56 protein-coding genes (2 of these 56 running past the window's edge) are annotated in these 56,316 nt (G+C 70.8%); 25 read left to right on the top strand and 31 right to left on the bottom strand.

The window, feature by feature from the left end:
* The 7 genes from pheT to infC form a co-directional block, all read right to left on the bottom strand.
* Positions 1–164 carry the 5' end (the start) of a phenylalanine--tRNA ligase subunit beta gene (gene pheT, locus OG729_RS32285; protein WP_405809436.1) on the bottom strand. Its footprint begins 2,380 nt before the window's first position, so the window shows 164 of its 2,544 coding nt (coding positions 1–164); the start codon lies at positions 162–164; its stop codon lies off the left edge, out of view.
* Positions 164–1,315 carry a phenylalanine--tRNA ligase subunit alpha gene (gene pheS, locus OG729_RS32280; protein WP_405809434.1) on the bottom strand — a complete coding sequence of 384 codons (1,152 nt, stop codon included), beginning with the start codon at positions 1,313–1,315 and terminating at the stop codon, positions 164–166. Before pheS ends, pheT begins: the two co-directional genes overlap by 1 nt.
* A gap of 166 nt (positions 1,316–1,481) precedes the next feature.
* Positions 1,482–2,603, bottom strand: coding sequence for an ATP-binding protein (locus OG729_RS32275; RefSeq protein ID WP_405809433.1), 1,122 nt, complete (start codon positions 2,601–2,603; stop codon positions 1,482–1,484).
* 99 nt (positions 2,604–2,702) lie between these two features.
* Positions 2,703–3,539 carry a TrmH family RNA methyltransferase gene (locus OG729_RS32270; protein ID WP_405809432.1) on the bottom strand — a complete coding sequence of 279 codons (837 nt, stop codon included), beginning with the start codon at positions 3,537–3,539 and terminating at the stop codon, positions 2,703–2,705.
* A 409-nt stretch (positions 3,540–3,948) separates the two neighbouring features.
* On the bottom strand, positions 3,949–4,332 hold the full coding sequence (gene rplT, locus OG729_RS32265) for a 50S ribosomal protein L20 (RefSeq protein ID WP_018103794.1): 384 nt from the start codon (positions 4,330–4,332) through the stop codon (positions 3,949–3,951).
* Positions 4,333–4,436: 104 nt separating this feature from the next.
* Complete coding sequence (gene rpmI / locus OG729_RS32260) at positions 4,437–4,631, bottom strand: 50S ribosomal protein L35 (protein ID WP_360876182.1); 195 nt, start codon at positions 4,629–4,631, stop codon at positions 4,437–4,439.
* A gap of 119 nt (positions 4,632–4,750) precedes the next feature.
* Positions 4,751–5,422, bottom strand: a complete 672-nt coding sequence (gene infC, locus OG729_RS32255) for a translation initiation factor IF-3 (protein ID WP_360876180.1) — start codon at positions 5,420–5,422, stop codon at positions 4,751–4,753.
* 353 nt (positions 5,423–5,775) lie between these two features.
* Here infC and OG729_RS32250 point away from each other — a divergent pair, with 353 nt between their 5' ends.
* On the top strand, positions 5,776–6,138 hold the full coding sequence (locus OG729_RS32250) for a DUF1844 domain-containing protein (RefSeq protein WP_360876178.1): 363 nt from the start codon (positions 5,776–5,778) through the stop codon (positions 6,136–6,138).
* A gap of 19 nt (positions 6,139–6,157) precedes the next feature.
* On the opposite strand, the gene OG729_RS32245 is transcribed toward OG729_RS32250, so the two are convergent.
* Positions 6,158–6,889, bottom strand: coding sequence for an SseB family protein (locus OG729_RS32245; RefSeq protein WP_405809429.1), 732 nt, complete (start codon positions 6,887–6,889; stop codon positions 6,158–6,160).
* 23 nt (positions 6,890–6,912) lie between these two features.
* Between OG729_RS32245 and OG729_RS32240 the strand changes: the two genes are divergently transcribed.
* Positions 6,913–7,500, top strand: a complete 588-nt coding sequence (locus OG729_RS32240; RefSeq protein ID WP_405809428.1) for a serine hydrolase — start codon at positions 6,913–6,915, stop codon at positions 7,498–7,500.
* A 67-nt stretch (positions 7,501–7,567) separates the two neighbouring features.
* On the opposite strand, the gene mycP is transcribed toward OG729_RS32240, so the two are convergent.
* Both mycP and OG729_RS32230 read right to left on the bottom strand, forming a co-directional pair.
* A complete protein-coding gene (mycP, locus tag OG729_RS32235; RefSeq protein ID WP_405809426.1) occupies positions 7,568–8,734 on the bottom strand; it encodes a type VII secretion-associated serine protease mycosin in 1,167 nt (388 codons plus the stop codon).
* Positions 8,731–9,516: a hypothetical protein gene (locus OG729_RS32230; protein WP_360876329.1), complete on the bottom strand. Its 786-nt coding sequence runs from the start codon at positions 9,514–9,516 to the stop codon at positions 8,731–8,733. Before OG729_RS32230 ends, mycP begins: the two co-directional genes overlap by 4 nt.
* A 1,206-nt stretch (positions 9,517–10,722) precedes the next feature.
* Between OG729_RS32230 and OG729_RS32225 the strand changes: the two genes are divergently transcribed.
* Complete coding sequence (locus tag OG729_RS32225; protein WP_405809424.1) at positions 10,723–11,925, top strand: amino acid deaminase/aldolase; 1,203 nt, start codon at positions 10,723–10,725, stop codon at positions 11,923–11,925.
* Here OG729_RS32225 and OG729_RS32220 read toward each other — a convergent pair.
* The 5 genes from OG729_RS32220 to OG729_RS32200 form a co-directional block, all read right to left on the bottom strand.
* Positions 11,922–12,848: a DUF2510 domain-containing protein gene (locus OG729_RS32220; protein WP_405809422.1), complete on the bottom strand. Its 927-nt coding sequence runs from the start codon at positions 12,846–12,848 to the stop codon at positions 11,922–11,924. The genes OG729_RS32225 and OG729_RS32220 overlap by 4 nt on opposite strands.
* A gap of 22 nt (positions 12,849–12,870) precedes the next feature.
* Positions 12,871–14,157, bottom strand: a complete 1,287-nt coding sequence (locus OG729_RS32215) for a haloacid dehalogenase-like hydrolase (protein ID WP_405809421.1) — start codon at positions 14,155–14,157, stop codon at positions 12,871–12,873.
* Between the two features lie 101 nt (positions 14,158–14,258).
* Complete coding sequence (locus tag OG729_RS32210; protein ID WP_405809419.1) at positions 14,259–15,041, bottom strand: 3-oxoacyl-ACP reductase; 783 nt, start codon at positions 15,039–15,041, stop codon at positions 14,259–14,261.
* Positions 15,042–15,048: 7 nt separating this feature from the next.
* Entirely contained in the window at positions 15,049–16,416 is a 1,368-nt protein-coding gene (locus tag OG729_RS32205; RefSeq protein ID WP_405809417.1) for an aldehyde dehydrogenase family protein, read from the bottom strand.
* An 8-nt stretch (positions 16,417–16,424) separates the two neighbouring features.
* Entirely contained in the window at positions 16,425–17,798 is a 1,374-nt protein-coding gene (locus OG729_RS32200; protein WP_405809415.1) for a glutamine synthetase family protein, read from the bottom strand.
* A gap of 57 nt (positions 17,799–17,855) precedes the next feature.
* On the opposite strand from OG729_RS32200, the gene OG729_RS32195 reads away from it, so the two are divergent.
* From OG729_RS32195 to OG729_RS32185, 3 genes are all read left to right on the top strand, one after another.
* Positions 17,856–18,605: an FCD domain-containing protein gene (locus tag OG729_RS32195; RefSeq protein ID WP_360876157.1), complete on the top strand. Its 750-nt coding sequence runs from the start codon at positions 17,856–17,858 to the stop codon at positions 18,603–18,605.
* A 113-nt stretch (positions 18,606–18,718) separates the two neighbouring features.
* Positions 18,719–20,176 (top strand): ethanolamine permease, encoded by a 1,458-nt coding sequence (gene eat / locus OG729_RS32190; RefSeq protein WP_405809413.1) that lies wholly within the window; start codon positions 18,719–18,721, stop codon positions 20,174–20,176.
* 80 nt (positions 20,177–20,256) lie between these two features.
* A complete protein-coding gene (locus OG729_RS32185) occupies positions 20,257–20,940 on the top strand; it encodes a gamma-glutamyl-gamma-aminobutyrate hydrolase family protein (RefSeq protein WP_405809411.1) in 684 nt (227 codons plus the stop codon).
* A gap of 105 nt (positions 20,941–21,045) precedes the next feature.
* Here OG729_RS32185 and OG729_RS32180 read toward each other — a convergent pair whose 3' ends face one another.
* Positions 21,046–21,984: a LysR family transcriptional regulator gene (locus tag OG729_RS32180; protein WP_360876151.1), complete on the bottom strand. Its 939-nt coding sequence runs from the start codon at positions 21,982–21,984 to the stop codon at positions 21,046–21,048.
* 70 nt (positions 21,985–22,054) lie between these two features.
* On the opposite strand from OG729_RS32180, the gene OG729_RS32175 reads away from it, so the two are divergent.
* The gene (locus OG729_RS32175; RefSeq protein WP_405809409.1) at positions 22,055–23,275 is read left to right on the top strand and encodes a TDT family transporter; all 1,221 of its coding nucleotides are present in this window, start codon (positions 22,055–22,057) and stop codon (positions 23,273–23,275) included.
* Here OG729_RS32175 and OG729_RS32170 read toward each other — a convergent pair.
* A complete protein-coding gene (locus OG729_RS32170; protein WP_360876147.1) occupies positions 23,201–23,752 on the bottom strand; it encodes a YceI family protein in 552 nt (183 codons plus the stop codon). The two genes, OG729_RS32175 and OG729_RS32170, sit on opposite strands and share 75 nt — an antisense overlap.
* Before the next feature lie 81 nt (positions 23,753–23,833).
* Here OG729_RS32170 and OG729_RS32165 point away from each other — a divergent pair, with 81 nt between their 5' ends.
* On the top strand, positions 23,834–24,751 hold the full coding sequence (locus tag OG729_RS32165; RefSeq protein ID WP_405809407.1) for an MBL fold metallo-hydrolase: 918 nt from the start codon (positions 23,834–23,836) through the stop codon (positions 24,749–24,751).
* A 38-nt stretch (positions 24,752–24,789) separates the two neighbouring features.
* Here OG729_RS32165 and OG729_RS32160 read toward each other — a convergent pair whose 3' ends face one another.
* The gene (locus OG729_RS32160; protein WP_405809406.1) at positions 24,790–25,536 is read right to left on the bottom strand and encodes a helical backbone metal receptor; all 747 of its coding nucleotides are present in this window, start codon (positions 25,534–25,536) and stop codon (positions 24,790–24,792) included.
* 8 nt (positions 25,537–25,544) lie between these two features.
* Positions 25,545–26,117, bottom strand: a complete 573-nt coding sequence (locus tag OG729_RS32155) for a helix-turn-helix domain-containing protein (RefSeq protein ID WP_360876141.1) — start codon at positions 26,115–26,117, stop codon at positions 25,545–25,547.
* A 308-nt stretch (positions 26,118–26,425) separates the two neighbouring features.
* Here OG729_RS32155 and OG729_RS32150 point away from each other — a divergent pair, with 308 nt between their 5' ends.
* Positions 26,426–27,331: a 5'-3' exonuclease H3TH domain-containing protein gene (locus OG729_RS32150; protein ID WP_405811366.1), complete on the top strand. Its 906-nt coding sequence runs from the start codon at positions 26,426–26,428 to the stop codon at positions 27,329–27,331.
* Between the two features lie 51 nt (positions 27,332–27,382).
* Positions 27,383–28,225: a siderophore-interacting protein gene (locus tag OG729_RS32145; protein ID WP_405809404.1), complete on the top strand. Its 843-nt coding sequence runs from the start codon at positions 27,383–27,385 to the stop codon at positions 28,223–28,225.
* A gap of 46 nt (positions 28,226–28,271) precedes the next feature.
* Here OG729_RS32145 and OG729_RS32140 read toward each other — a convergent pair whose 3' ends face one another.
* Entirely contained in the window at positions 28,272–28,955 is a 684-nt protein-coding gene (locus OG729_RS32140) for a MerR family transcriptional regulator (RefSeq protein WP_405809402.1), read from the bottom strand.
* Positions 28,956–29,097: 142 nt separating this feature from the next.
* Here OG729_RS32140 and OG729_RS32135 point away from each other — a divergent pair, with 142 nt between their 5' ends.
* The 5 genes from OG729_RS32135 to OG729_RS32115 all read left to right on the top strand — a co-directional run bounded on the left by OG729_RS32135 (position 29,098) and on the right by OG729_RS32115 (position 33,438).
* The gene (locus OG729_RS32135; protein ID WP_405809401.1) at positions 29,098–30,027 is read left to right on the top strand and encodes a hypothetical protein; all 930 of its coding nucleotides are present in this window, start codon (positions 29,098–29,100) and stop codon (positions 30,025–30,027) included.
* Entirely contained in the window at positions 30,024–30,479 is a 456-nt protein-coding gene (locus tag OG729_RS32130; RefSeq protein WP_405809399.1) for an ABA4-like family protein, read from the top strand. Before OG729_RS32135 ends, OG729_RS32130 begins: the two co-directional genes overlap by 4 nt.
* A gap of 134 nt (positions 30,480–30,613) precedes the next feature.
* The gene (locus tag OG729_RS32125) at positions 30,614–31,198 is read left to right on the top strand and encodes a sigma-70 family RNA polymerase sigma factor (protein WP_360876133.1); all 585 of its coding nucleotides are present in this window, start codon (positions 30,614–30,616) and stop codon (positions 31,196–31,198) included.
* Positions 31,195–31,944, top strand: coding sequence for an anti-sigma factor domain-containing protein (locus OG729_RS32120; RefSeq protein ID WP_405809397.1), 750 nt, complete (start codon positions 31,195–31,197; stop codon positions 31,942–31,944). Before OG729_RS32125 ends, OG729_RS32120 begins: the two co-directional genes overlap by 4 nt.
* Positions 31,945–32,067: 123 nt before the next feature.
* Positions 32,068–33,438 (top strand): cryptochrome/photolyase family protein, encoded by a 1,371-nt coding sequence (locus tag OG729_RS32115; protein ID WP_405809396.1) that lies wholly within the window; start codon positions 32,068–32,070, stop codon positions 33,436–33,438.
* Between the two features lie 118 nt (positions 33,439–33,556).
* On the opposite strand, the gene OG729_RS32110 is transcribed toward OG729_RS32115, so the two are convergent.
* Positions 33,557–34,825, bottom strand: coding sequence for a class I SAM-dependent methyltransferase (locus OG729_RS32110; RefSeq protein WP_405809394.1), 1,269 nt, complete (start codon positions 34,823–34,825; stop codon positions 33,557–33,559).
* 405 nt (positions 34,826–35,230) lie between these two features.
* Between OG729_RS32110 and OG729_RS32105 the strand changes: the two genes are divergently transcribed.
* On the top strand, positions 35,231–36,808 hold the full coding sequence (locus tag OG729_RS32105) for an amino acid permease (RefSeq protein WP_405809392.1): 1,578 nt from the start codon (positions 35,231–35,233) through the stop codon (positions 36,806–36,808).
* A 227-nt stretch (positions 36,809–37,035) separates the two neighbouring features.
* Here the strand turns inward: OG729_RS32105 and OG729_RS32100 are convergent, their stop codons facing one another.
* On the bottom strand, positions 37,036–37,455 hold the full coding sequence (locus OG729_RS32100) for a hypothetical protein (RefSeq protein WP_360876123.1): 420 nt from the start codon (positions 37,453–37,455) through the stop codon (positions 37,036–37,038).
* 129 nt (positions 37,456–37,584) lie between these two features.
* Positions 37,585–38,139 (bottom strand): TlpA disulfide reductase family protein, encoded by a 555-nt coding sequence (locus OG729_RS32095; protein WP_360876121.1) that lies wholly within the window; start codon positions 38,137–38,139, stop codon positions 37,585–37,587.
* 199 nt (positions 38,140–38,338) lie between these two features.
* Here OG729_RS32095 and OG729_RS32090 point away from each other — a divergent pair, with 199 nt between their 5' ends.
* Positions 38,339–38,770, top strand: a complete 432-nt coding sequence (locus tag OG729_RS32090; RefSeq protein ID WP_405809390.1) for a hypothetical protein — start codon at positions 38,339–38,341, stop codon at positions 38,768–38,770.
* Between the two features lie 67 nt (positions 38,771–38,837).
* Here the strand turns inward: OG729_RS32090 and OG729_RS32085 are convergent, their stop codons facing one another.
* Positions 38,838–39,368: an RICIN domain-containing protein gene (locus tag OG729_RS32085; protein ID WP_360876115.1), complete on the bottom strand. Its 531-nt coding sequence runs from the start codon at positions 39,366–39,368 to the stop codon at positions 38,838–38,840.
* A gap of 89 nt (positions 39,369–39,457) precedes the next feature.
* On the opposite strand from OG729_RS32085, the gene OG729_RS32080 reads away from it, so the two are divergent.
* Both OG729_RS32080 and OG729_RS32075 read left to right on the top strand, forming a co-directional pair.
* On the top strand, positions 39,458–39,946 hold the full coding sequence (locus OG729_RS32080; protein ID WP_405809389.1) for a DUF3515 domain-containing protein: 489 nt from the start codon (positions 39,458–39,460) through the stop codon (positions 39,944–39,946).
* Between the two features lie 260 nt (positions 39,947–40,206).
* A complete protein-coding gene (locus tag OG729_RS32075; protein WP_405809388.1) occupies positions 40,207–41,130 on the top strand; it encodes an ADP-ribosylglycohydrolase family protein in 924 nt (307 codons plus the stop codon).
* A 61-nt stretch (positions 41,131–41,191) separates the two neighbouring features.
* Here OG729_RS32075 and OG729_RS32070 read toward each other — a convergent pair whose 3' ends face one another.
* Positions 41,192–41,827 (bottom strand): TetR/AcrR family transcriptional regulator, encoded by a 636-nt coding sequence (locus tag OG729_RS32070; RefSeq protein ID WP_405809387.1) that lies wholly within the window; start codon positions 41,825–41,827, stop codon positions 41,192–41,194.
* Between the two features lie 172 nt (positions 41,828–41,999).
* Between OG729_RS32070 and OG729_RS32065 the strand changes: the two genes are divergently transcribed.
* The 6 genes from OG729_RS32065 (at position 42,000) to OG729_RS32040 (ending at position 50,674) form a co-directional block, all read left to right on the top strand.
* Positions 42,000–42,824 carry an urea amidolyase associated protein UAAP1 gene (locus OG729_RS32065; protein ID WP_405809386.1) on the top strand — a complete coding sequence of 275 codons (825 nt, stop codon included), beginning with the start codon at positions 42,000–42,002 and terminating at the stop codon, positions 42,822–42,824.
* A complete protein-coding gene (locus tag OG729_RS32060) occupies positions 42,821–43,417 on the top strand; it encodes an urea amidolyase associated protein UAAP2 (RefSeq protein WP_405809385.1) in 597 nt (198 codons plus the stop codon). The genes OG729_RS32065 and OG729_RS32060 overlap by 4 nt, the downstream gene beginning before the upstream one ends.
* A gap of 14 nt (positions 43,418–43,431) precedes the next feature.
* Positions 43,432–46,953, top strand: coding sequence for a 5-oxoprolinase/urea amidolyase family protein (locus tag OG729_RS32055; RefSeq protein ID WP_405811365.1), 3,522 nt, complete (start codon positions 43,432–43,434; stop codon positions 46,951–46,953).
* Positions 46,954–47,264: 311 nt separating this feature from the next.
* Positions 47,265–48,914, top strand: a complete 1,650-nt coding sequence (locus tag OG729_RS32050; RefSeq protein WP_405809384.1) for an allophanate hydrolase — start codon at positions 47,265–47,267, stop codon at positions 48,912–48,914.
* 164 nt (positions 48,915–49,078) lie between these two features.
* Positions 49,079–50,179: an LLM class flavin-dependent oxidoreductase gene (locus tag OG729_RS32045; RefSeq protein ID WP_405809382.1), complete on the top strand. Its 1,101-nt coding sequence runs from the start codon at positions 49,079–49,081 to the stop codon at positions 50,177–50,179.
* Positions 50,180–50,278: 99 nt separating this feature from the next.
* Positions 50,279–50,674 (top strand): nuclear transport factor 2 family protein, encoded by a 396-nt coding sequence (locus OG729_RS32040; protein ID WP_360884209.1) that lies wholly within the window; start codon positions 50,279–50,281, stop codon positions 50,672–50,674.
* A gap of 65 nt (positions 50,675–50,739) precedes the next feature.
* Here the strand turns inward: OG729_RS32040 and OG729_RS32035 are convergent, their stop codons facing one another.
* The 6 genes from OG729_RS32035 to OG729_RS32010 form a co-directional block, all read right to left on the bottom strand.
* On the bottom strand, positions 50,740–53,568 hold the full coding sequence (locus OG729_RS32035; RefSeq protein WP_360884207.1) for a DEAD/DEAH box helicase: 2,829 nt from the start codon (positions 53,566–53,568) through the stop codon (positions 50,740–50,742).
* Between the two features lie 156 nt (positions 53,569–53,724).
* The gene (tatC, locus tag OG729_RS32030; protein ID WP_405811363.1) at positions 53,725–54,615 is read right to left on the bottom strand and encodes a twin-arginine translocase subunit TatC; all 891 of its coding nucleotides are present in this window, start codon (positions 54,613–54,615) and stop codon (positions 53,725–53,727) included.
* A gap of 109 nt (positions 54,616–54,724) precedes the next feature.
* Entirely contained in the window at positions 54,725–55,012 is a 288-nt protein-coding gene (tatA, locus tag OG729_RS32025) for a Sec-independent protein translocase subunit TatA (protein ID WP_360884205.1), read from the bottom strand.
* A 220-nt stretch (positions 55,013–55,232) separates the two neighbouring features.
* Positions 55,233–55,427: a hypothetical protein gene (locus OG729_RS32020; RefSeq protein WP_360884202.1), complete on the bottom strand. Its 195-nt coding sequence runs from the start codon at positions 55,425–55,427 to the stop codon at positions 55,233–55,235.
* 20 nt (positions 55,428–55,447) lie between these two features.
* The gene (locus tag OG729_RS32015) at positions 55,448–55,693 is read right to left on the bottom strand and encodes a hypothetical protein (RefSeq protein WP_405809380.1); all 246 of its coding nucleotides are present in this window, start codon (positions 55,691–55,693) and stop codon (positions 55,448–55,450) included.
* A gap of 24 nt (positions 55,694–55,717) precedes the next feature.
* A protein-coding gene (locus OG729_RS32010; protein WP_360884196.1) for a WYL domain-containing protein crosses the window boundary here: on the bottom strand, positions 55,718–56,316 show its 3' portion. The gene runs 358 nt beyond the window's last position; 599 of the gene's 957 nt are visible here — the last part of the coding sequence; its start codon lies beyond the right edge, outside the window; its stop codon occupies positions 55,718–55,720.

The raw sequence follows: 56,316 nt of genomic DNA, 5'->3' as shown, positions 1-56,316 counted from the left end.
GTCAGCACCTTGCCGACGACGAGGGGGCCCTTGAGCCCGGCGCCGAGCTGCTCGACCGTCTCGACCTCGAGACCTGCCGCGATGAGCTTGGTCTGTACGTCGCGGCCGGTCTCCGTGGCCGGCAGGTCGACGTACTCCCGCAGCCAAGAAAGCGGGACCCGCATCAGATCTCCATCCCGAACGGCCGGGTGAACCGGACGTCACCCTCGACCATGTCTCGCATGTCTTCTACGTTGTGGCGGAACATCAGCATCCGCTCGATGCCGAACCCGAAGGCGAATCCGCTGTACTTCTCAGGGTCCACGCCGCAGGCGACGAGCACCTTCGGGTTGACCATGCCGCAGCCGCCGAGCTCGATCCAGCCTTCGCTGGAGCAGGTGCGGCAGGGCCGGTCCGGGTTGCCGACGGACTCGCCGCGGCAGACGTAGCAGACCATGTCCATCTCGGCGGACGGCTCGGTGAAGGGGAAGAAGTTCGGCCGCAGCCGGGTCTTCATGCCCTCGCCGAAGAGCGCCTGGACCATGTGGTCCAGGGTGCCCTTGAGGTCCGCCATGGTCAGGCCCTCGTCAACGGCGAGCAGCTCGACCTGGTGGAAGACAGGGGTGTGCGTGGCGTCCAGATCGTCGGTGCGGTACACGCGGCCGGGGCAGATGACGTACACCGGCGGCTCACGGTCGAGCATCGAGCGGATCTGCACGGGCGAGGTGTGCGTGCGCAGTACGACGCCGGAACTTCCCCCGGAGCCTTCGGCCTGGGTGGTGCCCCCACCACCATCCGTGCCCGCGACGAAGAAGGTGTCGTGTTCGCCGCGGGCGGGGTGGTCCGCGGCGATGTTCAGCGCGTCGAAGTTCAGCCATTCGGTCTCGACCTCGGGGCCTTCGGCGACCTCGTAGCCCATGGCCGTGAAGACGTCCTCGATGCGCTCGGAGAGCGTGGTCAGCGGGTGGCGGGCGCCGGCCGGGACCCGGTCGTGGGGCAGCGTGACGTCCACGGCCTCCTCGACGAGCACCCGGGCGTCGCGCTCGGCCTCCAGCTCGGTCTGGCGGGCGGCCAGCGCCTTGCTCACCACGCCGCGGGCCTGGCCCACGCGCTTTCCGGCTTCGGCCTTGGCCTGCGGGGGCAGGGCGCCGATCTCCCGGTTGGCGAGCGAGAGCGGCGAGGTGCCTCCGGTGTGGGCGACCTTGGCATGGGCGAGCGCTTCGAGGTCGCCCGCGGCGGCGAAGGCGGCGAGCGCCTCGTCCCGCATGCGCTCGATCTCTGCCGGTTTCAGTGCCTCGACCTCAACAGGGTCGTACGACTTATTGGGTGCGGACATCTCTTCCCGTACTTCCGATGGGCTGGCTGGGGCCCCCGCTCGTCGACCGAGGACGCAAAGGTGCCAAAGGACGAGTCTAACGGGGTGTGGAGAGGCGAATGAGCCCGCGGGCGGCTAGGCCCTCCCGTCACCCGCCACCACCCTGCCAGACGCTTCGCGACACCTCTTATTTCAGGTAGGCCGGGGCGCCCACGGGCAGAATAAATCGGAACTCGGCGCCACCGCCGGGTCCGCGGCCGACGGTGATCGTCCCGCCGTGCGCCTCGACGATGCCCTTGACGATGTAGAGCCCCAGGCCCGTGCCACCGCGCTTGCTCCCCCGCCAGAAGCGGGTGAAGACGCGGCCCATCGATTCCTCGGGGATACCGGGGCCTTCGTCGCTCACGGTGACGGCCGTACCCTTCTCGTCGTCCTTCGCCGATGCCGGCGCCACCTCGATGGTGACGGTTCCGGCACCGTGGCGCACCGCATTTTCCAGCAGATTGCCGAGCACCTGGTCGATCTTGTCCGGGTCGGCCCACAGGTCGGGCAGCCGGCGCTGGATGCGTACGAAGAAGCGGTCGGGGCTCTGGCCGCTGGCTATGTGCGCCTGGATGTGACGTCCGACGGCGGCCGCGATGTCGATGGGCTGGCGGCGCACTTCGAGCCGTCCGGAGTCGATACGGGAGATGTCGAGCAATTCGGCGATGAGCCGGGTGACACGATTGGCGTCGGCGTCGACCGTCTCCAGCATCAGCCGCTTCTGGTCGTCGGTGAACCGCTCCCACTTGGCGAGCAGCGTCGCCGTGAAGCCCTTCACGGAGGTGAGCGGTGAGCGCAGCTCATGGGCGACGGTGGCGATCAGCTCGGCATGGCTGCGTTCGGTGCGGCGCCTGGCCTCGGTGCCGCGCAGGCTGATGACGAGTCTGCGTATCGGCCCGGTCGGGTACTCGCGCACATAGCGGGCGGAGACGAGGACCTCGCGGCCGCCGGGCAGCAGGAGATTGCGCTCGGGCTGGCCGACGCGGGTGGCGAGTCCGCCGTACGGATCCGTCAGCGTCCACCAGCGGCAGCCCTTGAGGTCCTCCAGTGGCAGCACTCGCTCGAGCGGCAGGCCGAGGGCTTCGCCCTTGGACACGGCGGTGATCCGTACGGCCGCTTTGTTGAAGCAGATGACCCGGCCGTTCTCGTCGGCGACGACAAGGCCGTCGGGCAGGTCGTCGGGGTCGATCCCGACGACATCGTGACCGCCGGAGTGGCACAGCAAAGCCCCGTGTGTCTCCGCGGGCCTGCTTGTCCCGACCGCCATATCCCCGTACCCCACCTCTCCGCCGGCGCAGTGGGCCCCAAGCCCGTCACACTACTAGCTGGACGTGACCGAGCGGACCCCCTGAGCGAGTACTCCCACTCAGTGAGTACTGCCTGCGCGCTGGGCGCGCGCCGAGGCATAGAGGCATACGGCTGCGGCGGTCGCGAGGTTCAGACTTTCGGCTTTTCCGTGGATCGGCACGCGCACGACGGCGTCCGCGAGCGCGCGGGTCTCCTCCGGCAGCCCCCAGGCCTCGTTGCCGAAGATCCAGGCCGTGGGGCCGCCCATGGTGCCCGCGTCGAGCTCGTCGTCCAGGTCGTCGCCCGCGCCGTCGGCGGCCAGTACGCGCACCCCGGCGTCCCGCAGCCCCTGCACCGCCTGTTCGACGGGGACACCGACGGCGACGGGCAGATGGAAGTGCGAACCGACCGACGCGCGCACGGCCTTGGGGTTGTAGAGGTCGACGGAGGCGTCGGTGAGGACGACGGCGTCGGCACCGGCGGCGTCCGCACAGCGCAGCACCGTCCCCGCGTTCCCGGGGTCGCGTACATGGGCGAGTACGGCGACGAGCTTCGGCCTGGCCGCCAGGATCTCCTCGAACGGCGAGTCCAGGAAGCGGCAGACGCCGACGAGGCCCTGCGGGGTGACGGTCTGGGAGATCTCGGCGAGCACGGCGTCGGAGGCATGGTGCACCCGGGCTCCGGCGTTGTCGGCGGCGTCGACGATGTCCGCGTACCGCTCGGCGGCCTCGACGGTGGTGAAGAGCTCGACCAGCGTGGGCTCTCCGCCCGGGCCGCGGTGGGCGACGGCCTCGCGCACGGCCTGCGGGCCCTCGGCGATGAACAGGCGCTCCTTGATCCGGAAGGCGCGCTTGGCAAGCCGCCGGGCGGCGGTGACGCGCGGGGATCGCGGTGAGATCAGCTCGGGGGTGCGCATGTCGCCTGCGGCTCTCTGACTCGGGTCCGGGGTCGGCCCGGACGAACCTGCGGGTGCCCCCGCCCACGGGGCCCGGGAAGGGCTCGAGGTCCGACGGGGGTCGGGATGCTCCGAAACGGCGCACTGCGCCGCCCCGGGGCCAGGGCTTGCCGGGCCGGAGCTTCGGCAGCAGAGCGTGCATGCGGTGCCCGCATGCCACATGACCCCGGCCTGTCGGCCAGAAGGGGCCCGAAGCCTGAGGGGGATTCGCAGTGCTCCGGGAGCTGACCGGGGTTGCCGGCTGTCCGCGAACAGCCCCCGGACCGCTCGGCACCGACCGGGGGCGTGGGGACCCCCAACACGACCGGACCCGCAGGCCGGAGGCCTGCGGGTCCTGGAGCGGTCCGGCTGGACGCGGCCGTCAGGCTGCTTACGCGGCCTTCGGGGCGTTGACGTCGCTCGGCAGCGCCTTCTGCGCGACCTCGACGAGCGCGGCGAACGCGTTGGCGTCGTTGACCGCGAGCTCGGCCAGGATCTTGCGGTCCACCTCGATGTTGGCGGCCTTCAGACCCTGGATGAGGCGGTTGTACGTCATGCCGTTCTGGCGGGCAGCGGCGTTGATGCGCTGGATCCACAGCTGACGGAAGTCGCCCTTGCGCTTCTTGCGGTCGTTGTAGTTGTAGACCAGGGAGTGGGTGACCTGCTCCTTGGCCTTGCGGTACAGGCGCGAACGCTGACCGCGGTAGCCGCTGGCCTGCTCGAGGATCGCCCGGCGCTTCTTGTGGGCGTTGACTGCCCGCTTGACGCGTGCCACTTGTTAACTCCTTGTAGCGGGGCCGTGGTTGGACTCACACGGCCCGGAAACGATTAGGTCCCGGTCTCGGCGTCCCGTCCCCGGGTCAGCGGGGACGGATGACGTCACTTGCCGAGAAGCTTCTTGATGGTCTTCGAGTCACCCTTGGCCATCTCGGCGTTGCCGGTGAGGCGACGCGTCAGCTTCGACGGCTTGTGCTCGAGCAGGTGGCGCTTGCCGGCACGCTCACGGAGCACCTTGCCGGAGCCGGTGATCTTGAAGCGCTTCTTGGCACCGCTGTGCGTCTTGTTCTTCGGCATCGCGCCGTTATCTCCTCGTCAGTGGCGCTCCCCCGGTGCGGGCACCGGCCAGCGGGAGCGTCAGATCTTGGTTTGTGGTTCCGGGCGGGACCCGGGCCGCCTGGGTGGCAGCCCTTCGGTCACGCCTCGGAGGTCTCGGAAGGCTCCTCGGCCGGAGCCTGGGCAGCCTCTTCCGGGGTCTCCTCGTTCGCGTAGCCCTGGCGCTCCGCCTTGCGGGCGGCCTGAGCCTCACGCGCCTCGGCCATGGCCTCGGTCTTCTTCTTGTGCGGGCCAAGAACCATGATCATGTTCCGGCCGTCCTGCTTCGGGTTCGACTCGATGAATCCGAGGTCCTCGACGTCGGAAGCGAGCCGCTGCAGCAGGCGGAACCCAAGCTCGGGGCGGGACTGCTCACGACCACGGAACATGATCGTGATCTTGACCTTGTCGCCCTGCTTGAGGAACCGTACGACGTGACCCTTCTTGGTGTCATAGTCGTGCGGGTCGATCTTCGGCCGCAGCTTCATCTCCTTGATGACCGTGTGCGCCTGGTTCTTGCGCGCCTCACGGGCCTTCATGGCCGACTCGTACTTGAACTTCCCGTAGTCCATGAGCTTGCACACGGGCGGCCGGGCGTTCGCCGCGACCTCGACCAGGTCGAGGTCGTACTCCTGCGCAAGCTCGAGGGCCTTGGCAAGCGGAACAATCCCGACCTGCTCGCCGCTGGGACCGACAAGTCGCACTTCGGGAACGCGAATCCGGTCGTTGATGCGGGGCTCGGCGCTGATGGATCCTCCTCGGTAGCACCACACGACTGTCTGGCAGACAGCCGCGTAACGTCTGTTTAGTAAGACCAACCGTGCCGGAACGTGAAAAATGCCCCGGACGGGACACAGGCGGCAGCTCCTCGAATACCGGAGCACCGCCGCGGTCAACCGCGGGGCGCACATCGGGCGACCTCCATCGTCCGTACGGAACGATGGGCGCCGCCTGACCGGTGACCCGCCGCCCGTGAGGGTGGCCAGGTGGGAGATCGGAGCCTCCACTTGTGGGTCGGGCACACAGGTGTCCGACCGGTCGTTACACAAGGTTAGCAGCTCCGGGCGGAAGGGGCTAACTCAGGCCACGGCCGGGTCCGGGCCCGGTGGGGCATATCGTGTGCGGCATGAGTGACGCGACCACCCCCAATGAGTCCCCCGACTTCGACGCCATGACCCGCGACATCGCGGAGGTCCCCGCCGTCGAGGTCATCGTCACGGTCGCGGTGAACCTGATGAGCGCGGCCGCCGTGAAGCTCGGCCTGACCGAGGACGGTGCGGAGCACAAGGACCTGGACGAGGCCCGCAAGCTGGTCCATGCGCTGGCCGGTCTCATGGACGCGAGCGCGACGGAGATCAGCTCCTTCCACGCGGCGCCGCTGCGGGACGGGCTGAAGTCGCTGCAGCTGGCGTTCCGCGAGGCGTCGCTGGTGCCGGACGAGCCGGGCCAGGGTCCTGGCGAGAAGTACACGGGTCCCGTCTACGGCTGACCTGTGTACAACTGACCTTTCACCCGCGTACGAACAGGGGCTCGCCCGGAGGGGTGGCCTCGGCCGGCAGCAGCGCCAGGTCGAGGCCCCGCACCAGGCGGGCCCTCAGTACGTCGTCGGCGGCCAGCGCCTCGGCAATGCGGCGGGCCGCCTGTGCCGGGACCGCGTCCGGGGCGAGGACCAGGGCGAGGGTGCCGTCCGCGGCGCCCGGTCCGAGGTGGGCACGGAGCACCGCGGGCTCGGCGGCGACCGCGTCCCGTACCGCCGTCGTGACCGCCGGGTCGTCGAGCGGATCGGCGCTCGTGCGGCCCTCCGCGAGCGCGAGCAGCACACGGCCGCTCAGCTGGTACGGGACGGGACCCGCCAGGTCGATGACGAGCGTGTCGGCCTTCTCGTGCGCGGCCGCCTGCAGCGCCTGATGAAGAGGTACGGCGACGGGGCGGGCGTCGGGATCCCAGCGGGCGAGCGAGGCGGTCGAGGTGAAGGCGGGCAGCGCACGGCGATCGCCTGCGGTGAGCGTGGGGACCGCCATGTCGCTGGTCTTCTCGCGGCGCAGGCCGTTCTCGTCCTCCTCGACCTCGCCGAGGACGGCGACGACGGGGACCAGCAGCCGGGCGTCCTTGAGCGCTTCGAGCACGGGACGCTGAGCCGTCCGGTCCTCGGACCATGCGGCGAGGGCCGCCGTCAGCCGTGGGTCGGCGGTGCCGTCGTCGTCGGAGAAACCGGAGTCGGGGATGTTCTTGAGCGCCACGCGTTGAGCCTAACCTCCCTGCTATGAGTGCCTGTCTCTCGGTCGCCACGCTCGACGCGTCGTACGGCGAAGAGCGCGCCTACCCGGCGGCGAGCATCGTGAAGGTGTCCATCCTGGCCGCGCTGCTGCTTGAGGGGCGTCCGTTGGGCGCACGGGAGCGGGAGCTGGCGCGGGCCATGATCGTACGCAGCGACAATGACGCGGCGACAGAGCTGTGGGCGGCGATCGGGGGCGCGCCGGGGCTGGACGCGGCGCATGCGCGGCTCGGGCTCACGCAGACCAGGGCCGAGCCGGCGTGGGGCCTCACGCGGACCACCGCGCGGGATCAACTCACCCTGCTGCGGGCCGTGTTCGGCGGACCGTACCCCTTTATACGGTCCCTGATGGGGCAGGTGGCCGAGGGGCAGGACTGGGGTGTGTCGGCAGCGGGCGGCGAGTGGGCGCTCAAGAACGGCTGGATGCCGATGCGTGCGACCGGGCTGTGGGTCGTCCACTCCGTCGGGCGGGCCGGGGGCCGGCTGATCGCGGTGTTGTCCGAAGGGCATCCGACGAAGGAGGCGGGCATCGCGTGCGTGGAGGCTGCGGTGCGGGAGGCAGTCGGGTCGGCGTGACGCCGGGGGTCAGCGACGGGCTGATCAGCCTCCGGGGGTCAGCGACGGGCGGGCCGGCCGCCGGGGGTCAGCGACGGGCGGGCCGGCCGCCGCGCCAGAGCACGACCGCGCCTGCGAGCACCAGCGCGCCGATGCCGCCCGCGAGCGCGGCGAGCCAGCCGGCCGGTTCCGCGTCCTGCTGCGCCGGGTCGGGGCCGGGGCCGAAGTACTTCCTGCTGTAGCCCGCGGACGCGGCCTTCAGATCCGCGGGGCGCAGCTTCGCGCCCGCTTTGATGGCGGCGACCGGATCGACCTCGCCATAGCCCCTGGCGTCGTCGCGGCCGCCCTTGGGGCCGTCGTCGGCGGTGTCGGCGAGGAGCTTCTTGATCTGGGCGGGTGTGAGGCCGGGGTGCGCGGCGCGCACCAGGGCGACCGCGCCGGAGACGAATGCGGACGCGGCGCTGGTGCCCCAGCCCTGGTAGTACTTGCGGTCCGGGTCCGCGATGACGATGTCGACGCCGGGGGCACTGACGGTGGCGTACCAGCGGCGGGTGGAGAACGCGGCGTGGGTGCCGAAGCGGTCGACAGCGGTCACGGCGATCACGCCGGGGTAGGCGGCGGGGTAGGAGATGTGGTCCCCCTTCTCGCCGCCGTTGCCCGCCGAGGCGACGACCACGGCGCCCTTGGCCAGGGCGTACTGGACCGCGGCGTCCTCGCCGGCCTCGGGGTGCGCGGACTCGCTGTCGTCACCGAGAGAGAGGTTGATGACATCGGCGCCGTGGTCGGCGGCCCAGCGGATGCCCTGGGCGAGGGCGGTGCCGCGGGAGCTGCGTGCCTTTTCGCGGGCCTTGTCGGTGCCTTCGAGGATGACGCGGACGGGGAGGATCTTCGCCTCGGGGGCGATGCCCATGACTCCGTCCTCATCGCCGAAGCCATGGCCGTGGGCTGCGATGATGCCGGCCATCGCAGTGCCGTGACGGGCCCAGGCGCGGTCGCCGCTCCGGGCGCCGAAGCCGATGAAGTCCTTGCCGGGCAGCACCGAGCCGGCCAGGTCGGGGTGGCTGTCGTCGACGCCGGTGTCGAGGACCGCGACGGTGATGCCCTGGCCCTTGGTGGTGCGCCAGGCCTGGTCCGTCCTCATGGCGTCGAGCCCCCACTGCTGGGCCCGTATCGCGTCGGCGTGCGCGGGCGTCGCCGGCAGGACGGCGAGGACGGCGGCCGCGAGGGTGGCGGCGAGGCGGTGGCGGCGGGTCATTCGGGCTTCTCCGTGGCCGTGCTGACGGTCTTGCGCAGACCGCCCTCGATACGGTCGGCGATGCCCTTGGCCTCATGGCCGAGGCCGGCCTGGGCGGGCGCGGACGTCGCGCCCTGTGCCTTGGCCTCGCCGGCGGGCTGCGGGTCGGTGACGGGGCGGCCGTCGGCGAAGCCGGAGACGGCGTAGACGACGACCGGCATCTCGGTGAGCACGCTCACGGTCCAGCTCGCGCGCTGCCGGTCGCCGAAACGGGCTGCGACGGTGCCATCGGCCGGGAGGGTGCGAGGCATCAGATCGGTGCGCTCGTCGAGCCCTTCCGAGGTGAAGCGGGAGCTCAGCGCGCGCATGGCGTCCGCGTCGGCCTCGGTGAAGATCATCCCGACGGTGGTGACGTTGCTGGCGGTGGCGTCGGTGTACGTGGCGCGCAGCACGCGGCTGCAGCCGACCGTCTGCAGCGACTTGAGCAGCAGCGGGTCGAGGGCCGGCGCGCAGCCGTCGTCGGGCGCGACGGCGATCCGCGTCCAGACCCGGTCGGCGCCGCCGGGGCCTGCGCCGTTGCCCTTGAGAGTGGGCGGGAAGAGCGTGTTGACGGGGACGCTGTGCCACAGGCCGCGGCTGTGGGTGTACCCGGTGGGTGCGGCGGGGTCGGCGCTGGAATCACCGGTGAGCCAACTACCGGTTGCCGCGCCGCCGATCAGCCCGAGTCCGAGTACGACGCAGGCGACGGCACCGAGGGTCCGCAGGGGGTGCCGGGTCCGTACGGGACGGAGCCGGGTGGTCATCTCGGCCGGGGTCTCGGGCGGCGGGAAGGAGTGCCCGCCGGGGTGCGGGGGCCGCGCGCCGGGCAGTGGCGTGAGGTCGACGGCCCCGACGGCCCTGCGCCGCGCGGGCGGCGCGACGGGCCGCGGCGGCACGCCCGAGGGCAGCCGCGGGCCGGGCGGTGTGGAGCGGGGCGCGGAAATGGGCCGCAGCCGGGTGGTTGTCTCGACGGCCGGGGCGGCGGCGGGCGGGGCCGGCGCGGCAGCCGCATTCGCTGCGGCGGCTGCATTCGCTGCGGGAACGCCGGTGGCCGGTCGCCCTGCGTCGGAGGGACCGGGCGGCAGGCCCGGCCGCGGCGGCGCGGCGGACGGCGGCTCCGCGTCGGATCCGTCGGGGCGATCCGGGCGGGGCATGGTTTCCGCAAGCCCGGGCCGGACGTCGGCCGCCGTGGACGCGGCACGCGCGGGCGGCACGTCCGGCCGCGGCACAAGCCCGGCGGGGGGTTGCGGGGCAGCAGGGGCCGCGCCGGGGCGCTCGGCGGTGGTAGCGGGTGCGTCCGCCGGCGCGGTGGCGCCTGCGTCCGCGCCGTCTGCCGGCACACGGGGCACGCCGGAGCCCTCGGGGTGTCCCGGACGCGCGGACGGCGCACGCCCGGGGCGTCCGTCAGCCTCCGACCGCCGGGCGTCCGCAGACGTGGAAGCGGCGCGCGCGGGTGGTACGCCAGGCGGCAGCGGCGCAGGGCCGGGCGGCTCCGCGCGCCGATCCGTCGGCGGGCCGTCCGCACGCACCTGCGGCCGGGCGTCCGCAGGCACGGACGCCGCGCGCGCGGGCGCAAGCCCGGTCGACGGCTGCGGCGCAGGGCGAGGCGGTTCCGCCGGCTCGGACGCGTGCGCAGGTGTATCCGGGGGGAGCAGGTCCGCGATGCCCGAAGTGCGGAGCGGCTTGGGGGGCTCCGGGGAAACCAGTGCCTCCGTGATGCGGGACATACCGGGCGGCGTCTCGTCCTCGTGGCGGCCGGGAGGGCGCTGCGCCTCCGTGCTCATCCCGCCCCCCTGGTTTCTCGTCCACGTACAACGACGGATCGCCTCTCGGGGCAGGCCCGTTCGTCACCGCGTGCCGGTCACTCTACGGGCTCAAACGCACCCCGCGGCAACGAGACCAGGGGTCCGGGTGGATCTGCCCAAAACGTCCTCTTACCCTGCGGTAATCCGGTCTGGCAAGCTCGGGCCATGACTCCCCGTGCCGCTGACCGGGCCCGCTACGACAGGGCCACCGCCCATCTCGACGCCCCACTCGCCGTCGTGGATCTCGACGCGTTCGACGCCAACGCCGACGATCTGGTGCGCCGGGCGGGCGGGAAGCCCATCCGGGTCGCGAGCAAGTCCGTGCGCTGCCGGGCGCTCCTGGAACGGGTCCTTGCGCGGGACGGGTTCGCCGGGATCATGTCGTTCACGCTGGACGAGTCGCTGTGGCTGGCGCGGGCCGGGTTCGACGACGTACTGCTCGCCTACCCGTCCGCCGACCGGTCGGGGTACGCGGAGCTCGCCGCCGACCCCAAGCTGGCCGGCGCCGTGACCGTGATGGTCGACGACCTGGCGCAGCTGGAGCTGATCGACCGCTCGCGGGCCGGCGGCAAGGAGGAGATCCGGATCTGTCTGGAGCTGGACACCTCCCTGAAGCTGCTAGGCGGGCGGGTGCGGATAGGCGCACTGCGCTCCCCGCTGCGCGAGCCCGCGCAGCTTGCCGAGCTGGCCCGGTCGATCGCGCGCCGCCCGGGTTTCCGGCTGGTGGGGCTGATGGCGTACGAGGGACATGTCGCGGGGGTCGGCGACGCCCTGGCGGGGCGGCCGCTGCGATCGCAGGTCATCCGGCTGATGCAGGCCACCGCCCGCAAGGAGCTCGCCGTCCGGCGGGCGGCCGTGGTGCGCGCGGTGCGGGCGGTGACGCCGGACCTGGAGTTCGTCAACGGCGGCGGCACCGGCAGCGTCCAGCACACCGCGGCCGAGGACGCGGTGACCGAGATCGCCGCCGGTTCCGGGCTGTATGTGCCGCGTCTTTTCGACAACTACACGTCGTTCACGGGGCGTCCGGCCGCGCTCTTCGCCCAGCCCGTGGTGCGCAGGCCGGGAGTCGGTGTGGTGACCGTGCTCGGCGGCGGCTACCCCGCATCGGGTGCCGCGGGTGCGGACCGGCTGCCCGTGCCGTATCTCCCGGAAGGGCTGCGCTACGACCCGCAGGAGGGGCCCGGCGAGGTGCAGACCCCGCTGCTCGGCGCGCCTGCCGACGATCTGCTGATCGGCGACAAGGTGTGGTTCCGGCACGCCAAGGCCGGGGAGATGTGCGAGCGCTTCGACACGCTGCACCTGATCGAGGGCGACCGGGTGACGGGGACCGCGCCGACGTACCGGGGCGAGGGCCGCACCTTCCTCTAGCCCGGGCCGATGCTGCTGCCCACCCCGCCGCTCGTCGCATCCCCGATCGGGCGGATGCTCGCGGCGATCTTGTCCATGTCCGCGAGCCCCGGCGCCTCGGGGCTCGCGTCGAAGGCGAACCGGACGATGACCATCGCCTCCGTACCCACCGTCGAGGGGAAGGCCAGCGACTGGACGTACCCGCCGGGGCCCGCTCCGGTGACGACCCGCCAGCGCACCAGATAGCCCGCGCGCCCGGCGACCGCAACGGACTTCGAGGCGAGCACGGTGTGGGACTTGATACCGCCGTAGATGCGGCTGCCGACGGCGTCTTCCTCGTACGCCTTGTCCGCCGCAGTCGCGATGTCCTGCTTGGCCAGCGCCGCGGGCGAGGTCTCGTCCGTCCGCGTCGCGGTGATTGAGGACACCCGGCCGCGTCGGCAGAGCGGCGAGCCGCCGGCCGGGCAGTCGTAGGTCTCCTCCGTGACCATCGTCGTGCCCTCGTCGAGCGAACTGTCCGACTTCTCCCAGCCTTTGGGGACGGGCATGGAGATGCCGTTGAGCTGGTCGGTGAGCAGTGCCGAGTCGTCCTTCGCAGGCGGAGTCGTGGCCTGGCTGTTCTTCGGGTCCGCCGTGGTCGCGGCCGGATCGGAAACGCTCGGCGCGGACTTGGGCTTCGTGCCCTCGTCGTCGTTCCCCAGCAGCACCGCACCGGTGGCGACCGCGGCGACGAGGACAACACCCGCGGTGGCCAGGGCCAGGGTGCTGCCCTTACGGCTCACCGGGTCGGCGGTCGGCGGACCGAAACCGGCGGCCGGGACCTGCTCCTGGAGCTGCCCCTGGACCGGGCGGGTGTGCGCGGTCCAGGCGGCTCCGTCCCACCAGCGTTCGGTGCCGGGCATGTTGGAGTCCGGGTACCAGCCGGCCGGTGTCGTCATGCTCATCCGGCCACCTTAGGGCGCCCGTTCAGGACGGGTACACCGAGTCCCGCTGGTCGGGAACGACGCTGCCGTCCCCCCTGCGTACGGGCGCGGATGTGCCGTCCCGCTCGGTGAATGCCGAGGTGGCGCAGGGGTACGGTGCGGCCTTCCGCTTCTTCGGCTCGATGAACATCGGGTTGACGATCCAGCGGCCGTCACCGTTGTCGTAGGCGCGGCACATGACTTCGTTCTTGTTGCGGTTGAGGACCAGCCGGAGGCCGGTCGCGTCCCGCAGGAAGGAGACGTCGGTGTCGGAGTCGCCCGCCGCGAACACCTGCCGCCGATGGACGGGCTGGACCTGCTCGGCGGCCGCGCCGCGCACCCCGAAGATCTCCTTGTTGATCCAGCAGCGCTTGCCGTCGATGTACGTGATCATCGAGTCGTCGCCGTCCGCGACCGTGCCGCAGCCCTTGAGATGCGAGGTGAGGCGGCCGTGCTCGATGACGTTGCGGATGCCGAGAGCGTGGTCCGCCTGGATGCCGGCTCCGCGCGCCCAGACGTCGACGACGGGCTCGGGCGAGGCCGAGGTGATCCAGACGTCGAAGCCGGCCTTCTGCAGCGTACGGATCAGATCGCGCTGCTGGTCGTAGTAGCGCGCCCAACCGGTCGCCTTGCCCGAGCCGACCTGCTGCTCGGCGCCCACGGGCGCGGCCAGGTTCTCGGCGCGGGCAGCGGCGGCGAAGGTCTGTATCTGCCCGGTCGTCCAGCCGTTCATCAGCTGAGCGAGCCAGGCGTACTGCGGCTCGATCCGGCGGTGGTCGAAGCCGGCGAAAGCGGTCCCACCGCTGGTGGTGGTGCCCTCGGAGTAGACGGAGTTGATCTCGTCGGCGCAGCGCGTGTCCGTACCCGCGGGGAGCGTCCGTACGCCGGTGGGACAGGCGGTTTTCAACGAGCCGGCGGCCTCGGCGGTCAGATAGCGACTGGTGGTGCGCCAGTCACCGCCCCTGGGTGGGCGGATCTTGCTGTTGCGCAGCATCCAGAACATGGTCGCGTCGCCGACGTCGTTCTTGATGACGGTGTTGTCCCAGTCGAAGACGGCGACGGGCTTGTCCTTCTCCTTGCCGTGATCGCCCTCCTTGCCGTGATCGCCGCAGCGTCCGTAGTCGTCGATCAGCTGCTGGAGCCTCGACTTGTTCTCCCCGTACCAGCCCTGCGAGATTTCCAGTGTCGGGCACTTCTGCGGCCTCGCCCGGGCGGGCTGGGCGGCGGCGAGGCCGGTTGTGGCGATGGCGAGCGCTGCGGCTGCCGCGGGCCAGCGGTGCTTGTGGTTCATGAACACTCTCCTTGGTACGCAGAACAGCCGGGCGTCGTGCGACGCCCGGCTGCCGGGGTGTTTGCTGCGGACTGAACTACAGAAGCGAAGTAGCGGTTGACCTACAGAGGCGTGACGTACGCGCCCGAGATTCCGCCGTCGACCAGGAAGTCGGTGGCGTTGATGAACGAGGAGTCGTCGCTGGCGAGGAAGGCCACGGCGGCGGCGAGCTCGTCCGCCTCCGCGAACCGTCCGGCCGGGATGTGGACGAGCCGGCGCGCGGCGCGCTCCGGGTCCTTGGCGAACAGCTCCTGCAGGAGCGGGGTGTTGACCGGTCCCGGGCACAGGGCGTTCACCCGGATCCCCTCGCGGGCGAACTGCACGCCGAGCTCGCGCGACATGGCGAGCACGCCGCCCTTGGACGCGGTGTACGAGATCTGGGAGGTCGCCGCGCCCATGATCGCCACGAAGGACGCGGTGTTGATGATGGAGCCGCGGCCCTGGCGCTGCATATAGGGGATGGCGGCCTTGCAGCAGAGGTAGACGGAGGTGAGGTTGACGTCCTGGACGCGCTTCCAGGCCTCCAGTCCTGTGGTGAGGATGGAGTCGTCGTCGGGCGGCGAGATGCCCGCGTTGTTGAAGGCGATGTCAATACTGCCGTAGGTGTCGTACGCCGTCTTGAACAGCGCCTCGACCTGCTCGGGGTCGGTCACGTCGACACGTACGAAGATGCCGCCGACCTCGTCGGCCGCGGCCTTGCCCGCGATCTCGTCGATGTCGCCACAGACGACGTTCGCGCCCTCGGAGGCCAGGCGGCGCGCGCTGGCGAGGCCGATTCCGCTGCCCGCGCCGGTGATGACTGCGGTACGGCCGACCAGGCGGCGGCAGATGGTGGTCTCGGTCATGGTGTGTTCAGGCCTCCGTGCTGATGAAGACGTTCTTGGTTTCGGTGAAAGCGGCAAGCGCGTCGGGGCCGAGTTCGCGGCCGAGGCCGGACTGCTTGTAGCCGCCGAACGGCGTCCAGTAGCGGACGCTGGAGTGGGAGTTGACGGAGAGGTTGCCGGCGGCGACGGCGCGGGAGACCCGGATCGCGCGGCCGATGTCGCGGGTCCAGATCGACCCTGACAGGCCGTACTCGGTGGCGTTGGCGAGCCGGATCGCCTCGTCCTCGTCCTCGAAGGGAAGGACTGCGGCCACCGGGCCGAAGACCTCCTCACAGGCCGCCGGGGCATCCGGGGCGAGGTCGGTGAGCACGGTCGGCGGGAACCAGAAGCCGGGTCCTTCGGGTGCCGTGCCGCGGATGCCCTTCAGCTCGTCGGGGACGTACGAACGCACCCGTTCCAGCTGGGTCCTGGAGATCAGCGGGCCCATCTGGGTCTTCTCGTCGGCGGGGTCGCCGACCACCACGGACTCGATCGCGGGAGCGAGGAGTTCGAGGAAGCGGTCGTAGACGGAGCGCTGCACCAGGATGCGGGTGCGTGCGCAGCAGTCCTGGCCACTGTTGTCCAGGAAGGACATGGGGGTCGCGGCGACCGCGGCCTCGAGGTCCGAGTCGGCGAAGACGATGTTGGGGCTCTTGCCGCCGAGTTCGAGCGTCACGCGCTTCACGCGGTCGGCGCACCTGGCCATGATGCTCTTGCCGACGCGGGTCGAGCCGGTGAAGACGATCTTCGCCACGCCCGGGTGCTCGACGAGCGCGTTGCCGGCGACGTCGCCCGCGCCCGGCAGCACCTGGAAAAGATCCTCGGGAAGGCCTGCCTCCAGGGCCAGTTCGGCCAGCCGCAGCGCGGTCAGCGGGGTCGTTTCGGCGGGCTTGAGGAGTACGGCGTTGCCCACGGCCAGCGCGGGGGCCGTGCCCCAGGCGGCGATCGGCATGGGGAAGTTCCAGGGCGCGATCACGCCGATGACGCCGAGCGGTTCGAGGATGGTGATGTCGAGGCCGCCCGCGACGGGGATCTGCCGGCCGCTGAGGCGCTCCACTCCCCCGGCCGCGAAGTCGAGGAGGTCGCGGACGTTGCCGGCTTCCCAGCGGGCGTTGCCGATGGTGTGACCGGCCTCCCGCACCTCCAACTGGGCCAGTTCTTCGAGGTGTTCGTCGACGACGGCGGCGAAGCGGCGCAGCAGCCTGGCGCGGTCGGCCGGTGCGGCGGCCGACCAGCCGCGCTGGGCCTGCGCGGCCCTGGCGACAGCCTCGTCGACCTCGGCGGCCGTTGTCGCCCGCACGGTCTCGACGACCTGGCCGGTCGCCGGGTTGAGCACCTCGTGGTACGCGTACGACAAGACGTTCCTCACAGACGTTCGAAGGAGCGGCGGAGCTCCCAGTCGGTCACCGCGGCGTCGAAGGCTTCGAGCTCGACCCGCGCCATGTTGCGGTAGTGCGCGACGACTTCGGCGCCGAACGCGGACTTGGCGATCGGGCTGTTCTCCCAGAGTTCGGCGGCTTCCCGCAGCGTGGTGGGGACCTGCTCGTATCCGGCCGTGTACGCGTTCCCGGTGCACTCGTCGGGGAGTTCGAGCTGCTGCTCGATGCCGTACAGACCGGCCGCGACGAGTCCCGCGACGGCCAGGTGCGGATTGACGTCGCCGCCGGGCAGCCGGTTCTCGAAGCGCATCGAGCGGCCGTGGCCGACGACGCGGAGCGCGCAGGTGCGGTTGTCGTAGCCCCAGGCGACGGCGGTCGGCGCGAAGGAGCCGGGCTGGAAGCGCTTGTAGGAGTTGATGTTGGGCGCGTACAGCAGCGAGAAGTCACGCAGCGCGGCCAGCTGTCCGGCCAGGAAGTGCCGCATGACCGGCGACATGTCGTGTTCCTGGTCGTTTCCGTCCCCCGCCATCACATTGCGGCCGTCGGCGTCCTGGAGCGAGAGGTGGATATGGCAGGAGTTGCCCTCGCGCTCGTTGTACTTGGCCATGAAGGTGAGCGAGACACCTTCCTGGGAGGCGATCTCCTTGGCGCCTGTCTTGTAGACGGCGTGCTGGTCGCAGGTGACCACGGCCTCGTCGTACTTGAAGGCGATCTCGTGCTGGCCGGGGTTGCACTCGCCCTTGGCGGACTCGACGGTCAGGCCGGCCGCGGCCATCTCGTTGCGGATCCGGCGCAGCAGTGGTTCGATCCGGCCGGTGCCGAGGACGGAGTAGTCGATGTTGTACTGGTTGGCCGGGATGAGGTCGCGGTAGTTGCGGTCCCAGGCCTCCTCGTACGTGTCCCGGAATACGATGAATTCGAGCTCCGTGCCCACATGCGCGGTGAAGCCGTGCTCGGCGAGGCGCTCCAGCTGGCGGCGCAGCACCTGGCGGGGAGCTGCGACGACGGGTGAGCCGTCGTTCCACGCGAGGTCGGCGACGAGCAGAGCGGTGCCCTGGTTCCAGGGGATCCGGCGCAGTGTGGTGAGGTCGGGATGCATGGCGAAGTCGCCGTAGCCGCGCTCCCACGAGGACATCTCGTAGCCGTCGACGGTGTTCATCTCGGTGTCGACGGCGAGGAGGTAGTTGCAGCCCTCGGTGCCGTGTTCCAGGACCTCGTCCAGGAAGAAGGGTGCGGCGAACCGCTTGCCCTGGAGCCGTCCCTGCATATCGGGGAAGGCCAGGACGACTGTGTCGATCTCGCCGCTCGCGACGAGGGTGCGAAGCTCCTCGACCCCGAGCGGGGGTTTGCGGTCTGCCACGGGATTACGCCTCCTTGGGTCAGCCGGAAGCCATAAGGTATTACTGAAGACCATTGCATGGGAAGAGGAAACGGCGACGTGGTGAAGAAGAGTGAACCGGCAGACCCGCTGACCCCCGTGTTGCGCCCCGTGCGGGCGGGCAACGGCTTCGAAGAGGCGCTGGAACAGATTCTTCAGCTGCTGCGCCTCGGGCTGGTCCCGAGCGGGGACCGGCTGCCCGCCGAGCGCGAGCTCGCGGAGCGGATGGGGATCAGCCGGGTCACGCTGCGCGAGGTACTGAAGGTGCTGACCGACCAGGGCCTGGTGGAGAGCAGGCGCGGCCGGTACGGCGGCACGTTCGTGCTGCACCGCCCCGACGCCCACGGCGAGGACGAGCTTCGCCGGCGCGTGGCGGACGTGGACGTCGAGGACACCCTGCGCTTCCGCGAGGTGCTTGAGGTGGGGGCCGCCGGGCTGTGCGCGGCGCACGGATTGACCGACGAGGGCATAAAACGCCTGCGTACGGCCCTTGCCGCAACGCACGACGCACCGCTGACCGAGTACCGGCGACAGGACACGCTGCTGCATCTGACCCTCGCCGAGCTGTCCGGATCACCCACGCTGACCGCGCAGTACGCCGCGGTGCGGGCGACGCTGAACGATCTACTGGACTGCATTCCGCTGCTCGTACGGAATCTGGAGCACTCGCAGCATCAGCACACGGCGCTGGTCGAGGCGGTCCTGGACGGGGACGCGGACGCGGCGCGCGAGGTGATGCGGGAGCACTGCGAGGGCACGGCGGCACTGCTGCGCGGCTTTCTGTCCTGACCCCCGGCCGCTGCTCATCCGTAACCTCGGGTTTACGCAGGGGGCTTGCGCATTCCCGAAGACTGCCGCAATGGTGTCCGCACAAACCTTTGACCTCTGCCAGGAGCGACCCCATGGCCGAAGGCACCACCACACACGACTCCTCCCCCTCCTCCTCCCCGGCCGACGACGCCTATATGAACCGGCGCACCCTGCGCAGGGGCAGCGCCGGCTGGCTGCTTCTCACCGGGCTCGGCGTCGCCTATGTCGTCTCCGGGGACTTCTCCGGCTGGAACATCGGCCTGTCCAAGGGCGGCTTCGGCGGACTCGCCGTCGCCACGCTGCTGATGGGCGTGATGTACGCCTGCCTCGTCTACGCGCTCGCAGAGCTGTCGGCGATCCTGCCGACGGCGGGCGGCGGCTACGGCTTCGCCCGCCGCGCGCTCGGCACCTGGGGCGGGTTCCTGACCGGCACCGCGATTCTCATCGAGTACATCCTCGCGCCGGCCGCGATCTCCATCTTCATCGGCGACTACGTCGAATCGCTCGGCCTGTTCGGCCTCGAATCCGGCTGGCCGGTCTATCTCGCCTGCTTCGCGATCTTCATCGGGATCCACCTCTGGGGCGTCGGCGAGGCGCTGCGCTTCAGCCTGGTGGTGACGGCGATCGCCGTCGCGGCGCTGCTGATCTTCGCGGTCGGCGCGTTCACCGACTTCAGCGCGGGCGGGCTCGACGACATCCCGGTCGACAAGAACGCGTTCGGCTCGGGCTCGTGGCTGCCGTTCGGGCTGCTGGGCATCTGGGCGGCGTTCCCCTTCGGCATGTGGTTCTTCCTCGGCGTCGAGGGCGTGCCGCTGGCAGCGGAGGAGGCGAAGGACCCGGTGCGCTCCATGCCGCGAGCCCTCTCGATCTCCATGGGCATCCTGGTGCTGCTGGCCGTGCTGACCTTCTTCGCCTCTACCGGCGCGCGCGGCTCGAACGCCATCCAGGAGGCCGGAAACCCGCTGGTGGTGGCGTTGCAGGGGGATGGCGATCCGACGCCGCTCAGCCGCTTCGTCAACTACGCCGGTCTCGCGGGCCTGGTCGCGTCCTTCTTCTCACTGATCTACGCCGGCTCGCGCCAGCTCTTCGCGCTCTCCCGTGCGGGCTATCTGCCCCGCTTCCTCTCCCTCACCAGCCGTCGCAAGTCGCCGTACCTGGGGCTGCTGATCCCCGGGGCGATCGGCTTCGCGCTGGCGGCGGGGACGGGGAACGGGGCCCGGATGCTGAACATCGCGGTCTTCGGCGCGACGATCTCGTACGCGCTGATGGCGCTGTCGCACATCGTGCTGCGGCGCCGGGAGCCGGGTCTGGAACGCCCGTACCGGACCCCGGGAGGCGTGCTGACCTCCTCGGTGGCCTTCGTCCTCGCCCTCTCGGCGCTGGTGGCGACGTTCCTGGTGGACAAGGACGCGGCGTTCATCGCGCTGGGCGTCTATGCCGTGGCCCTCGCCTACTTCGCGATCTACAGTCGCCATCATCTGGTGGCGCGCGCTCCGGAGGAGGAGTTCGCGGCGCTGGCGGCGGCCGAGGCCGAGCTCGAACGTAACTGACTCGCACGCTCGAACGTCCTCGAACGTCCTCGAACGTCCTCGAACGCAACTGAACGGGATCTGCGGGAAACGGAGTCACAGTGTCCAAGCCGCTCATCGGTGTCACGACGTATCTGGAACCGGCCAAGTGGGGAGTGTGGGAGATGCCCGCGGCGCTGCTGCCCGCCGGATACCCACGCCTCGTCCAGGCGGCGGGCGGCCTGGCCACGCTTCTCCCACCGGACGACCCGGCCGCGGCCGAGTCGGTCGTGGCCCGGCTGGACGGTCTTGTCATCGCGGGCGGCGCGGATGTCGAGCCCATACGGTACGGAGCCGAGCCCGACCCCCGCACGGGCCCGCCGGCGCGGGAGCGGGACTCCTGGGAACTCGCCCTGATCCGGGCGGCGTTGGCGTCGGGGACACCACTGCTGGGGATCTGCCGGGGGCTGCAGCTGCTGAACGTCGCGCTGGGCGGGACGCTGGTGCAGCACCTGGACGGGCACGTGGGGGGTGTGGGCGTGTTCGGCCGGCACACGGTGAAGCCGGTGCCGGGGACGCGGTACGCGTCGATCGTGCCGGAGGAGTCGTCGGTCCCGACGTACCACCACCAGTCGGTGGACCGCCTGGCCGACACCCTCGTGGCGAGCGCGTATGCGCAGGACGGCACTGTGGAGGCGGTGGAGCTGGCGGACGCGGGGTGGGCGCTGGGGGTGCAGTGGCACCCGGAGGCGGGGGATGACGAAAGGGTGATGTCATCGCTGGTCGCGGCGGCGTCGGCGGTCTGACCACGCGGCGGAGCCGCACATCGATACAGCAGGAAATCGATACAGCGGGAAGGAGCGACGTGGGGGCAAGCCCGCCCCAGGCGATCGACGCGCCGGAACCCGGTGTCACCCCGCCGTCGGCCGTCCCCTCGTCAGCGTGAGCAGATCCCGCGCCGGCCCCGTCGGCCGGTGCGACGTCGGCCAGACCGCACGCAGGTCCCGGTGAAGGCCCACCTCCTCCACCGGGACCGCCGTCAGGCGGCGCGCCGCCAGTTCCTCCGTGACCGCCAGCTCGCTCAGGACCGCCGGGCCCGCCCCACTCACCGCCGCCGCCTTGACCGCTGTCGTGGAGGCGAGTTCGAGCAGGGGTTCCGCGAGGCCGCCGCAGGCCGACAGCGCCGAGTCGAGGACCTGGCGGGTGCCCGAACCCCGTTCACGGAGGATCAGCGGGGTTGCCGCCAGCTCCGCCGGGGTCAGCGGTGCCCGGCGCCGGGCCCACGGATGGCTCGGGGCCGCCACCACCAGGAGGCGGTCGTGGCCGATGACCGCGCCGTCCAGGCCCTGCGGCACGGACAGGCCCTCCACAAAGCCCAGATCCGCCTCGCCCGCCAGCAGCCGCCGCGCCACCATCGCCGAGTTTCCGGCCAGCAGCGAGACCGCCGTGCCAGGCCGCTGCGCGCGGAGCGCGATCAGCCAGCCCGGCAGCAGATACTCCGCGATCGTCATCGAGGCCGCCACCCGCAGCCGCGAGTCCCGCCGCCCACGCAGCGCCTGCGCCCCCGCGTCGAACGCCTCCGCCGCCTCCACGACCCGCCGCGCCCAGTCCGTGACCAGCGCCCCCGCGTCCGTGAGCCGGGACCCGCGCGGTGACCGGTCCACCAGCGCGACCCCCAGCTGGCGCTCCATCGAGCGGATCCGGCTGCTCGCGGCCGGCTGGGTGATGCCCAGCTCACGCGCCGCACGCCCCAGGCTGCCGTGCCTCGCGACAGCAAGCAGCAACTCCAGCGCACCCAGATCCGGCACCCGGTGCGCAAGCGGCACCCGCTCTTCTTCGCCTTCGCTCATAAACCCAGCTTATGGGGCCATAGGAGAACCATCCCTGGTGGTGAGCCATGCCCGGCGCGAGTGTGGGGAGATGGTCATCGCCGTGCAGCCCCACCGCCACGCCACCGCGTCCACCCTCACCACCGTACGGCTGCCGTCGCTCCGCCATTTCGGCCCCAACTGGTACGCGACCGTCATGGGCACCGCCATCGTCGCGAACGCCGGGGTCGGCCTCCCTCTCGACGTCCCCGGCCGGCGTACCGCCTGCATCGCCGTCTGGGCGCTGTCCGCCGCCCTGCTCGCCCTCGTCCTGGCCGCCCGCGCCGCGCACTGGGTCCACCACCGCGACCAGGCCCGCGCCCACCTCGCCGACCCGGCGATCGCGCCCTTCTACGGCTGTCTGTCCATGGCGCTGCTGGCCGTCGGCATCGGCACCCTGACGGTCGGCGAGGATGTGATCGGCGAGCCCGCAGCGGTGACGACCGCGGCCGCCCTCTTCATCGCCGGCACCCTGATCGGGCTCACTGCCGCCGCAGTCGTCCCGTATCTGATGTTCGTACGCCAACGGGTCGCGCACAGCGCCGCCTCACCCGTCTGGCTGCTGCCCGTCGTCGCCCCGATGGTCTCCGCCTCCCTCGGCTCCCTCCTGGTCCCGCAACTGCCCGCCGGGCAGTGGCGGGAGGGGCTGCTGCTGGCGAGCTACGCCATGTTCGCCCTCAGCCTGCTGGCCACGCTGATCATTCTGCCGATGCTCTTCTCGCGGCTGTTCCACCACGGCCCGCTGCCGCTCGCGCTCACGCCCACGCTCTTCCTGGTGCTCGGCCCGCTCGGCCAGTCGACGACCGCGGTCAACAAACTGGCGGACGTGGCCCCGGCCGCGATCCGGGCCCCGTATGCCGAAGCGCTCGGCACCTTCGCCGTGATCTACGGCGTCCCGGTGATGGCCTTCGCCCTGCTGTGGCTGCTGCTCGCCGGCGCGACGGTGGTGCGGGCCGCGCGGGAGGGCATGCCGTTCGCGATGACCTGGTGGGCCTTCACCTTCCCGGTCGGCACCTGCGTGACCGGCGCGGAGGGTCTTGCGCACCACACGGGCCGACTCGCCTTCGACTGGCTCGCGGTCGGCCTGTACGCGTTCCTCGTCACGGCCTGGGCGGTGGCCGGATTTCGTACGCTGCGCGGCCTGTTCAGCGGTGCGCTGCTCCCCACACCCACTGGGCATTGCTGCCGGCCTGCTGCCTCAACCTCTCGGAAGGGCGACGGTGAACTCGATGTCGACCGCGTCGCGGAGTTTGAGGGCGCCGAAGAAGCCTGAGTACGGCTTGATGCCCCACTGGGACTGCACCAGGCTCGCGGTACCTGCGACGGTGACGTCGTCCCGCTGCCGCACCTCCAAGCGCAGCGGGCGGGTCTGCCCGACCAGGGTCAGCTCACCCTCGACGATTGCGCTGTCGTCGTGGACCTCCGCGCGCGTGGAGGTGAAGGTCGCCTCGCGCTGGCGATCGACCTTCAGCAACTTGTGCATCGTCTGCTGGATCTGTTGCTTGTCGCCGTCGCTGAGCGGTTTAACCCCGCCGGTGCCCTCCAGAACCTTCAGCGCACCCAGATCCACGCGTACGGACAGCGCGGGCTGCACGGCGGAGTCCGGGGGCACGGTGATGTGGCCTTCCCAGACAGTGGCCTCGATGAGCAGGTCATGTCCGACCCTTGCGGCAACGCCCTGGCGGAAGGTACGCACCAGCAACCGACCGGTGTGCTGCCCAATCTCGTACTCACCTGCTGCTACGGCCACGGTTTCAGCCTACGACTGCGCCTGGTCGTCGGCCAGCTGCCCTGAAGTCGGCGGTAGCAAGGCGGACTATAGGGTCGTCCCGTGAAGATTCGGTTCGGTCGCCCCGACATCTCTCGTTACGCGGACCGCTTCGACCTGCCCGAGGCTGATCAAGGGCTGTCCGTCACCTTCCTGGGCGTGTCCACCCTCCTCGTCGGTGACGGGACCTCAGCCGTCATGACCGACGGATTCTTCTCGCGCCCCTCACTCCTGGCCGTGGTCGCGCGACGCATCGCCCCGAACCATGCGCGTATCGACGCCGCTTTGGAGCATGCTGAGGTGACGTCACTCGACGCTCTCGTCCCCGTACACACCCACTTCGACCACGCCATGGACTCGGCGGTGGTCGCTGCCCGCACCGGAGCCCGTCTGGTCGGTGGCCCCTCTGCGGCCAACGTCGGACGTGGCGGCGACCTGCCCGACGACAGGATTGTGCGCGTCACGCACGGCGAACAAGTCGGGTGCGGAGCCTTCACGTTGACCTTCGTCGAGTCCCGTCACTGCCCACCCGACCGGTACCCCGGGGCCATCAACGACCCCGTCGTGCCGCCGGTCATGGCATCGACGTACCGCTGCGGCGAGGCCTGGTCCCTCCTCCTCCAGCACACCGGCGGCCGCAGCGCACTGATTCAGGGGAGTGCAGGCTTCGCCCCAGGTCTCCTGAGCGGGCGGTCGGCCGACGTGGTCTACCTCGGCGTAGGACAACTGGGCCTTCAGGACGAGGATTACATCCGGACCTACTGGAAGGAGACGGTCGAGGCGGTAGGTGCTCGTCGGGTCATCCTCATCCACTGGGACGACTTCTTCCAGCCACTCAGCAAGCCCCTGCGCGCACTGCCCTATGTTGGCGACGACCTCGACCGAACCATGCGTGTCATCGACCGACTCGCCACTGCGCAGGGTGTCTCGTTGCACTTTCCCACCCTGTGGAGGCGTGAAGACCCCTGGTCCGGGCTGTAGTCACCGCAAACAGGGGCCTGCAGGCTCGCTCGCCGTCGTCATCCCTCCCACTGAGAACGAAGCCGCAGGACTGCATCGGCTTGTCGCAGCGCCGCGCTGAGCACGCCGGGCGCCTCCGCCAGCGACGGCCCGTACCAAGTGAGATGGCGCCCGCTGACCAGCGCGGCGGACAGCGCCGGAAAGGCCTCGGGCCCGTCGTCCGCCGCGAAGCGGTACGGCTCGTCGGGGAGGACCGTCAACTGGGCGCCGCAGTCCCGCAGTTGGTCCAGCGGGATACGCGGATAGCGTTCGGGGTGTCCCGCGTACACATTGCGGACGCCCAGCCGGCGCAGCAGATCACCCGCGAACGTGTCGCGGCCGAGCACCATCCACGGCCGCCGCCAGATCGGTACGACCGCCGGCAGCTCCCCCATCGGCCGAACAGCCGACCATGCCTCCTGTGCCTCATCCAGCCAGCGCGGCCGGGTCAGTCCGCAGCCGCCCACCAGCACCCGCTCCAGTTCGCGGAACGCCTGCTCCAGGTCGCGTACCTCGGTCTCGAGCACCTCGATGCCAGCCGCCCGCAGCACGGCCAGGTCGGGCGCCCGGTTCTCCTCCTCGTTCGCGATCACGAGGTCGGGGCGCAGTCGGATCACCGCCGCCGTGTCCGGGTTCTTGGTGCCGCCGATCCGTACGACGTCGAGACCGGCGGGATGGCTGCACCAGTCGGTCGCCCCCACCAGCAGCCCGGGCGCGCTGACGGCCACGGCCTCGGTCAGCGAGGGCACCAGCGAGACGACGCGCACTAGGGCTCCTACTTCTCGGGCGTCTCGATGTGGTCGGAGACCGTCACGACGACGATCCGGGTATCGGCGGAGGTGGCGCGCCACCGGTGCCGTACGCCGCCGGAGAGGAAGAGCGTGTCGCCGCGCGCCAGCCGGTAGGCGCGGCCCTCCGCCTCGACCTCCGCGGTGCCGTCCGCGACGTACATCAGCTCGTCGTTGGGGTGCTGGAACTCGCGGCCCGCATCCTGCTCCCCGATGAACTCCAGGGCCTGCAGTTGATGACGTCCGCGCACAAGCCGGCGGGTCCTGGCGGCGGGCGGAAGCGCGGCCTCGTCCCAGCCTCGTACGACGTTAACCGTGCGTGTGGCGTCGGATGCGGCGAGCAGCCGGGCGGTCGTGGTCTCCAGGGCGTCCGCCACCCGCTGGAGCGATTGCATGCTGGGACGGGCCCGCTCGTTCTCGATCTGGCTGAGGAAGGGCACAGAGAGGCCACTGCGCGCCGCTACTGCGGCGAGCGTGAGGTCCAGGGCACGGCGGCGCCTGCGCACGGCCACGCCCACCCGAAGAGGTTCCTTCGGGTCCTTCGCGTCCTTCGCGTCCATCTGCCGGGCTCCCCTTCCCTGGTCATGTCTCACCTTACGCAGCTTCCGGCTCTGGTTTCGCGCGGAGCCCACTCCTCCGGGCGGGGCTGCCGGAGCACGCGAAGGGGTGGTCCCCGCCATCGGCGGGAACCACCCCTGGTGCGAGCGGGAGGCTGCTGCTGCCAATTTCTGGGCTGCTCCTGCTTCCGAGGCTGCTCCCACTTCTTGGGCGATCCCCCTCGCGGGAGCGGCACGGCGGGCGGCTTCCGGTGGGGTGCGGCCGGCTGTCAGTGCGGTGCGGCATCATCGGGGCTGTGACGCGACGCCTGATGCTCCTCGACACCGCTTCCCTGTACTTCCGGGCCTATTTCGGGGTCCCCGACTCGGTCCGGGCTCCCGACGGCACACCGGTGAACGCCGTGCGCGGGCTGCTCGACTTCATCGCCCGGCTGGTCCAGGACCACCGCCCCGACGATCTGGTCGCCTGCTGGGACAACGACTGGCGGCCGCACTGGCGTGTGGAGCTGATCCCTTCGTACAAGGCACATCGCGTCGCCGTCGAGACGGAGAAGGGTCCCGACGAGGAGGAGGTCCCGGACACCCTCTCCCCGCAGGTGCCGGTGATCATCGATGTGCTGGACGCCCTCGGCATCGCCCGGATCGGCGCCGACGGCTATGAGGCGGACGACATCATCGGCACCCTCACCGGCCGCGCCACCGGGCCGGTCGACATCGTCACGGGCGACCGCGACCTCTTCCAGCTGGTGGACGATGCGCGCGGTCGGCGGGTGCTGTATCCGCTCAAGGGCGTCGGGACGCTCCAGGTGACGGACGAGGCCTGGCTGCGCGAGAAGTACGGCGTCGACGGCCCGGGATATGTCGATCTGGCCCTGTTGCGCGGCGACCCGAGCGACGGGCTGCCCGGTGTCCCGGGGATCGGCGAGAAGACGGCCGCCAAGCTGCTGGACTCGTTCGGCGATCTGGCCGGGATCATGGCGGCCGTCGACAATCCGCTCGCCAAGCTGACACCTTCGCAGCGCAAGCGCCTTGACGAGGCCAGGGAGTACGTCGCCGTCGCGCCCAAGGTCGTACGGGTGGCGTCGGACGTGTCGCTGCCGGACTTCGACCCCGCGCTGCCGTCCGAGCCGCATGATCCGGCGACGCTTGACGAGCTCGCGGCCCGGTGGGGCCTGGGCGGCGCACTGCAACGGCTGCTGTCCACACTTCACGGCTGAGGTGTTAACTTAGGCAAGCCTAAGCAGAGCACGAGTTCAGGGGAGACCGCCGTGGCAGATCGACCGGCCCGCAAGGCACCAAAGCCCTACGAGACGCAGGTGGTCCGCACCGAGCAGCTCACCCCGCACATGGTGCGCGTCGTCCTGGGCGGCGAAGGGCTCGCCCGCTTCGCCATGGACGGATTCACCGACCACTACGTCAAGCTGCTGTTCGCGCCCGAGGGCGTGAGCTATCCGGAGCCGTTCGACATGGACCGGATCCGGGAGGAGTTCCCGCGCGAGCAGTGGCCCGCCAACCGCACCTACACGGTACGGAGCTGGGACCCGGCCCACCGCGAGCTGACGGTCGACTTCGTGGTGCACGGCGACGAGGGCCTGGCGGGCCCCTGGGCGGCAAGGGCACAGGTCGGCGACACGATGCGCATTCTGGGCCCGGGCGGCGGCTATGCGCCGGATCCGGCCGCGGACTGGCATCTGCTGGTCGGCGACGAGAGCGCACTGCCCGCGATCGCGGCCTCGCTGGAGCAGATGCCGGCGGGCGCGGTCGTGCACACCTTCGTCGAGGTGGAGGGTCCCGATGACGAGCAGAAGGTCGTCACGCCGGACGGGATCGAGATCACCTGGCTGCACCGCGGCGACGGCCCGGTCGGCGATGCGCTGGTGGCGGCCGTTCGCGGGCTCGACTTCCCCGAGGGCAGTGTGTGCGCCTTCGTCCACGGCGAGGCGGCGTTCGTGAAGGAGCTGCGCCGCCATCTGCGGCTGGACCGGCAGATTCCGCGCGAGCAGCTGTCGATCTCGGGGTATTGGCGGCTCGGCAAGACGGACGAGGCGTGGCGCGAGGTCAAGCGCGAGTGGAACGAACAGGTGGAGCGCGAGCAGGAGCAGTCGGCCTGACGCACCCCTGCTCGCACTCTGCTTCCGCGCGGACCCCTGGCTGAGCTCAGCCGGGGGTTTCGTCGTTCTCGGTCCTGCCGTTGCCGGTCTCGGCGCCCTCGTCGCCCTCGTACACGCGGGCGGAGCAGTCGGCCTGCGCGAGCCGCCGCAGCGACGCGAACACGGCGTCCCCGAGCACCGTGCCGATCACCACGCTCTCCACCAGGTCGTCAAGACCGGCCCGGCCTGCGACATAGGCCAGGTCGGCCCGCGCGACATGCTCCGCAGCGTCCGCGTAGGCGTCGAGCACCGAGGAGAAGGCCCCGTGGCCGACCCTCTCCAGCGCCGCGAGCGCCGCGGCCAGCGCCTCGGCGGCCGGGTAGCCGTCGTCGACCAGCCAGCCGCGTCGGGCGATCAGCTCACGCACTTCCTCGCGTGCCGAGTCCAGTTCGGCGTCCGGCTCCTCGTCGGCGTACTTCGGGACGATCAGATCCGTGGCCACTCCGAGCACCTTGTGCACCGACCGGTCCGGGTCGTCGACCGCCGCCAGGACGTCCGCGATGGCCGCCACCTTCAGTCCGCCGACATCCAGCAGCGCGCGGATAAGCCGCAGCCTGCGCTCGTGCGCATCGTCGTAGCTCGCCTGGTTCGGGCTCGTCAGCCGGCCGGCCGGGAGCAGCCCTTCGCGTACGTAGTACTTGATCGTCGGCACCGGAACACCGGTCCTGCGGCTCAACTCGCCAATGCGCACTACCCGTTCACCCTTCCGCCCTTGCCAAGGCCACATCCCATCATAGATAGTTCCACTATCGGATAGCAGATAGTGCCACTATCCATTCTCCCAAGGGAGGGGATTCCTCATGCCTTCATGGCGCACATGGCATCGGCCACTCATGATCTTCACGGCGTCGATGGCGGTCCTCACGGTCGTCTCGGCGGTGGGCATGCTCGTCGACGACCGGGTCCTGGTGGGCTCGCCGATCTGGTTCAAGCCCCTGAAGTTCTCGTTCTCACTAGGGCTCTACGCGCTGACGCTGGCCTGGATGCTCTCGCTCGCCACCCGCGGCCGCCGGGCGGGCTGGTGGGCGGGCACGATCGTCGCCCTGACCGGCGCGATCGAGATGGTGATCATCACCGGGCAGGTGATCCGCGGCAAGCGCAGCCACTTCAACTTCGAAACCGACCTCGACGGCACGCTGTTCACCATCATGGGGGCCACGATCGTCGTCCTCTGGATCAGCTCATTCGTCATCGCGATCCTGCTGTTCCGCTCCCGGCTGGCCGACCGCGCGTCCGCCTGGGCGATGCGGCTCGGCGCTGCCATCGCCCTCGTCGGAGCCGGGCTCGGCAATCTGATGACGCAGGCCACGCCCGAGCAGCAGGCGGCCGGCGGCCGAGGCGTCTCCACCATCGTGGGTGCGCACAGTGTCGGCGTGCCGGACGGCGGCCCCTCGATGCCACTGACGGGGTGGTCGACCACCGGCGGGGATCTGCGCATCCCCCACTTCGTAGGCATGCACGCCCTGCAGGTGCTGCCGCTCTTCCTGCTCGCCCTGATCGTCCTCGCACCACGGGTCGCCCGGCTGCGCAACGAGCGCATACGGCTGCGGCTGGTGCTCGTCGCCGCGGGGACGTACGCCGCGGTGCTCGCCGTCGTCACCTGGCAGGCGCTGCGCGGCCAGCCACTGATCCACCCGGACGGCGCGACGCTGACCGCCGCGGCCGTGATCCTCGTCGCCGCAGCCATCGGCTCGTACGCCGCCCTGCGCACAACGCACGTACCCGACAAGGCAGTCGACATCGACAAGGAGCTCGTGGCATGACCGGTTTTCTCTTCGAACTCTCCTTCTGGCTGGCGAGCCCGGTCTGGCTGCTGATGATCTTCGCGCCCCGCTGGCGCCCCACCGCCCGGATCGCTGCCTCGCCGCTCACCGTCGTCCCGGTCCTGGTCGTCTACTTCACCATGGCCATCCCGGTCTTCCCCGAGCTCTGGGCGGCGGTCCGCAGCCCGGACATCGACGGATTCAGGGATCTGACCCTCCTGGCGAACGGCGCCGGGGCGATCTGGGCGCAGGTCATCGCCTGGGACCTGCTCCTCGGCCAGTGGATGTTCCTCGAGGCGAGGCGGCTCGGCATCCGCCCGCTGGTGATGAGCCCGCTGCTGGTCCTGACGATTCTGCTGTCGCCCGTCGCCCTCGTCGTCTTCCTGATGCTGCGCGCGGGGAAGGCCCGGTCCCGGGCCGCAGCGGGGCACCGGGCCGTACAACCGCTGTAACCCAGGTGGCGGGCGCCATCACGCGGGACCGGCGTGAAAGCATCTGCGGACCCGGACCAATCCACTCTCCCCTCGGCTCCGAATGCCTGGTGAAATCTGTCCGGACAACATGCCCGCACAGTGGAGGAAGCCGCGTGAACAAGGCAGTACCGATAGGCGGCCCGGCCTCGACGGGAACCGACCTGCAGCAGCTGTTGAGCCTGGTCGCCCGTGGCGACCAGGAGGCCTTCTCCCGGGTGTACGACGCGGTCTGCGGTCCGGTACTGGGGCTGGTGCGTGCCGTGCTGCGCGACCCGGCCCAGTCGGAGGAGGTGACCCAGGAGGTGCTGATCGAGGTGTGGCGTACCGCGGCGCGCTTCCAGCCTTCGCGCGGCTCGGCGATGACCTGGATCCTCACCCTCGCCCACCGCCGGGCGGTGGACCGGGTGAGATCGTCCCAGGCATCCACCGACCGCGAGCGGCGGGCGGCGCTGCTGGCGCAGACCCCCGCGTACGACGAGGTCACCGAACAGGTCGAGGCCCGCCTGGAACGTGAACAAGTACGGCGCTGCCTGCGCACCCTGACCGAGCTGCAAAGGCAGTCGGTGACGCTCGCGTACTACCGCGGGCTGGCCTACCGGGAAGTGGCCGAACTGCTCTCCGTGCCGCTCGGCACGGTCAAAACACGACTGCGCGACGGGCTCATCCGGCTGCGCGACTGCCTGGGGGTGAGCGCATGACCACGGCGGATCTGCACACGCTGACCGGCGCCTATGTGCTGCACGCGCTGGCGCCCGACGAGCGTGCCGAGTTCGAGCGGCATCTGGGGGTGTGCCCTGCCTGCGCCCAGGAGGTGCGTGAACTGGCCGCCACCGTCAGCAAGTTGGGCCTCGCGGTGGCCGTGACGCCGCCGCCCGCGCTCAAGCAGCAGGTACTGCGGCGGGTCTCCGCCGAACGCCAGGATCCACCGCGCATCTCGCGGCGGGCAGTGCCCAGCAGGGCCAAGCGCGGCCGGGCGCTGTCCCGGTTCGTGCTGGCCGCCTGTCTCGCCGCTGCCGCCGCGTTCGGCGGGGTGGCCTTCTGGCAGCACCAGGAGGCGACGGACGCACGCCTGCAGGCGCAGCGCGCGCAGCAGCGGGCCGAGGAGCTGGCCCTGGTGCTCGCCGCGCCCGACACCAGGGTGAGCACGGCGAAGCTCCCGGACGGGGCGCGGGGCACGATCGTCGTCTCGCACAGCAGGAACAAGGCGGCGTTCCTCACGTCCGGGCTGCCCAAGCCGCCGCAGGGCAAGGTCTACCAGCTCTGGTTCAACGACGCGGGAGTGATGCGTCCGGCGGGTCTGATGGACCCCGCCGTCACCAATAACGCCGTACTGATGGACGGACCTTTGAACGCCGCGTCGGGCATGGGCATCACGGTCGAACCGGCGGGCGGCTCGCCGAAGCCGACCACCGACCCGCTGGCCTTGATGAACTTCCCGGTCTGATGCGGCTGCGGCCCGACGCACCTCCCCGTCTGACGCACCTCCCGTCTGACACACCTCCGACTGACGCACTTCCGACTGACGCACTTCCGACTGATGCACTTCCCCGCCTGAGGAAGGACCCGTATGAGCGTTGCGGTGATGCTGTTCACCTCCGATCTGCGGCTTCATGACCAGCCGGCGCTGTGCGCCGCGGTGCGCGAGGCGGACGAGGTGGTCCCGCTGTTCGTGCTCGACCGGGGCGTGCGGCGGGCGGGCTTCGACGCGTCCAACCGGCGCGCCTTTCTCGCCGACTGCCTCGCGGCGCTGGACGCCGGGCTGCACGAGCGCGGCGGCCGGCTGGTGATCCGTGCCGGCGAAGTCGTCGAGCAGGTCTGCCGGGTGGTCGTCGAGAGCGGCGCGCGCGTGGTGCACATCGCGGGCGGGGCCAGCGCCTACGCCCTGCGCAGGGAGCGGCGGCTGCGCGAGGCACTGAAGGCGATCCGGTGCGCCCTGCACGTCCACGACGGGGTGGTCACGGCGCTGCCGCCGGGGCAGGTGACGCCCGTGGACCGCGACCACTTCGCGGTGTTCACGCCGTACTTCCGCAGGTGGGAGGCTGCCGGGCTGCGTGACGCGGTTGCCGCGCCGCGCGCCGTGTCGGTGCCCGAGCTGGCCGGCCTTCCGCTGCCGCGGCGCAGCTCGGTCGCCGGTACGTCGCCCGGGCTGCCCAGGGGCGGTGAGCCGGAGGCCCGGGAGCGGCTGCGCCGTTGGCTCGCCGACGAGAGCGGCGGCATCGGGGCGTACCACCAGCGCCGCGACGATCTGGTCGGCCCCGCCACGTCCCGGCTCTCCGCCCACTTCCACTTCGGCACGCTGTCCGCCACGGAGGTGGTGCAGCGGGCGCGCGGCAAGGGCGGCCCGGGTGCGGACGCTTTCGTGCGCCAGCTGGCCTGGCGGGACTTCCACCACCAGGTACTGGCTGCCCGGCCGGGCGCGGCCCACGCCGACTACCGTGCGCGCGGCGACCACTGGTTCCGGGACGAGAAGGAGATCACCGCGTGGAAGGAGGGCCGGACCGGCTCCCCGATCGTGGACGCGGCGATGCGCCAGCTGCGGTACGAGGGTTGGCTGCCCAACCGCACACGGATGCTGGTGGCGAGCTATCTCACCAAGACGCTGTACGTGGACTGGCGCGTCGGCGCCCGCCACTTCCTGGATCTGCTGGTGGACGGGGACATCGCCAACAACCAGCTCAACTGGCAGTGGGCGGCGGGCACGGGGACCGACTCGCGCCCCAACCGCATCCTGGACCCGCTCGCGCAGGCGAAGCGGTTCGACCCGCACGGCGAGTATGTGCGCCTGTGGGTCCCGGAGCTGGAGGGGCTGGCGGGCCCCGCCGTCCACCAGCCCTGGAAGCTGGACGGCCTGGAACGGGCCCGCCTCGACTACCCGGACCCGCTGGTGGACCAGGACGAACGCAGGGCGCGGCTCGAACGGGGCCGGAGCCTGCACTGATCGCGCCGGGCCGGGCGTCGGGGCCCGCGGCCCCCGGAGCGGTCACATCCGGGGGGCTGTGGACCACGTCCACACCTGGGGCAGCGGAGCGGCCGGGACACCCTCGGCCGCACAGCGGTCAAGCGCCCGCGTCACCGGGCTTGGTCAGCAGCAGTTGCTGCACATCCAGGTACCCGGACCTGAAGCCCGCTTCGGAGTAGGCGAGATAGAACGTCCACATCCGGCGGAACGTCTCGTCGAAGCCGAGGGCGCCCACCTCGGCGGCGTGTGCGGTGAAGCGTTCGCGCCACAGGCGCAGCGTCTCGGCGTAGTGCGGGCCGAAGCCGTCCCGCTCGGCCACGCGCAGCGTGGTGCAGCGCGCGACGAGCTGCTCGATCGCCTCGGTCGAGGGCAGCAGGCCGCCGGGGAAGATGTACTTCTGGATCCAGGTGTACGTACCGCGGGAAGCCGGCAGCCGCTCGTGCGGCATGGTGATCGCCTGCAGGGCGACCCGTCCGCCGGGTGCGAGCAGCCGATCCAGTGTCATGAAGTACTCGGGCCAGTACTCCTCGCCCAGAGCCTCGATCGTCTCGACGCTGACGATCGCGTCGAAGCGGCCGAGCACCTTGCGGTAGTCGCGCAGCAGGACGGTGACACGGTCCTGAAGGCCCGCGCCCCGGATGCGCCGCCAGGCCAGCTCCTGCTGCTCCCGCGAGCGCGTGACGGTCAGCACACGCGCGCCGCGCCGGGCCGCCTGGATGGCCAACTCGCCCCTCCCGGTGCCGATTTCGAGCAGTTGGGTACCGGACCCGACCTGGGCGAGATCGAGCAGCCGGTCGATCTTGCGATGCTGTGCGGCGGCCAGCAGATGATGCTGTGCCGGGAAGCCGCGGAAGAGGGCGGAAGAGTACGACAGGGTCTCGTCGAGGAAGAGCGCGAACAGCTGGTTGGGGAGGTCGTGGTGGTGGCTCACGTCGGCGCGGGCGCCCTCGGCGGTGTTGCGCTGCGGGGCCGGTTGCCTGGGCGCCCAGGCGCCGCGCAGCCGCTGAAGCGGCTCGGGGACGAGGGTGGCGGCGTGTTCGGCGAGCACGGTCAGCACACCGACGAGATCGTGGGCCTCCCACTCGCCGGCCATGTACGACTCGCCGAAGCCGATGAGGCCGCATGCGCCGACGCGGAGGAAGAGGGCGTCCGGGTCGTGCACGTCCATCAGGGGGCAGCCGTGACCGACCGGGTGGCCGCCGCCGAGCCGCACGCGCAGCGGCAGCCGGCCGAGCGCGTGCCGCACGAGCCGTTCTGCGACAGCCGTCCGGAGCCGGGAGTACTTGGGCAGGGCGGCCACGTCGGGCCAGCGCCGCGCGTCGACGGACGCGGTGCGCGGGGACGCCGGGGACAGGGACACGGTCACTTCACACCCTCCTGGGGCAGCTGACGGGGACGGGGCTGGACGGGCAGTCCGCGCAGGCCGGGCAGTCCTGGCAGTCCGCGCAGGAAGAGGCCCATGCCATGAGGCCGGACGGCGGCGGACACGGCGAGGGTGGCCCAGGGATTGCGCCGGGCGGTACGCAGCAGGCACGCCGCCGTTCCACTCTCATTCCCGCTCCCTCCGGGCCGGCCTCGGGCACCGCCCCTCGGTGGGCATTCGGCGCGGTGGGGGCGCTGGATTGGTCGGGCGGCAGATCTTTCGCCGAGCGGTGGCCGGGGTGAGGGAGCGTGAGGACTTGGGCCCCGTACGGACATGGCGGTGTGACGCCGGTGAAACAGCCTCTCCCTAATTTCTGTCATCCGACAGGAATCAGCGACAGGGGCTGCCATGACCGCCACCGCACCCTCGGACGTACGGCCGGGTCCACACGGGACCGAGCAGGATGACTCGGCCGCGCTGGCCGGCTTCGGCTACCGGCAGGAACTGCACCGCAGCATGGGGCGGTACGCCTCCTTCGCCGCGGGCTTCTCCTTCATCTCCGTCCTCACCACCGTCTTCCAGTTCTTCGCCTTCGGCTTCTCGTTCGGCGGCGCGGCCTTCTTCTGGACGTGGCCCGCGGTGCTGGTCGGACAGCTCCTGGTCGCCGCGTGCTTCGCCGAACTCGCGGCGCGCTACCCACTGTCGGGCGCCATCTACCAATGGTCGACGCGGCTGAGCACGCCCGGCTTCGGCTGGTTCGCCGGCTGGATCATGGTGATCGGCCAGGTCGTCGTGGTCGCGGCGGCGGCGCTCGCGCTGCAGGTCGTCCTGCCCGCGATCTGGTCCGGCTTCCAGCTGGTCGGCGGCGACCCCGCGCCGACCACGCCGACCGGCGCGGCCAATGCGGCCGTACTCGCCGTGGTGCTGCTCGCTCTCACCACCGGCGTCAACCTCCTCGACAACCGCGTGATGTCGGCCGTGAACCGCATCGGCGTCACCGCGGAAATCATCGGGGCGGCACTGATCGTGGTGCTGCTCCTCACCCACTCCGAGCGCGGGGCGGGCGTCACCCTGCACACGGGCGGCCAGGGCGGAGCCATCGGCGCGCTGCTCGTCGGCTCGTTCACGGCGGCGTACGTCCTCATCGGCTTCGACAGCGCGGGCGAACTCAGCGAGGAGACCCACGCGCCGCGCCGCACCGCGCCCCGCACGATTCTGCTCGCCCTCGCCTCGGCCGGCGCACTCGGCGGGCTGCTCCTGCTCGGTGGGATTCTCGCGGCGCCCAGCCTGACCGACGGACGGCTGGCGACGGAAGGTCTGTCGTACGTCCTGACGAGCAGCCTCGGCGACGGAGTGGGCAAGGCGCTGCTCGCGGACGTGGTCGTGGCGATCGCCGTGGCCACGCTGGCCATCCAGACGGCCGGATCGCGGATGCTCTTCTCCATGGCCCGGGACGGCGTGCTGCCCTTCTCGTCCCGCCTGGCGAAGGTCTCCCCCCGCACGGGCATGCCGGCCGCCCCCTCCCTCGCGGTGGGCATCGCCGCGGCGGCACTCGGCCTGCTCAACCTCGCCTCGCCGGAGGCGTTCCTCGCGATCGGCACGACGTGTATCGCGATGCTCTATCTCGCGTACGCAATGGTGACGGGCCCGATGCTGGTACGAAGGCTGCGTGGCGACTGGGACCGAAGCGCCGCCGAGCCGGACGAGACGGGCCGCCCGCTGTTCTCACTGGGCCGTTGGGGCCTGCCGATCAACATCGTGGCGCTGGCGTACGGCCTGTTCATGACGGTGAACCTGGCGTGGCCACGCGCGTCGGTGTACGACCCTTCGGGCGGACACTGGTACTTCCAGTGGTTCACGGTGCTGTTCCTGATTGTCAGCGTTGGGCTCGGAGCCGTCTGGCGGTGGCGGAATACAAGGCGAGTGCACGCGGCGACGCCTGCTCAGCCTCTCCCAGAACTGGCTCAACCCTCGACTACACCTTGATCTCGTCCACGTTCAGACGCACATGCACGTCGTGACGCTGTCCGAGTCGCCGAGCCACAACTCCGCATGCCAGTCCCCAACGATGGCCGGCCTCTCGTCACGGACCCAGAATCCATTGGCGGCCGAGCGCTCGCCCGTCGTGAAGTGCTGACCCGCACATGAGCAAGAGCCCCGCACGCAAATCCCTCCGCGTGCGGGGCCCTTCCCGTCTCTCCGTGCCGGTAGCCCTACTTCCAGCACATGAAGTAGATCTCGTTGTACTTCCTGATGTCCGGCACCTTCGAGCCGCGCATCCCCCGCTTCGGGATCGTCAGCTTGACCGTCCTCTTGTCCTTGCCGATCAGGTGCCAGTTCTTCAGGGACTTGTTCCATCCGGAGCGGGGCAGCCGGTTGGTGAACCGCCGGATGTCGATCAGGCCCCTGGCGCCCTTGGAGCAGGCGTTGACCGATGTAGGGGTGGCGGCCCAGGAGGTCTGCTGCCGCTTGTAGTTCTTCAGGTCCCACAGGCACACAGAACCCATGGAACAGCTCCCCGCGGCCGCCGGTGCCCGCTCAGGCGCCGCCTGCGCGGTCCCGGAGACGCCGCCGATGCCGATGACGGCAGTCATACCCACGACGGCCGCCAGCGACCGTATCTCGCCCCTCACTTGCCCTCCAAGAACATCACGATGTCGAATTCCTTCTTCGTATCAGGTGAACCCGCCCTGGACCGGCGCGGGTTCGAACGCCCGGGCCCTCGTCCCAGCAACCCGGCACCGGCGGACAACGTCCGCCCCTTACGGTTTCAGCAGCGGTGTGACGAGACTCTTCAACTCAGCCTCGTTGATTGCCCCTCCATGCGCGGCGGCGACCTTCCCCGTCCGGTCCACGACCAGCGTGTACGGCAACCCGAGCTGGGATACGAGGCCCTTGGGCATCCGCAGCATCTGACGGCCTCCCTCGTCCATCAGCGTCGGGTACGTCACCTTGTACTCGCCCAGGAAGGCCCGCGCCGCCGCCGAATCGTCCTCGCCGTTCACCCCGAGCACCTGCAACCCCCGCCCGCCCAGCTCCTTGTGGAGACTCTGAAGACCGGGAGTCTCCGCTCGGCACGGCCCGCACCACGACGCCCACGCGTTGATCACCACGACCTTCCCCCGGAAGTCCGACAGCCGAACCGGCTTCCCGCCCGGGGTCCTGCCCTCGATGTCCGCTGCCTGCTGCCGGTGCCCGGCCGCGATCTTCTTAGTGCCGCCCTCAACACGCTCGCCGGCGCGTTCCTCGCCCTCGGCACATGCCGCGAGCGACACCGCCACGGCAGCTATCACCACGGGCCACGTGATCCTCTTCATGGTCGGCGAGTATCCCAAGACCCCAACACACACAGATTGCCCGCCCCGTTGTGGACCGAAGAAGAACGCACATCACGGGGCGGCCGGACGACCCCACCCTAAAGCCGTCAGCTCCCGCCCCGCATCGGCCCATAGGGCAGTGCCCCAACAGCCAATACCGCGCCGGGTGCCCACTCGCTACGGTCGAAGATCATCCACCGTGAAACGGGGAGTAACCGTCGCTGCCCTGTCATGGCTGATCGGTATCGGTGTCGAACTCGCCCTGGCGACGGCGTTCTCAGGGTTGGGGGACTGGAGCATCACCACGGCAGCAGACCCGTGGGAACTGCTCTTCCCCGCCTGTGCCACCGTGCTCCTGGCCGCTGCTCGTCTGCTGCCGGCTCCCATGCCGCGCTGGCGGGTCGCTGTCATCGACAGTGCGCTGTACACGGCGGTCCTGCTGGCCTGCGCGGGGATCACCGCCTGGGCGGCAGGGGACGAGCAGCCGGCCGACAGCGCGTTCGTCACGGCGATCTTCGCCCTGTTGAGCCTCCAGCTCCCCGCAGCCTGGGGACTGTCCGCATGGCGCTCGGGACACCTGGACGTCGTCCTGAAGGGCGATCAGCGCCCGCAGGTTCCCGCGCAGAGCTGACGCACCCGAGCGCGTGAGAAGGCCCCCCGAGTCGTGCTCGGGGGGCCTTCTCACGTTCCCGCTGGGGTTACTTGGTGCCCCACTCCTGGCGCAGGTCACCCGCGCCGGAGGTGTTCAGCTTGTTCAGCACCATCTTCGTGCCCGCCGTGCTCTTGGGTGCCGCGATCACCTGCCCCCGCGCGTACAGCGACAGGAACCGGCTGGACTGCACGTCCCACTGCTGGCCCTTGTTCTTCGAGTTGCACTTGTACTGCTTGATCGCAGTGCCGGACTTCTTCGAGGTGACCCCGAGACACTTGCCGGACTTCTTGTTCCGGATCGTGTGTATGAAGTCGTTCCCGGACCGCTTGACGTACTGCACCGTCCACACCTGCGTGGGCGTCTTCGCCTTCTTCCCGCAGCCGCGCAGCACCAGACCGCCCTTCTCGGAGGTCCAGCACATGTCCTTGCCCGGCTTGGTTCCCCACACCTTCGCGATCTGCACGTTCTTGTGCGTCCCGGTCGCGCCGGTCGACGCGGCCACTGCCGGCGACACGGAACCCGCCACCAGGCCCACGCCCGCACCTGCGAGCACCAGCGCCTTCACTGTCTTCTGCATGTCTGTCAGCCCTTCATATCCGGGCGCTCCCACAGCGGGAACACCCCCGAACAACTCCAGGCCCCGGCCCTGCCGTACGGTTCAAAGCCGTGAAGAACCGATCCCGCTCGAGCTGGCTCTCGCTCATCGCCGTCCTGGCCCTGACCGCCCTCGGAGTGACCTTCGCCGCCCTGGCCGGCGAGGACGAGCCCAAGCCCGGCCCGCATGCCAAAGACCCGGCCTGCGCCGCCCTGGCCAAGCGCCTCCCGAGCAAGCTCGCCGGACTGAGCCGCCAGCGCGCCCTCAGCCCGGGCGTCACCGTGTGGGGCGACAACGAGGTCATCGCCCGCTGCGGCGTCACCCCGCCCGAGAAGACCACCGACCCGTGCGCCAGCATCAACAACACCGACTGGGTCATCCGCGAGATCTCCGAACACGGCAGGGGAGGGCGGCTGCTGGTCACCTACGGCCGACGGCCCGCCGTCGAGCTCACCATCCCCGAGCACACCAAGTCCGTCGATGTCGTCCTGGTCACGCTCTCCGACGCCGTCAAGCCCATCGCAACAGAGTCCAAGTGCCTCGACCAGCAGGGAAGATGACACCTCCACCACACCCCTCGCCGGTCGCAGCCCCCATTGATCCGGGGACCTGAACAACCGAACATAGGCGCGAACCGTGCAGGTCCGCGACGTCCCACTGGGCACTGCCTCACAGGGCACTGCCCCAAAGGGAGGGGTGTCGGCGTTGTGCCGCCCATGGCGCGAGCGGGCACAGCACCAAGCATCGCCATCAGACAGCGCATACAGCTCGCGCCGGGCCCGTGCGGCGTGTGCCCGGGGGGCCCACCTACGCTGGCCCGATGCAACGGATGGAACGCATCATCGGCACAGTCGTCGGCTCGGCCGTCGGGGACGCGCTGGGTGCGCCCTTCGAGTTCCGCGAGGCGGGCGTGTACACCGCCCAATTCCCGGACGGGGTCGGCGAGATGTGCGGGGGCGGCGGCTGGGACCCCGGTGAGGCGACCGACGATACGCAGATGGCAGTGCTGGTCGGGGAGTCGCTGCTGGAACGGGACGGCCTGGACCTGCCCGACATCTTCGTGCGGTTCCAGCGCTGGGCGGCGGCCGAGCCGAAGGACATCGGCCTGCAGACGGAGGACGTCCTCACGAACGGCCACCCGTGGGATCTCGCGGCACCGCTCCACTTCCAGGTGACGGGCCGCGCCGCAGGCAACGGCTCCCTGATGCGGGCGTCCACCTCCGCGGTGCACTTCGCGGCGGCGGGCCGCGAAGCAACGATGGCCGCCGCCCGCCGGATGGCGGCCCTGACCCATGGCGACGGCGCGGCCTGGGAGGGCACGGCGGTCCTCCACGACCTGATCCGCGTCGCCTTGGACGGTGGCGACCCGCTGGCCGCTGTCCCGTCCGCCCTCGCCCACGTCAACGCGGCCCACCGCGCTCGCTGGGCGACGGTCCTCGCACCGGACTGGCATCCGGACGCTGCGACCGAGTTCAACGGCGCGGCGTGGCCGTGCCTCGGCTCCGCGGTGTGGGCGCTGCGGACGACAGATTCGTACGAGGAGTCCCTGGCCGCGGCAATCGACCTGGGCGGAGACACGGACACGGTGGCGGCGGTGACGGGGATGCTGGCCGGTGCGGTGTACGGATTCGGGGCGATCCCGCAACGGTGGCTGAAGGCATTGCACGTCCCGCTGCCGGGGTTCGGGGCAAGGGTGCTGCGGGTGGCGGAACTGGCGCGGCTGGCCGAGAGGTTGGCGTCGTGACGGGGTGACCGGTGGTGCCGACGGCCGTGTCCCGACCCGCGGGCGCCCGGCGCCCCCTGGTTCAGGCGAGCACGCAGCCCACTATCCTCAGCGCCGCGTCCGCCGTCGCCGACGCGAACGTCGCCACCGGGCGGTCCGGGTCTCCCCTGTGGACCAGGATCACTCCCTCGATCAGGCCGAACACCAGGTCCGTACGCAGCAGCCGCTCGTCCTTCTCCAGCTCCGCCCCCGCCTCCGTCGCCGACAGCAGCTCCCCGTACGCCGACTTCAGGTCCGACCGCACCCGGTGGAAGCCCGCGAAGCGTTCGCCCCGCACCTCCGGGAGCAGGTACAGCGCGCCCAGGTTGTGCTGACCCCCGCAGAGCAGTTCCACGTCCGAGCGGCACAGCTCCCACAGGCGGGCCTCAGCCGGGCGCGACTCGTCGGCGAGCAGGCCGCGTGCCAGGGTCAGGGACGGGGTGACCGTGGACTCCAGGAGTTCCGCGAGCAGGTCCTCCTTGCCGCTGAAGTAGTGGTACATCGTCGCCTGCCGCATGCCCGCGCTCTCGGCGACCGCCCGGGTCGTGGTCGCCGCGTACCCGTGCGTGGTGAACAACTCCGCTGCGGCCAGCAGGAGTTCGTCCCGGGTGGTCATACCGCTGTCCGGCCGCTGCTTGGCGCGCGGCCGTCCGACCCGTCGTCCCGTGGTGGTGCTCATGCTGCCGATCGTCGCACACCACGGACCGGCCTCCTGCAGCAAGATCACGGTGAGCGTTCCGTAACGGTCCGGCAATGGCCGGGCAATGGACACGACTCCCCCTCCGCCTAATTTCTGTCGCGCGACAGAAATAGCCCCGCGACATCCGTCGAGCCGGAGGAGGCACACCGCCATGGCGACCGCCACGACATACGGAGCCCGCGACCACGCCCGCGCCCAGGACGGCGTCCGCGCCGAAGCCATGCCCGTCGTGCCGGCCACCGAGTGGCCCGCGCCGCCCTGCGAGGCGGGGCATCTGGTCTGGGCGGAGACCGTCGCCGGGGGCAACTACACGCACCGTGTCATTGCCCGCGGCACCGAGCTGCGGCTCACTGACCTGCGCGGCGACGCCTGCGCGCACCTGCTGCTGTACGTCGACGGCCGCCCCTGGGAGCGGCTCAACGCCGCCGACACCGTCAAGGTCCAGTGGAACGCCTACCTCCGCGCCGGCCGGCTCCTCCTCTCCGATCAGGGCCGAGTTCTCGCCACCCTGATCGAGGACACCGGCGGCCGCCACGACGCCCTGTGCGGCACCTCCACGCTCGTACGGAACACCCACCGCTACGGAGACGGAACCCCGCAGTCCGCCTCCCCCGCCGGCCGCGAGCTCCTCACCCTCGCCGCGCTCAAGAACGGCCTGGAGCCACGCGATCTGCCACCCTCCGTCTCCTTCTTCCAGGGCGTGGAGGTACGGGACGACGGCACCCTCGACTTCACCGGCTCGGCCGGACCCGCCGCATCGGTCACGCTCCGCGCCGAGCAGGACCTGACCGTGCTGATCGCGAACGTCCCGCACCCCCTGGACCCGCGCCCCGCCTACACGAGCACGCCGCTCGAGGTGCTGGCCTGGCGTGCCTCCCCCACCGCGTCCGGCGACCCGCTGTGGGACGCCACTCCCGAAAGCCGCCGCGCCTACGCCAACACCGCCGACTTCCTCGCCGCAAGGGGCCAGTCATGACAGTCGTACCCGCCCGTGCCGCCTGGTCCGCCGTCGTCCGCGCCGGTGAACAACTCACCATCACCGACCTGCACGGCAATCAGGCCGTCGACTTCCTCGTCTACGACGCCCACGACACCGCCGTCCGCTACAGCGCCGCCGACACCGTTCACGCCCAGGGCAACATCTTCCTCACCACCGGCAGCGTGCTGATGTCGAACGAGCACACCCCGCTGATGAGCGTCACCGAGGACACCTGCGGCCGCCACGACACCCTCGGCGGCGCCTGCTCCAAGGAGTCCAACACTCTGCGCTACGGCCACCACACCTGGTCACAGCACGCCTGCGTCGACAACTTCCTCGCGGAGGGCGCGCGTTACGGCCTCGGCAAGCGCGACCTCGTCTCCAACATCAACTGGTACATGAACGTCCCCGTCGAGAAGGACGGCACCCTCGGCATCGTCGACGGCATCTCCGCCCCCGGTCTGCGCGTCACCCTGCGCGCCGAGCGGGACGTCCTGGTCCTCGTCTCCAACTGCCCGCAGATCAACAACCCCTGCAACGGCTTCGAGCCGACCGCGGTCGAGATGACGATCAGCGAGGCCGCCGCATGAGCCCCACAGGCCCCTTGACCTTCGACACCCTGCTCGTCGCCAACCGGGGCGAGATCGCGGTACGCATCATCCGCACCGCCCGCCGCCTCGGGCTGCGTACGGTCGCCGTCTTCTCCGACCCCGACCGCTCAGCCCCCCATGTCCGGCTCGCCGACGAGGCCGTACGGCTCGGCCCCGCGCCCGCCAAGAAGTCGTATCTCGACGCCGATCTCGTGCTCAAGGCCGCGAAGGACACAGGCGCGGGCGCCATCCACCCCGGCTACGGCTTTCTCTCCGAGGACGCCGGCTTCGCGCGCCGCTGCGAGGACGCGGGCATCGTCTTCGTCGGACCGACCGCCGCCCAGTTGGAGCTGTTCGGCGCGAAGCACACCGCGCGGGCCGCCGCCGAGGCCGCCGGCGTCCCGCTGGCCCCAGGCACCGGGCTGCTGCCGGGCCTCGACGCGGCGCTGTCCGAAGCGCAGCGCATCGGCTACCCGGTCATGCTCAAGGCCACGGGCGGCGGCGGAGGCATCGGGATGCGGGCCGTGTACGACGCCGAGGGGCTGGCCGACGCCTGGGAGGGGGTGCAGCGTGTCGCCGCCGCCTCCTTCTCATCGGCCGGGGTGTTCCTGGAACGCCTCGTCGAGCGCGCCCGCCATGTCGAGGTGCAGGTCTTCGGCGACGGACAGGGCCGCGTGGTGAGCTTCGGCGACCGCGACTGCTCGCTCCAGCGCCGCAACCAGAAGGTGCTCGAGGAGGCTCCCGCGCCCGGCCTGCCCGATTCCGTACGGGCACAACTGGCCGCATCCGCCCAGGCCTTGTGCGCCTCGGTCGGCTACCGCTCCGCCGGCACGGTCGAGTTCGTGTACGACGCGGCGCGCGAAGAGGCGTACTTCCTGGAGGTCAACACCCGCCTCCAGGTGGAACACCCGGTTACCGAGGAGATCTACGGCGTCGATCTCGTCGAGTGGATGCTGCGTCTCGCCCAGGGCGAGACGGCTGTCGTACGGGCCCCGGACGCACCGCGCGGCCATGCCGTGGAGGCCCGGGTCTACGCCGAGGACCCGAGCCGCGACCACCGCCCGAGCGCCGGGCTGCTGACCCGCGTGGCGTTCCCCCCGGACGTACGCGTCGACGCCTGGATCGAGACGGGCACGGAGGTGACGACGGCGTACGACCCGATGCTGGCCAAGCTCGTGGCGTACGGCAGCGATCGCGCCGACGCCCTCGCGCGGCTGGACTCCGCGCTGGCCGCGACTCGCATCGACGGCATCGAGACGAATCTGGGCCTGGTGCGGGCGGCTCTCTCGGACGCGTCCGTACGGGCCGCCGGGCACACCACCGCGACGCTGGCGACGATCGCCGACCCCACGCCGCGTATCGAGGTCATGGCATCAGGCACGCTCACCACCGTCCAGGACTGGCCGGGCCGCACCGGCTACTGGCAGGTCGGCGTCCCGCCCTCGGGGCCGATGGACGACCTCTCCTTCCGGCTCGGCAACCGCGCGCTCGGCAACGACGAGGGGGCGCCGGGCCTGGAGTGCACGCTCCAGGGGCCCGCGCTGCGCTTCACCCATGCGACGACGGTCTGTGTGACGGGCGCGCCCGCGCCGGTCACGGTGAATGGCAGACCGGCGCCGCAGTGGGAGCCGTTCACCGTGGCGGCGGGCTCCTCGCTGGCCGTCGGCGCACCCGCGGACCGGGGCCTGCGCACATACATCCTGTTCGCGGGCGGCCTGGATGTGCCCGGCTTCCTGGGCAGCGCGGCCACGTTCACGCTGGGCCGCTTCGGCGGGCACGGGGGCCGGGAGCTGCGCACCGGGGATGTCCTGCGCGGCCGCGCCGCCGCGGCGCCGGGTGGGGCGGTCCCGCACTCCGCCGCGGCGCCGGGTGGGGCGGTCCCGCACCCCGACCGGCCCTCCTTCGGCGAGGTGTGGCACATCGCGGTGGCCGAAGGCCCGCACGCCGCGCCGGAGTTCTTCACCGAGCAGGACATCCACGACTTCTACGCTGCCGAGTGGAAGGTCCACTTCAACTCGGCGCGCACCGGTGTACGGCTGATCGGCCCGAAGCCACGCTGGGCACGCGCGGACGGCGGCGAGGCGGGCCTGCACCCCTCCAACATCCACGACACTCCGTACTCCGTCGGCGCGGTCGACTACACCGGTGACATGCCGGTGCTGCTCGGCCCGGACGGCCCGTCGCTCGGCGGCTTCGTCTGCCCGGCGACGATCCTGAAGGCCGAACGCTGGAAGCTGGGCCAGCTGCGTCCCGGCGACACGGTCCGGTTCGTGCCGGTGACGGTGGAGGGCGAGCCTCGCCCGGTCATCGTCGACGGCGGGATTCTGGCGCGGGGCGAATCGGTCACCTACCGCCGCAGCGGAGACGACAACATACTGGTCGAGTACGGGGAGATGGAGCTGGACCTGGCGCTGCGGATGCGGGTCCACGCGCTGGCGGAGGCCCTCGCCGCGGAGGGTCTGCCGGGGGTGGTGGACCTGACGCCCGGCATTCGCTCGCTCCAGATCCACACCGACCCCGATGTCCTCCCGCAGCGCACGCTCCTGTCGGTGCTGATCCGTCTGGAGTCCGGACTCCCGCCCACCGATGCGCTCGTCGTGCCGTCCCGTACCGTGCATCTGCCCTTGTCCTGGGACGATCCTGCGACCCGGGAGGCGATCGCGCGCTATATGGCGGGGGTTCGGGACGATGCGCCGTGGTGCCCGTGGAACATCGAGTTCATCCGCCGGGTGAACGGTCTCGACTCCGTCGACGACGTGTACCGCACGGTCTTCGACGCCGAATATCTCGTACTGGGCCTGGGCGACGTCTACTTGGGCGCGCCGGTCGCCACGCCGCTGGACCCGCGCCATCGCCTGGTGACGACGAAGTACAACCCGGCCAGGACCTGGACCGCGGAGAACTCGGTCGGCATCGGGGGCGCATATCTGTGCGTGTACGGCATGGAGGGCCCGGGCGGGTACCAGTTCGTGGGCCGTACGACGCAGGTGTGGTCACGCTGGCAGGAACAGCCGTGGCTGCTGCAGTTCTTCGACCGGATCACCTGGTACCCGGTCGACGCGGACGAACTTCTCGAACTGCGCGCGGACATGGCGGCGGGCCGCTTCACGCCGCGTATCGAGGAGGGGACCTTCTCGCTGGCGGACTACCAGCGCTTCCTCGCCGACAACGCGCCGTCGATCGCCGAATTCCGCGCCCGTCAGTCGCTGGCCTTCGCCGAGGAACGCGCGGCGTGGGAGGCGGCGGGCGAGTTCGCCCGCGCACAGTCGCCTGCCGCGCCCGCGGTCCCCGAACTGGACGTTCCGCCGGGCGGACAGGTGGTGGAGGCCGAATTCGCAGCCTCTGTCTGGCAGTTGAACGCGGAGCCGGGAGCGATGGTCGCGCCGGGTCAGCCGCTGCTGACGCTGGAAGCGATGAAGATGGAATCGCGCGTGCACGCGCCGTACGCGGCGCGGGTGGCGCGATTCCTGGTCGCGCCCGGCACGCAGGTGGAAGCGGGCACGCCGCTGGCCATCCTGACCCCGACGGAGCTCTGACCCGGGGGGAGTTTTCCCCACCCCGCCCTCCTCCTACGGCCTGGCGGCCGTGGGAGGTACCCCCATCCCGTAACTGGGGCTTCGCCCCAGACCCCGTACGCCCGCTGGGGGTCCCCCCACGCCCGCAGGGCGTAGGGGGAGTGTCCTCAATCGCCGGACGGGCTGGATTTTCCAGCCCGTCCGGCGATTGAGGACCGGGGGTCCGGGGGCAGCGCCCCCGGTTACGGGAAGGGGCGGGGTGGGGGACAAATCCCAAGCCCGCACCCCAACCGCCCGCACCCCAACCACCCCCACCCCAAGGAGCCGCCCCCATGCACACCCCCGCCCTCACCCGCGTCCGCGCCGCCTACGACCTCATCGACCGCGTCCACCGTCCCGACATCTGGATCACCCTCCGTCCCCGCGCCGACGCCGAGGCCGAGGCTCGCGACATCGACCGACGCCTCGCCGCCGGTACGCGCCTCCCCCTCGCCGGGCGCACCCTCGCCGTCAAGGGCAATATCGATGTCCACGGCATCCCCACCACCGCCGGCTGCCCCTCCTACGCGTACGACCCAACGGCCGACGCCCCCGCCGTCGCCCGGCTCAGAGCCGCCGGCGCCGTCGTGCTCGGAAGCACGAACATGGACCAGTTCGCCACCGGTCTCGTCGGCACCCGGTCTCCGTACGGCGCCGTGCACAGCGCAGGTGACCCCGCGCGCGTGGCCGGCGGATCGAGCTCCGGGTCCGCCGTCGCCGTCGCCCTCCGCATCGCCGACCTCGCCCTCGGCACGGACACCGCCGGCTCCGGCCGCGTCCCCGCCGCCTTCAACCGCATCGTCGGGCTGAAGCCCACCCGCGGACTCGTCCCCACCGACGGCGTGGTCCCGGCCTGCGCGAGTCTCGACTGCGTCAGCGTCTTCGCCCGTACGCTTCAGGACGCCGAGCTCGCTCTCGCCCTCATCGCCACCGGCCCCGGCCACAGCACCGGGCCCCGCGCCCCCGGCCCCTGGCGGATCGCCGTGCCGCCGACCGAGCAGCTCGGGGAGATGGACGACGGCTGGGCCAAGGCGTACGAAGCGGCGGCGGCACGCCTCGAAGCCGCCGGGGTGCAGCTTCGAGCCATCGACCTCACGCAATTCACCGACGCCGCCGCGATGCTGTACGACGGTGCGTTCGTCGCCGAGCGCTACACCGCGGTCGGTGCCTTCATCGACAAGGCGACAAAAGACCTCGACCCCACCGTCGCCGCCATCATCCGCCGTGCCCGCGACATCCCCGCCCACGAGCTCTTCGCCGACCAGGCCCGGCTCGCCGCTCTGCGCGACCGCGCCATGGCCGCCCTCGCGGACACCGACGCCGACGCACTGCTGCTGCCCACCGCCCCCGGCCACCCCACCCTCGCCGAGGTCGCCGACGACCCGTTCGGAGCCAACGCCCGGCTCGGTCGCTTCACCAACTCGACCAACCTGTTCGACCTTGCCGCGGTCGCGGTCCCCGGCGACGACGTGGCCGGCCGCCCCTTCGGGGTGATGCTGGTCGGCCCGGCCGGCACGGACGACCGTCTCGCCCGTATCGCGGCCCATCTCGCCCCGCCCGTACCGCCCACCCGTATCGCCGTCGTCGGCGCCCACCTCTCCGGCCAGCCCCTCAACCACCAACTTCTGGCCCTCGGCGCTACGTTGGCAGCCACAACCACCACCGCCCCGAACTACCGCCTCTTCGCCCTGCGCACCGACCCGCCCAAGCCGGGCCTCGTCCGCGTCAGCAGCGGCGGCCGGCCGATCGAGGCCGAGATCTGGGAGCTCCCCCAGGCAGGTCTCGGCGCACTCACCGCCGCCCTGCCCCACCCCATGGCGATCGGCCGCGTGGAACTCGCCGACGGGACCACCGCTCCCGGTTTCCTCTGCGAACCAGCGGCCCTCGACGGCGCCGAGGACATCACGGCGTACGGCGGCTGGCGGGCTTACCGAAACAGTTGACCGGGCCCCAACACACCTGTTCCACTGAGCGGATGCGTCCTCCGCTGCGGTTGGTCACCCGCGACCACATCGACTTCGGTCGTGTGTGGTCCGCCTCGTGTTGCCTCTGACGGCTCCACACCGGCAGACCACCACAACCGCATCGCGAGATATGAAGCCGCACCATGCCCGTCGAGTTCCTCGGCATCGCAGCAACCAATGAAGGCTCCGAAGTCACACCCCGCTCCGGGCCCTCCTTCGACAAGCAGTACACGCTCAGGCTCGCCCGCGCCCACGAGGACCACGGCTGGGACCGCGTCCTGTTCGCCTACGGCTCCGGCTCGCCCGATCCCTCCCCCGCCGCCGCGTACATCGCCGCCCGCACCGAGACGCTGCAGATCCTCGTCGCCCACCGCCCGAACGTCTCGTACCCCACGTTCGCCGCGAAGACCTTCGCCACCCTCGACCGCATCAGCGACGGTCGTCTGGCCGTCCACTTCATCACCGGCGGCAACGACCACGAGCAGCAGCGCGAGGGCGATTTCCTCACCAAGGACGAGCGCTACGCCCGCACCCGCGAGGCCATCCAGATCATCAAGAAGGCCTGGACCTCGCACGAGCCCTTCGACCACGAGGGCACGCACTACCGCTTCAACGACTTCGTCAGCGACACCTTCCCCGTACAACAGCCGCACCCCCGCGTCTCGTTCGGCGGTTCCTCACCCGCGGCGTACGCGGCGGGCGGCGCCGAGGCCGACATCTACTGCCTCTGGGGCGAGCCGCTCGCCGAGACCGCGCAGCAGATCGAGTCGGTGAAGGCGGCCGCGAAGGCGGCGGGCCGTACCGATGTGCCCAAGATCCAGGTCGCGTTCCGGCCGATCATCGCGCCCACCGAGGAACTCGCCTGGGAGAAGGCGCACCGCACCCTGGACCGGATCAGGGCACGCAAGGCGGGCGCCCCGCTCAGCCGTCGCCATCCGCTCACCAACCCGCAGAACGCCGGCTCGCAGCGGCTCCTCGCCGTCGCCGACCGGGGCGAGCGCCACGACCGGGCGCTGTGGACGCCGACCGCCGCCGAGACGGGCGGCGCAGGCAACTCCACCGCGCTCGTCGGCACGCCCGAAACCGTCGCCCGGGCGCTGCTGGACTACTACGACCTCGGTGTGGAGATCCTCTCCGCCCGCGGCTACGACCTGCTCGACGACGCGATCGACTTCGGCCGCCATGTGATCCCGATCGTGCGCGAAGAAGTCGCCAAGCGGGACGCGGCGAAGGCCGCCGCCTGACGCCGGCCAACGCCCGGGCAGCCTGCGTGGACAGTCCCCCGCCCCCGGCGGAAGATGGAGGAAAGACGGGCTTATAGGGACGAAAGGTGTGACTTCACTATGGCTGAGCACCCGGACAGCGCTCTGGTACGGCGGGGCTACGCAGCGTTCGGAGAGGGGGACATGGCAACACTCGGCTCCCTGATGACGGCGGATGTCGTCCACCATGTGCCCGGTAACAGCGCGATATCCGGACACCACAAGGGCCGCGACGCCGTTCTCGGGCTGTACCAGCGGCTGGGCGAGATGACCAGCGGCACCATGATGGTCGAGCTCGAAGCCGTGCTCGCCGACGGCCGTGGGCACGTCATGTCCTTCCACACGGCCCGGGCCGACCGGGGCGACCGCGGCATCGAGATCCGCGAAGGCCTCTTCTTCACGATCGTGGACGGCAAGATCACCGACATCGACGAGTGCACCGAGGACATCGACGAGGAGGACAGCTTCTGGAGCTGACCGGACGCTGAGGCCTCGTTCACCACCCGGAAGCGATGAACGAGGCCAGCCCGGGGCTGTCCCGCTCAGCCGACCGAGCTGTACGCCACCACTCCCCGCAGCATCGCGTCGACAGCCCGGCGCGCGTTCTTCGCGACGGTGCTGTTCTCGCGCGGCGCCGCCGCCGCGATCTGCCCGAGCACATCGATGACCTGCTTCGACCACCGCACGAAGTCACCAGCAGGCATTTCCGCCTCGCGCAGCACCTCGTCGAGGCTCCTGTCCGAGGCCCACTCGTACGCGGCCCAGGCGAAGCCGAGATCCGGCTCGCGCTGTCCGACCCCCTCCGCCTGGTTGATCCTGAACTCTTCCTCCAGCGCGTCCAGGCGGCCCCAGATGTGGACCATCTCGCCGAGCGCGACCTTCGCGTTGCCCGCCGGGACCTTGGGCGCCACCGCGTCGTCCGACTGCCGCGACTCGTACACCAACGCCGAGACGCACGAAGCCAGTTCGGCCGGGCTGAGGCCTTCCCACACGCCCGCCCGCAGGCATTCGCTCGCCAGCAGATCCAGCTCCCCGTACAGCCGCGCCAGCCGCTTGCCGTGCTCGGTCACCTCGTCTGCGCGCAGATAGTCCAGCTCGGTCAGGAGCGCCACGATCCGGTCGAAGGTGCGGGCGATGGTGTTCGTCCGGCCCTCGATGCGCCGCTCCAGCTGCCGGGTGTCGCGCTGCAGCCGGTGGTAGCGCTCCGCCCAGCGCGCATGGTCCTCGCGCTCGTCGCACCCGTGGCACGGGTGTGCGCGCAGCTCCGCCCGCAGTCGCGCGATCTCCCTGTCGTCCGCGGCCTCGGCCCGCTGCTTGCGGTGCCGCTCGGGCACGATGTGCCCGGCCTTCGTCCGCAGCGCGGAGGCAAGATCGCGGCGCGACTGCGGCGAGCGCGGATTGAAGGACTTCGGGATCCGCATCCGCTCCAGCGCCTCGACCGGCACCGGAAAGTCCATCGACGCCAGCCGCTTGACCTGCCGCTCGGCGGTCAGCACCAGCGGCCGCGGACCGTCGTGCTGCTCGAATCCGCGGTGTCCGTTGGTCCGGCCCGCCGGGATCCCCGGGTCGAGGACGAGCGCAAGACCCGCGAACTTGCCGGTGGGGACGTGGATGACATCGCCCGGCTTCAGCCTCTCCAGCGACGTGGCGGCCGCGGCCCGCCGCTGCGCCGCACCCTGCTTGGCCAGATCCGTCTCGCGGTCCTTGAGATCGCGGCGCAGTCGCGCGTACTCCTCGAAGTCCCCCAAGTGGCAGGTCATGCCCTCGCGGTAGCCCTCAAGGCCCTCTTCGTTCCGCTGCACCTGGCGGGAGATGCCGACGACGGACTTGTCCGCCTGGAACTGCGCGAACGACGTCTCCAGCAGCTCGCGCGAGCGGTGCCGCCCGAACTGCTGCACCAGATTGACGGCCATGTTGTACGAGGGCCTGAAGCTGGAGCGCAGCGGGTAGGTGCGGGTGCCCGCGAGTCCGGCGAGCGCTTCCGGATCCATGGCGCGCTGCCACAACACGACGGCGTGGCCCTCGACATCGATACCGCGGCGCCCGGCCCGGCCGGTGAGCTGGGTGTACTCACCGGGGGTGATGTCGGCGTGCTGCTCGCCGTTCCACTTGACGAGCTTCTCCAACACCACCGAGCGGGCAGGCATGTTGATGCCGAGCGCCAGCGTCTCGGTGGCGAAGACGGCTTTCACCAGTCCGCGTACGAAGAGCTCCTCGACGACCTCCTTGAAGGTCGGCAGCATGCCGGCATGGTGCGCGGCGATACCACGCTCAAGACCTTCCAACCACTCGTAGTAGCCGAGGACATGGAGGTCCTCGCCGGGAATGGCGGCGGTGCGTTCCTCGACGATCCGGCGCACCTTCAGCCGCGCCTCGTCGTCGTTGAGCCGCAGTCCGGCGTAAAGACACTGCTGCACGGCGGCCTCGCAGCCCGCCCTGCTGAAGATGAAGGTGATCGCGGGCAACAGCCCTTCCGCGTCGAGCCGCTCGATGACCTCGGGCCGCCCCGGCGTCCAGATCCGGCTGCGCTGGCGCCGCTCACGCTCGCGGTCGGCCTCGCGCACCATCTTGCCGCGGCGGCGGTCCCTGGGGTTGTACGTGCGCTGGTTCTCCATCCGCGCCAGGCGGACGAGATCGGGGTTGACCTCGCGCCTGCCGACGCCGCGGCCGCCGTGGTCGGTCTCCTCCTCGAAGAGGTCGTACATCCGGCGGCCTGCCATGACGTGCTGCCACAGCGGCACGGGCCGCTCCTCGGAGACGATCACTTCGGTGTCGCCGCGGACGGTGTCCAGCCAGTCGCCGAACTCCTCGGCATTGGAGACGGTCGCCGAGAGTGACACCAGGGTCACCGACTCGGGGAGGTGGATGATCACTTCCTCCCAGACGGCGCCACGGAAGCGGTCGGAGAGGTAGTGCACCTCGTCCATCACGACATAGCCGAGTCCGAGCAGCGACTGCGAGCCCGCGTAGAGCATGTTGCGCAGCACCTCGGTGGTCATCACCACCACCGGCGCCTCGGAGTTGACGCTGTTGTCGCCGGTGAGCAGGCCGACCTTGTCCGCGCCGTAACGCCGAACCAGGTCGGTGTACTTCTGGTTGGAGAGCGCCTTGATGGGGGTGGTGTAGAAGCACTTGCGGCCCTGCTGAAGGGCGAGGTGGACGGCGAATTCGCCGACGATGGTCTTGCCGGAGCCGGTGGGCGCCGCAACGAGCACGCCCTTGCCCGTTTCCAGGGCCTGACAGGCTTCGATCTGGAACGGGTCCAGATCGAATTCGTACATCGCACGGAAGGGGGCCAGCGCAGTGGCCTCCTCAACAGCGCGGATGCGGGCGGCGGCGTAGCGCTCGGCGGGTGAGAGGTCCTCGGTCATCTTGTTGACGAGCCTACCCGGCGCCTCTGACAGTGAGCGGATCTTTAATTGAAGGCCCAGGTACCCGCATGCTGCCGCCGTACGAGGGTCCGTCCACGCAGAAGGCCCACCGACTCGCCGGTGGGCCTTCGTCATGTTCCGATCACATTCCGCGTATCACGTGACGTCGTCGTAGCCGTTCAGCCGGTGCGACTGATCACCCTTCGACTGCTCCGGCAGCGCAGGGGCTGCAGACACGGGCTCCCTCGCGCCGATCGCCTCGGGCGTCAGGTCCAGTTCCGAGGCCTCGTCGTCGTCCAGCTCTGCGTCCGGGTCATTGCGGCGCCGGCGCTTGTCGTTCAGGAGCGAGAAGCCGACGGCCATGAAGTACAGGATGCTGATCGGCCCGGCCAGCGCGAGCATGCCGATCGGGTCCGTCGTCGGGGTGATCACTGCGCCGAAGACGAAGACACCCATGATGACGCCGCGCCACCACCGAGCCATGCGCCGGCCGCTGAGAACACCCGTGAGGTTGAGCATCACCAGCACGAGAGGCAGCTCGAAGGCGAGCCCGAAGACGAGCACCATCCGCAGGGTGAAGTCGAGGACGTCGCCGAGCGACAGGATGTTCGCCGAGCCGTTCGGCGTCAGGCTGATCAGAACCTTCACGCTGACGGGCAGGATGAGATACGCAAGGTAGGCACCGGCGGAGAACAGCGGTACCGCCGCGGCGACGAAGGCGTATGTGTACCGCTTCTCGTTCTTGTGCAGTCCGGGTGCCACGAACGCCCAGAGCTGGTACAACCAGACCGGACTCGCGATGACGAGACCGGTCGTCAAGCTCAGCTGGATCGTCGTGCTGAACGGCGCGATCAACGTGTTGAAGGAGACGATCGCGCAATTGCCGCCGTCGCTCGTGACGCCCGGCGGGCATTTGGGCACCGACTTGGTCAGGAACTGCATGAGTTCCTCGCTGTACACGAGGGCCACAATCGTGACCGCCGTAACAGCGAGCAGTCCCTTCGCGAGCCGGTTGCGAAGCTCTCGCAGGTGCTCCACCAGGGGCATCCGCCCCTCGGGGTCCTTCTCCTGCTTGCGGGCAGACTTGAGCAACCCACGTCCTCATCTCGTGCGGCAGGCCTTCACCGTGCTTCTCGGTGCCTGCGGCGGCCCAGGGTCAGCGCTTGGTGGTGTCGGTCGGCTCGGTCACGGGACGTGAACTGGTCACATCACCGGGCGCGGCCTGGATCGTGCGCGGCGCGGGCTGGTCCTGGGCTGCGCCCGGCTGCGGCGGGTCGGCCGGGGCGCTCTGCGCGTCGTCCGACTTCATGGCCTTGGCCTCGCTCTTGAGGATTCGGGCCGACTTGCCCAGCGAACGGGCCATGTCCGGAAGCTTCTTGGCGCCGAACAGCAGGACGATGACAACAAGGATGAGAATGATCTCGGTGGGGCCGAGCCTACCCATAGCTTTTACCTTCTTCACCGAGGCGACAGTGTGTCTCGTGCCCGACTGCCGGACAAACAAATGTCTGGCCTCCGCGCTACTAGCGATCGTAACCCGCAGGAGTAAACACCGGGCAATGCCTGTGCATACGCACGATTGCAGCCCCTGCTCGCTCTGTCGGGCCGCTACGGCCAGGAGCCTACCGCCCGGACCACCCGCACATCAGAGCGCACCCGGACAGTCACAGAGCCTGGCCACTGCGGGCCAGATCCGTCGCCGCCCGCTCCAGGTCCTCCGCCGCCCGATTGATCTTCTCGGTGGTGCGGGCCACCTCGCGGCCCAGGCGCTGGGCCTCCAGGAAGACCCGGATGCCGAGCACGCCGAGCACGGCGATCCCGAGGAAACCGAGGGCAATGGCGAGCATGGGCCAGAACATGCGCAGAGCCTAGACCGTCTCTAGAGGGTGGAGTGCAGCCGCAGCGTCCGTACGCCGCCGCCGGTGAGAAGTTCGACAATGCGCTCCCCGGCCGGCTTGCGGACGGCCGATCCGCACTCGGGGCAGGTGAAGGAGTAGAAGGTGGTACGGCGGCTGCCGCCGATCGCCAGCCGCAGCGCTCCCGCCGAGAGCTCGAAGCGGGCACGGCAGTCGGGGCAGCCGGCCTTGAAGAGCACCGGCGCCTTGGGCGTAGCGATCCCTGACATCAGAGACATGTTGTACGGATCTCCCTATTCCTGACCGTCATAGGCCGCGAGCGCCTCGCGCGCCGCCTGCCGGGCGCTGTCCGCCAGATCCTGGGGCGAGACGATCCGCCCGTCCCGCCCCAGCCGCAGGGCGAGCCGTCGCAGCGAGGTCGGATCAGGCGTACGCAGCGTGATGCGCAGGCCACCCTCGGGCAGCTCCTCAGCGCTGTCGTGCGGGTAGTACTCCGCGACCCATCGCCCGCCGGGGCCGACCTCGACCACCACCTCGGGGTCGTCCGCGGACGGCTGAACCAGCCCCTCAGACAGATCCCGCAGCTCGATCTCGGGCGGCGCCGCAGGTGCGTCGAGGAGTCTGATCTCCGCCACCCGGTCCAGCCGGAAGGTGCGGCGCGCCTCGGAGAGCCGGCACCAGCCCTCCATATACGTATGTCCCACGGCAAACAGCCGGATCGGGTCGACCTCGCGCTCGGTGAGCTCGTCGCGCGCGGGCGAGTAGTACTTGAGCCACAGCCGGCGCCGCTCCGAGATGGCGCGGTCCACATCGGCGAAGACGCCGCCCTCGGACTCGAAGGTCACCGAGAGCCGGGAGCTGGCCCCGGCCGTCTCGCCCGCCGCGGCCTCCA

The organism is Streptomyces sp. NBC_00210 (genome assembly GCF_045160975.1).
Lineage (GTDB): Bacteria > Actinomycetota > Actinomycetes > Streptomycetales > Streptomycetaceae > Streptomyces.
The sequence above is the reverse complement of the archived record's forward strand: the minus strand, read 5'-3'. Positions and strand labels throughout refer to the sequence as shown.

Bases quoted from the DNA above. Each gene is read 5' to 3' on its own strand.
- pheS (WP_405809434.1), bottom strand. From the start codon at position 1,315: ATGTCCGCACCCAATAAGTCGTACGACCCTGTTGAGGTCGAGGCACTG.
- OG729_RS32275 (WP_405809433.1), bottom strand. From the start codon at position 2,603: ATGGCGGTCGGGACAAGCAGGCCCGCGGAGACACACGGGGCTTTGCTG.
- OG729_RS32270 (WP_405809432.1), bottom strand. From the start codon at position 3,539: ATGCGCACCCCCGAGCTGATCTCACCGCGATCCCCGCGCGTCACCGCC.
- rpmI (WP_360876182.1), bottom strand. From the start codon at position 4,631: ATGCCGAAGAACAAGACGCACAGCGGTGCCAAGAAGCGCTTCAAGATC.
- OG729_RS32250 (WP_360876178.1), top strand. From the start codon at position 5,776: ATGAGTGACGCGACCACCCCCAATGAGTCCCCCGACTTCGACGCCATG.
- OG729_RS32240 (WP_405809428.1), top strand. From the start codon at position 6,913: ATGAGTGCCTGTCTCTCGGTCGCCACGCTCGACGCGTCGTACGGCGAA.
- mycP (WP_405809426.1), bottom strand. From the start codon at position 8,734: ATGACCCGCCGCCACCGCCTCGCCGCCACCCTCGCGGCCGCCGTCCTC.
- OG729_RS32230 (WP_360876329.1), bottom strand. From the start codon at position 9,516: ATGACCACCCGGCTCCGTCCCGTACGGACCCGGCACCCCCTGCGGACC.
- OG729_RS32225 (WP_405809424.1), top strand. From the start codon at position 10,723: ATGACTCCCCGTGCCGCTGACCGGGCCCGCTACGACAGGGCCACCGCC.
- OG729_RS32220 (WP_405809422.1), bottom strand. From the start codon at position 12,848: ATGAGCATGACGACACCGGCCGGCTGGTACCCGGACTCCAACATGCCC.
- OG729_RS32215 (WP_405809421.1), bottom strand. From the start codon at position 14,157: ATGAACCACAAGCACCGCTGGCCCGCGGCAGCCGCAGCGCTCGCCATC.
- OG729_RS32210 (WP_405809419.1), bottom strand. From the start codon at position 15,041: ATGACCGAGACCACCATCTGCCGCCGCCTGGTCGGCCGTACCGCAGTC.
- OG729_RS32195 (WP_360876157.1), top strand. From the start codon at position 17,856: ATGGGAAGAGGAAACGGCGACGTGGTGAAGAAGAGTGAACCGGCAGAC.
- eat (WP_405809413.1), top strand. From the start codon at position 18,719: ATGGCCGAAGGCACCACCACACACGACTCCTCCCCCTCCTCCTCCCCG.
- OG729_RS32180 (WP_360876151.1), bottom strand. From the start codon at position 21,984: ATGAGCGAAGGCGAAGAAGAGCGGGTGCCGCTTGCGCACCGGGTGCCG.
- OG729_RS32175 (WP_405809409.1), top strand. From the start codon at position 22,055: ATGGTCATCGCCGTGCAGCCCCACCGCCACGCCACCGCGTCCACCCTC.
- OG729_RS32155 (WP_360876141.1), bottom strand. From the start codon at position 26,117: ATGGACGCGAAGGACGCGAAGGACCCGAAGGAACCTCTTCGGGTGGGC.
- OG729_RS32150 (WP_405811366.1), top strand. From the start codon at position 26,426: ATGCTCCTCGACACCGCTTCCCTGTACTTCCGGGCCTATTTCGGGGTC.
- OG729_RS32135 (WP_405809401.1), top strand. From the start codon at position 29,098: ATGATCTTCACGGCGTCGATGGCGGTCCTCACGGTCGTCTCGGCGGTG.
- OG729_RS32130 (WP_405809399.1), top strand. From the start codon at position 30,024: ATGACCGGTTTTCTCTTCGAACTCTCCTTCTGGCTGGCGAGCCCGGTC.
- OG729_RS32120 (WP_405809397.1), top strand. From the start codon at position 31,195: ATGACCACGGCGGATCTGCACACGCTGACCGGCGCCTATGTGCTGCAC.
- OG729_RS32115 (WP_405809396.1), top strand. From the start codon at position 32,068: ATGAGCGTTGCGGTGATGCTGTTCACCTCCGATCTGCGGCTTCATGAC.
- OG729_RS32105 (WP_405809392.1), top strand. From the start codon at position 35,231: ATGACCGCCACCGCACCCTCGGACGTACGGCCGGGTCCACACGGGACC.
- OG729_RS32095 (WP_360876121.1), bottom strand. From the start codon at position 38,139: ATGAAGAGGATCACGTGGCCCGTGGTGATAGCTGCCGTGGCGGTGTCG.
- OG729_RS32085 (WP_360876115.1), bottom strand. From the start codon at position 39,368: ATGCAGAAGACAGTGAAGGCGCTGGTGCTCGCAGGTGCGGGCGTGGGC.
- OG729_RS32075 (WP_405809388.1), top strand. From the start codon at position 40,207: ATGCAACGGATGGAACGCATCATCGGCACAGTCGTCGGCTCGGCCGTC.
- OG729_RS32070 (WP_405809387.1), bottom strand. From the start codon at position 41,827: ATGAGCACCACCACGGGACGACGGGTCGGACGGCCGCGCGCCAAGCAG.
- OG729_RS32065 (WP_405809386.1), top strand. From the start codon at position 42,000: ATGGCGACCGCCACGACATACGGAGCCCGCGACCACGCCCGCGCCCAG.
- OG729_RS32060 (WP_405809385.1), top strand. From the start codon at position 42,821: ATGACAGTCGTACCCGCCCGTGCCGCCTGGTCCGCCGTCGTCCGCGCC.
- OG729_RS32050 (WP_405809384.1), top strand. From the start codon at position 47,265: ATGCACACCCCCGCCCTCACCCGCGTCCGCGCCGCCTACGACCTCATC.
- OG729_RS32045 (WP_405809382.1), top strand. From the start codon at position 49,079: ATGCCCGTCGAGTTCCTCGGCATCGCAGCAACCAATGAAGGCTCCGAA.
- OG729_RS32040 (WP_360884209.1), top strand. From the start codon at position 50,279: ATGGCTGAGCACCCGGACAGCGCTCTGGTACGGCGGGGCTACGCAGCG.
- OG729_RS32035 (WP_360884207.1), bottom strand. From the start codon at position 53,568: ATGACCGAGGACCTCTCACCCGCCGAGCGCTACGCCGCCGCCCGCATC.
- tatC (WP_405811363.1), bottom strand. From the start codon at position 54,615: ATGCCCCTGGTGGAGCACCTGCGAGAGCTTCGCAACCGGCTCGCGAAG.
- tatA (WP_360884205.1), bottom strand. From the start codon at position 55,012: ATGGGTAGGCTCGGCCCCACCGAGATCATTCTCATCCTTGTTGTCATC.
- OG729_RS32020 (WP_360884202.1), bottom strand. From the start codon at position 55,427: ATGTTCTGGCCCATGCTCGCCATTGCCCTCGGTTTCCTCGGGATCGCC.
- OG729_RS32015 (WP_405809380.1), bottom strand. From the start codon at position 55,693: ATGTCAGGGATCGCTACGCCCAAGGCGCCGGTGCTCTTCAAGGCCGGC.